At 68.9% G+C, this 54,543-nt stretch carries 51 protein-coding genes and 3 pseudogenes (1 of these 54 running past the window's edge); 31 read left to right on the forward strand and 23 right to left on the reverse strand.

The window, feature by feature from the left end:
• Together ACTJKF_RS22100 and ACTJKF_RS22105 are read right to left on the reverse strand one after the other, a co-directional pair.
• On the reverse strand, window positions 1-3,458 hold the 5' portion of the coding sequence (locus tag ACTJKF_RS22100; RefSeq protein WP_440626105.1) for an indolepyruvate ferredoxin oxidoreductase family protein. 115 nt of this gene lie to the left of the window's left edge; 3,458 of the gene's 3,573 nt are visible here — the first part of the coding sequence; the start codon lies at window positions 3,456-3,458; the stop codon falls past the left edge of the window.
• 1,925 nt (window positions 3,459-5,383) lie between these two features.
• Window positions 5,384-5,941 carry a sugar O-acetyltransferase gene (locus ACTJKF_RS22105; protein WP_440626106.1) on the reverse strand — a complete coding sequence of 186 codons (558 nt, stop codon included), beginning with the start codon at window positions 5,939-5,941 and terminating at the stop codon, window positions 5,384-5,386.
• 437 nt (window positions 5,942-6,378) lie between these two features.
• On the opposite strand from ACTJKF_RS22105, the gene ACTJKF_RS22110 reads away from it, so the two are divergent.
• Window positions 6,379-6,993, forward strand: coding sequence for a glutathione S-transferase family protein (locus ACTJKF_RS22110; RefSeq protein WP_440626108.1), 615 nt, complete (start codon window positions 6,379-6,381; stop codon window positions 6,991-6,993).
• A gap of 107 nt (window positions 6,994-7,100) precedes the next feature.
• On the opposite strand, the gene ACTJKF_RS22115 is transcribed toward ACTJKF_RS22110, so the two are convergent.
• Both ACTJKF_RS22115 and ACTJKF_RS22120 read right to left on the reverse strand, forming a co-directional pair.
• Window positions 7,101-8,066: an ion channel gene (locus ACTJKF_RS22115; RefSeq protein WP_440626110.1), complete on the reverse strand. Its 966-nt coding sequence runs from the start codon at window positions 8,064-8,066 to the stop codon at window positions 7,101-7,103.
• Between the two features lie 168 nt (window positions 8,067-8,234).
• Window positions 8,235-9,254 (reverse strand): sulfate ABC transporter substrate-binding protein, encoded by a 1,020-nt coding sequence (locus tag ACTJKF_RS22120; RefSeq protein WP_440626112.1) that lies wholly within the window; start codon window positions 9,252-9,254, stop codon window positions 8,235-8,237.
• 452 nt (window positions 9,255-9,706) lie between these two features.
• Between ACTJKF_RS22120 and dapA the strand changes: the two genes are divergently transcribed.
• Complete coding sequence (dapA, locus tag ACTJKF_RS22125; RefSeq protein ID WP_440626114.1) at window positions 9,707-10,600, forward strand: 4-hydroxy-tetrahydrodipicolinate synthase; 894 nt, start codon at window positions 9,707-9,709, stop codon at window positions 10,598-10,600.
• Here the strand turns inward: dapA and ACTJKF_RS22130 are convergent.
• The 3 genes and pseudogenes from ACTJKF_RS22130 to ACTJKF_RS22140 all read right to left on the reverse strand — a co-directional run.
• Window positions 10,592-10,840: pseudogene (locus ACTJKF_RS22130) on the reverse strand (type II toxin-antitoxin system VapC family toxin); the annotation flags it as partial. The gene dapA and the pseudogene ACTJKF_RS22130 overlap by 9 nt on opposite strands.
• Window positions 10,840-11,049 (reverse strand): hypothetical protein, encoded by a 210-nt coding sequence (locus ACTJKF_RS22135; RefSeq protein ID WP_440626115.1) that lies wholly within the window; start codon window positions 11,047-11,049, stop codon window positions 10,840-10,842. The gene ACTJKF_RS22135 and the pseudogene ACTJKF_RS22130, both read right to left, overlap by 1 nt.
• A 114-nt stretch (window positions 11,050-11,163) precedes the next feature.
• Window positions 11,164-12,219, reverse strand: a complete 1,056-nt coding sequence (locus ACTJKF_RS22140; protein WP_440626117.1) for a LysR substrate-binding domain-containing protein — start codon at window positions 12,217-12,219, stop codon at window positions 11,164-11,166.
• A gap of 108 nt (window positions 12,220-12,327) precedes the next feature.
• On the opposite strand from ACTJKF_RS22140, the gene ACTJKF_RS22145 reads away from it, so the two are divergent.
• Window positions 12,328-13,596 carry an MFS transporter gene (locus ACTJKF_RS22145; protein WP_440626119.1) on the forward strand — a complete coding sequence of 423 codons (1,269 nt, stop codon included), beginning with the start codon at window positions 12,328-12,330 and terminating at the stop codon, window positions 13,594-13,596.
• A gap of 86 nt (window positions 13,597-13,682) precedes the next feature.
• On the opposite strand, the pseudogene ACTJKF_RS22150 reads toward ACTJKF_RS22145, so the two are convergent.
• The 4 genes and pseudogenes from ACTJKF_RS22150 to ACTJKF_RS22165 form a co-directional block, all read right to left on the reverse strand.
• Window positions 13,683-13,889, reverse strand: a pseudogene (locus ACTJKF_RS22150) (glutathione S-transferase); the annotation flags it as partial.
• 86 nt (window positions 13,890-13,975) lie between these two features.
• Window positions 13,976-16,201, reverse strand: coding sequence for a xanthine dehydrogenase family protein molybdopterin-binding subunit (locus ACTJKF_RS22155; RefSeq protein ID WP_440626121.1), 2,226 nt, complete (start codon window positions 16,199-16,201; stop codon window positions 13,976-13,978).
• Window positions 16,198-17,199 carry an FAD binding domain-containing protein gene (locus ACTJKF_RS22160; RefSeq protein WP_440626123.1) on the reverse strand — a complete coding sequence of 334 codons (1,002 nt, stop codon included), beginning with the start codon at window positions 17,197-17,199 and terminating at the stop codon, window positions 16,198-16,200. Before ACTJKF_RS22160 ends, ACTJKF_RS22155 begins: the two co-directional genes overlap by 4 nt.
• Before the next feature lie 18 nt (window positions 17,200-17,217).
• The gene (locus tag ACTJKF_RS22165; protein WP_440626125.1) at window positions 17,218-17,973 is read right to left on the reverse strand and encodes a 2Fe-2S iron-sulfur cluster-binding protein; all 756 of its coding nucleotides are present in this window, start codon (window positions 17,971-17,973) and stop codon (window positions 17,218-17,220) included.
• 585 nt (window positions 17,974-18,558) lie between these two features.
• Between ACTJKF_RS22165 and ACTJKF_RS22170 the strand changes: the two genes are divergently transcribed.
• On the forward strand, window positions 18,559-18,843 hold the full coding sequence (locus ACTJKF_RS22170; protein ID WP_440626126.1) for a hypothetical protein: 285 nt from the start codon (window positions 18,559-18,561) through the stop codon (window positions 18,841-18,843).
• A gap of 51 nt (window positions 18,844-18,894) precedes the next feature.
• The gene (locus ACTJKF_RS22175; RefSeq protein WP_440626128.1) at window positions 18,895-21,015 is read left to right on the forward strand and encodes a phosphocholine-specific phospholipase C; all 2,121 of its coding nucleotides are present in this window, start codon (window positions 18,895-18,897) and stop codon (window positions 21,013-21,015) included.
• 54 nt (window positions 21,016-21,069) lie between these two features.
• Here the strand turns inward: ACTJKF_RS22175 and ACTJKF_RS22180 are convergent, their stop codons facing one another.
• Window positions 21,070-21,693 (reverse strand): RBBP9/YdeN family alpha/beta hydrolase, encoded by a 624-nt coding sequence (locus ACTJKF_RS22180; RefSeq protein WP_440626130.1) that lies wholly within the window; start codon window positions 21,691-21,693, stop codon window positions 21,070-21,072.
• 259 nt (window positions 21,694-21,952) lie between these two features.
• Between ACTJKF_RS22180 and ACTJKF_RS22185 the strand changes: the two genes are divergently transcribed.
• The 5 genes from ACTJKF_RS22185 to ACTJKF_RS22205 are packed head-to-tail and all read left to right on the forward strand — an operon-like array spanning window position 21,953 to window position 25,031.
• On the forward strand, window positions 21,953-22,390 hold the full coding sequence (locus ACTJKF_RS22185; RefSeq protein WP_440626132.1) for a VOC family protein: 438 nt from the start codon (window positions 21,953-21,955) through the stop codon (window positions 22,388-22,390).
• Between the two features lie 4 nt (window positions 22,391-22,394).
• Window positions 22,395-23,336 carry a 2-hydroxyacid dehydrogenase gene (locus tag ACTJKF_RS22190; protein ID WP_440626133.1) on the forward strand — a complete coding sequence of 314 codons (942 nt, stop codon included), beginning with the start codon at window positions 22,395-22,397 and terminating at the stop codon, window positions 23,334-23,336.
• Between the two features lie 30 nt (window positions 23,337-23,366).
• On the forward strand, window positions 23,367-24,299 hold the full coding sequence (locus tag ACTJKF_RS22195; protein ID WP_440626135.1) for a hydroxymethylglutaryl-CoA lyase: 933 nt from the start codon (window positions 23,367-23,369) through the stop codon (window positions 24,297-24,299).
• A 22-nt stretch (window positions 24,300-24,321) separates the two neighbouring features.
• The gene (locus tag ACTJKF_RS22200) at window positions 24,322-24,828 is read left to right on the forward strand and encodes a YbaK/EbsC family protein (protein ID WP_440626137.1); all 507 of its coding nucleotides are present in this window, start codon (window positions 24,322-24,324) and stop codon (window positions 24,826-24,828) included.
• Window positions 24,825-25,031, forward strand: a complete 207-nt coding sequence (locus ACTJKF_RS22205) for a DUF1289 domain-containing protein (protein ID WP_440626138.1) — start codon at window positions 24,825-24,827, stop codon at window positions 25,029-25,031. Before ACTJKF_RS22200 ends, ACTJKF_RS22205 begins: the two co-directional genes overlap by 4 nt.
• A 209-nt stretch (window positions 25,032-25,240) precedes the next feature.
• Here the strand turns inward: ACTJKF_RS22205 and ACTJKF_RS22210 are convergent, their stop codons facing one another.
• Window positions 25,241-26,143 (reverse strand): DMT family transporter, encoded by a 903-nt coding sequence (locus ACTJKF_RS22210; RefSeq protein WP_440626140.1) that lies wholly within the window; start codon window positions 26,141-26,143, stop codon window positions 25,241-25,243.
• Window positions 26,144-26,256: 113 nt separating this feature from the next.
• Here ACTJKF_RS22210 and ACTJKF_RS22215 point away from each other — a divergent pair, with 113 nt between their 5' ends.
• Window positions 26,257-26,748: an Lrp/AsnC family transcriptional regulator gene (locus ACTJKF_RS22215; RefSeq protein WP_440626142.1), complete on the forward strand. Its 492-nt coding sequence runs from the start codon at window positions 26,257-26,259 to the stop codon at window positions 26,746-26,748.
• A gap of 71 nt (window positions 26,749-26,819) precedes the next feature.
• On the opposite strand, the gene ACTJKF_RS22220 is transcribed toward ACTJKF_RS22215, so the two are convergent.
• Complete coding sequence (locus ACTJKF_RS22220) at window positions 26,820-27,716, reverse strand: alpha/beta fold hydrolase (RefSeq protein WP_440626143.1); 897 nt, start codon at window positions 27,714-27,716, stop codon at window positions 26,820-26,822.
• A 276-nt stretch (window positions 27,717-27,992) separates the two neighbouring features.
• Between ACTJKF_RS22220 and ACTJKF_RS22225 the strand changes: the two genes are divergently transcribed.
• Window positions 27,993-28,952 (forward strand): NAD(P)H-dependent flavin oxidoreductase, encoded by a 960-nt coding sequence (locus ACTJKF_RS22225; protein WP_440626145.1) that lies wholly within the window; start codon window positions 27,993-27,995, stop codon window positions 28,950-28,952.
• A 122-nt stretch (window positions 28,953-29,074) separates the two neighbouring features.
• On the opposite strand, the gene ACTJKF_RS22230 is transcribed toward ACTJKF_RS22225, so the two are convergent.
• From ACTJKF_RS22230 to ACTJKF_RS22240, 3 genes are all read right to left on the reverse strand, one after another.
• A complete protein-coding gene (locus ACTJKF_RS22230) occupies window positions 29,075-30,034 on the reverse strand; it encodes a LysR family transcriptional regulator (RefSeq protein ID WP_440626147.1) in 960 nt (319 codons plus the stop codon).
• Between the two features lie 174 nt (window positions 30,035-30,208).
• Complete coding sequence (locus tag ACTJKF_RS22235) at window positions 30,209-31,285, reverse strand: porin (RefSeq protein ID WP_440626149.1); 1,077 nt, start codon at window positions 31,283-31,285, stop codon at window positions 30,209-30,211.
• A gap of 368 nt (window positions 31,286-31,653) precedes the next feature.
• Complete coding sequence (locus tag ACTJKF_RS22240; RefSeq protein ID WP_440626187.1) at window positions 31,654-32,148, reverse strand: peptide-binding protein; 495 nt, start codon at window positions 32,146-32,148, stop codon at window positions 31,654-31,656.
• A gap of 343 nt (window positions 32,149-32,491) precedes the next feature.
• Between ACTJKF_RS22240 and ACTJKF_RS22245 the strand changes: the two genes are divergently transcribed.
• From ACTJKF_RS22245 to ACTJKF_RS22270, 6 genes are all read left to right on the forward strand, one after another.
• A complete protein-coding gene (locus ACTJKF_RS22245; protein ID WP_440626151.1) occupies window positions 32,492-33,535 on the forward strand; it encodes a bile acid:sodium symporter family protein in 1,044 nt (347 codons plus the stop codon).
• 152 nt (window positions 33,536-33,687) lie between these two features.
• On the forward strand, window positions 33,688-35,526 hold the full coding sequence (locus ACTJKF_RS22250; protein ID WP_440626153.1) for an EAL domain-containing protein: 1,839 nt from the start codon (window positions 33,688-33,690) through the stop codon (window positions 35,524-35,526).
• Window positions 35,527-35,891: 365 nt separating this feature from the next.
• On the forward strand, window positions 35,892-36,911 hold the full coding sequence (locus ACTJKF_RS22255; RefSeq protein WP_440626154.1) for a LacI family DNA-binding transcriptional regulator: 1,020 nt from the start codon (window positions 35,892-35,894) through the stop codon (window positions 36,909-36,911).
• A complete protein-coding gene (locus ACTJKF_RS22260; protein WP_440626156.1) occupies window positions 36,908-38,188 on the forward strand; it encodes an AGE family epimerase/isomerase in 1,281 nt (426 codons plus the stop codon). Before ACTJKF_RS22255 ends, ACTJKF_RS22260 begins: the two co-directional genes overlap by 4 nt.
• A complete protein-coding gene (locus ACTJKF_RS22265; RefSeq protein WP_440626158.1) occupies window positions 38,185-39,093 on the forward strand; it encodes a carbohydrate kinase family protein in 909 nt (302 codons plus the stop codon). Before ACTJKF_RS22260 ends, ACTJKF_RS22265 begins: the two co-directional genes overlap by 4 nt.
• Window positions 39,094-39,201: 108 nt before the next feature.
• Window positions 39,202-39,423, forward strand: a complete 222-nt coding sequence (locus tag ACTJKF_RS22270; RefSeq protein WP_060110715.1) for a hypothetical protein — start codon at window positions 39,202-39,204, stop codon at window positions 39,421-39,423.
• Window positions 39,424-39,508: 85 nt separating this feature from the next.
• Here ACTJKF_RS22270 and ACTJKF_RS22275 read toward each other — a convergent pair whose 3' ends face one another.
• Both ACTJKF_RS22275 and ACTJKF_RS22280 read right to left on the reverse strand, forming a co-directional pair.
• On the reverse strand, window positions 39,509-39,703 hold the full coding sequence (locus tag ACTJKF_RS22275; protein WP_175970794.1) for a DUF2905 domain-containing protein: 195 nt from the start codon (window positions 39,701-39,703) through the stop codon (window positions 39,509-39,511).
• A 12-nt stretch (window positions 39,704-39,715) separates the two neighbouring features.
• Entirely contained in the window at window positions 39,716-40,906 is a 1,191-nt protein-coding gene (locus ACTJKF_RS22280) for a class I SAM-dependent methyltransferase (protein ID WP_440626161.1), read from the reverse strand.
• Window positions 40,907-40,919: 13 nt separating this feature from the next.
• Here ACTJKF_RS22280 and ACTJKF_RS22285 point away from each other — a divergent pair, with 13 nt between their 5' ends.
• The 9 genes from ACTJKF_RS22285 (at window position 40,920) to ACTJKF_RS22325 (ending at window position 48,110) form a co-directional block, all read left to right on the forward strand.
• A complete protein-coding gene (locus tag ACTJKF_RS22285; protein ID WP_440626163.1) occupies window positions 40,920-41,663 on the forward strand; it encodes an SDR family oxidoreductase in 744 nt (247 codons plus the stop codon).
• A 79-nt stretch (window positions 41,664-41,742) separates the two neighbouring features.
• The gene (locus ACTJKF_RS22290; protein WP_440626165.1) at window positions 41,743-42,147 is read left to right on the forward strand and encodes a dihydroneopterin aldolase; all 405 of its coding nucleotides are present in this window, start codon (window positions 41,743-41,745) and stop codon (window positions 42,145-42,147) included.
• The gene (ttcA, locus tag ACTJKF_RS22295; RefSeq protein ID WP_440626167.1) at window positions 42,144-43,148 is read left to right on the forward strand and encodes a tRNA 2-thiocytidine(32) synthetase TtcA; all 1,005 of its coding nucleotides are present in this window, start codon (window positions 42,144-42,146) and stop codon (window positions 43,146-43,148) included. Before ACTJKF_RS22290 ends, ttcA begins: the two co-directional genes overlap by 4 nt.
• Before the next feature lie 133 nt (window positions 43,149-43,281).
• On the forward strand, window positions 43,282-44,643 hold the full coding sequence (glmU, locus tag ACTJKF_RS22300) for a bifunctional UDP-N-acetylglucosamine diphosphorylase/glucosamine-1-phosphate N-acetyltransferase GlmU (RefSeq protein ID WP_440626168.1): 1,362 nt from the start codon (window positions 43,282-43,284) through the stop codon (window positions 44,641-44,643).
• Window positions 44,644-44,697: 54 nt separating this feature from the next.
• Window positions 44,698-46,515, forward strand: coding sequence for a glutamine--fructose-6-phosphate transaminase (isomerizing) (gene glmS / locus ACTJKF_RS22305; protein ID WP_440626170.1), 1,818 nt, complete (start codon window positions 44,698-44,700; stop codon window positions 46,513-46,515).
• A gap of 139 nt (window positions 46,516-46,654) precedes the next feature.
• Window positions 46,655-47,020, forward strand: a complete 366-nt coding sequence (locus tag ACTJKF_RS22310; protein ID WP_440626172.1) for a type II toxin-antitoxin system RelE/ParE family toxin — start codon at window positions 46,655-46,657, stop codon at window positions 47,018-47,020.
• Window positions 47,013-47,333: a helix-turn-helix domain-containing protein gene (locus ACTJKF_RS22315; RefSeq protein ID WP_440626174.1), complete on the forward strand. Its 321-nt coding sequence runs from the start codon at window positions 47,013-47,015 to the stop codon at window positions 47,331-47,333. The genes ACTJKF_RS22310 and ACTJKF_RS22315 overlap by 8 nt, the downstream gene beginning before the upstream one ends.
• Before the next feature lie 88 nt (window positions 47,334-47,421).
• On the forward strand, window positions 47,422-47,892 hold the full coding sequence (locus ACTJKF_RS22320) for a hypothetical protein (RefSeq protein WP_440626176.1): 471 nt from the start codon (window positions 47,422-47,424) through the stop codon (window positions 47,890-47,892).
• Window positions 47,892-48,110 carry a hypothetical protein gene (locus tag ACTJKF_RS22325; RefSeq protein ID WP_321806723.1) on the forward strand — a complete coding sequence of 73 codons (219 nt, stop codon included), beginning with the start codon at window positions 47,892-47,894 and terminating at the stop codon, window positions 48,108-48,110. The genes ACTJKF_RS22320 and ACTJKF_RS22325 overlap by 1 nt, the downstream gene beginning before the upstream one ends.
• Window positions 48,111-48,193: 83 nt before the next feature.
• Here ACTJKF_RS22325 and ACTJKF_RS22330 read toward each other — a convergent pair whose 3' ends face one another.
• Window positions 48,194-49,030, reverse strand: coding sequence for an FTR1 family iron permease (locus tag ACTJKF_RS22330; RefSeq protein WP_440626178.1), 837 nt, complete (start codon window positions 49,028-49,030; stop codon window positions 48,194-48,196).
• Window positions 49,031-49,042: 12 nt separating this feature from the next.
• A complete protein-coding gene (locus ACTJKF_RS22335; protein WP_440626180.1) occupies window positions 49,043-49,375 on the reverse strand; it encodes a cupredoxin domain-containing protein in 333 nt (110 codons plus the stop codon).
• A 329-nt stretch (window positions 49,376-49,704) separates the two neighbouring features.
• Here ACTJKF_RS22335 and ACTJKF_RS22340 point away from each other — a divergent pair, with 329 nt between their 5' ends.
• Window positions 49,705-49,905, forward strand: a complete 201-nt coding sequence (locus ACTJKF_RS22340; RefSeq protein ID WP_006754615.1) for a heavy-metal-associated domain-containing protein — start codon at window positions 49,705-49,707, stop codon at window positions 49,903-49,905.
• A 73-nt stretch (window positions 49,906-49,978) separates the two neighbouring features.
• On the opposite strand, the gene ACTJKF_RS22345 is transcribed toward ACTJKF_RS22340, so the two are convergent.
• Complete coding sequence (locus ACTJKF_RS22345; protein WP_440626182.1) at window positions 49,979-51,469, reverse strand: aldehyde dehydrogenase; 1,491 nt, start codon at window positions 51,467-51,469, stop codon at window positions 49,979-49,981.
• Between the two features lie 85 nt (window positions 51,470-51,554).
• Window positions 51,555-52,106, reverse strand: a complete 552-nt coding sequence (locus ACTJKF_RS22350; RefSeq protein WP_044849101.1) for a cupin domain-containing protein — start codon at window positions 52,104-52,106, stop codon at window positions 51,555-51,557.
• A 426-nt stretch (window positions 52,107-52,532) separates the two neighbouring features.
• Between ACTJKF_RS22350 and ACTJKF_RS22355 the strand changes: the two genes are divergently transcribed.
• The 3 genes and pseudogenes from ACTJKF_RS22355 to ACTJKF_RS22365 all read left to right on the forward strand — a co-directional run.
• The gene (locus ACTJKF_RS22355) at window positions 52,533-52,757 is read left to right on the forward strand and encodes a hypothetical protein (RefSeq protein WP_080294539.1); all 225 of its coding nucleotides are present in this window, start codon (window positions 52,533-52,535) and stop codon (window positions 52,755-52,757) included.
• 284 nt (window positions 52,758-53,041) lie between these two features.
• Window positions 53,042-53,827 carry a gamma-glutamyl-gamma-aminobutyrate hydrolase family protein gene (locus ACTJKF_RS22360; protein WP_440626185.1) on the forward strand — a complete coding sequence of 262 codons (786 nt, stop codon included), beginning with the start codon at window positions 53,042-53,044 and terminating at the stop codon, window positions 53,825-53,827.
• A 27-nt stretch (window positions 53,828-53,854) separates the two neighbouring features.
• Window positions 53,855-54,543, forward strand: a pseudogene (locus ACTJKF_RS22365) (glutamine synthetase); the annotation flags it as partial.

The following is a 54,543-nucleotide window of genomic DNA, read 5'->3' on the forward strand; positions in this document are numbered from 1 at the left end:
TCACGCTCCGCACGCTTCACGCCTGCCAGGTTGCGCACCTTCACGTGACCGAAGCCGCACACGCGGGCGTGCAGGTCGGCCAGTTGCGCGACCTGCGCCGCGTTGCCGGCCGTCGTCGCGGCGAGCGCGCGCGTGAGCGTCGTCTCGTAATCGTCCGCGAGCGCGCGTTCCATCCGGCGCTCGGCCGTGCGGCCGAACGGATCGAGCCACGTGCCGCGCAGGCCGCGCACCCGTGCGAGCGTGCCGAGCACCGGCCACATCCACTGGCCGAACACCCGCTTCTTCGGTGCGCCGCCGTCGCTGCCGGCCTTCGCGACCGTTGGCGGCGCCAGGTTGAACTTCACACGGTAGTCCTGGCCCGGCACGCCTTCGAACTGTGCTTCGAGCGCCGTGCGGAACGCGCCGTCCGCATACAGCCGCGCGACCTCGTATTCGTCCTTCACCGCGAGCAGCCGGTAGAACGTCGTCGCGACCGCGCGCGTCAGCGCCTCGTCGCCCTTCGCGCGCGCCGCGTTCACCAGCGCACGGTAGCGCTCGACGTAGCGCACGCCGCCGTAGGCAGCGAGGCGCGCCTCGCGATCGGCGATCAGCTCGGCGAGCGTGTCCGGCGCGGCCTGCACCGCCACCGTGTGACGCGCGTTCCACAATGCGTCGAGGCCCGCCGCGTCGCCGGCCGCCATCCGGCCGATCGAGAACGCGAGCTTGTTCATCGGCACCGCGACGTTGTTCAGTTCGATCGCGCGCATCATCGCGGCGAGCGACACCGGCACGAGGCCGAGCTGCCACGCGTAGCCGAGCATCAGGATGTTCGCGCCGATCGAGTCGCCGAGGAATTTCGCGGCAAGCGCCTGCGCATCGCAGCTCGACAGATAGCCGTCGCCGGCCGCGTGACGCATTTTCTCGAGCAACGCATCGGCGTGCAGGCTCGCGTCCGGGTTCTGCACGAACGATGCGTTCGGAATCCGGTGCGTATTGACGACGATCCGCGAGCGCCCGTGGCGCACCGTCTGCAGCGCCTCGGCGCTCGCGCCGACGACCATGTCGCACGCGAGCAGCACGTCGGCCTGCTGCGTGTCGATGCGCACCTGGTTCAGCCACCGGTCGCTCGACGCGATCCGCACGAACGACAGCACCGAGCCGCCCTTCTGCGCGAAGCCCATGAAGTCGAGCACCGACGCGCTCTTGCCTTCGAGGTGCGCGGCCATGCTGATCAGCGCACCGACCGTCACGACGCCCGTGCCGCCGACGCCCGTCACGAGCATGTCGTACGGCGCCGCGTCGAGATGCGTCGCGGGCACCGGCAGCGCGTCGACGCGCACGGCGAGCGCGGCTTCGTCGAACGCGGCGCCGGCCGCCTTCTTCAGCGCCGCGCCTTCGACCGTCACGAAGCTCGGGCAGAAGCCGTTCACGCACGAATAGTCCTTGTTGCACGACGACTGGTCGATGCGGCGCTTGCGGCCGAGCGGCGTCTCGAGCGGCTCGACCGACAGGCAGTTCGACTGCACGCCACAGTCGCCGCAGCCTTCGCAGACCGCGTCGTTGATGAACAGGCGCTTGTCCGGATCGGGGAATTCGCCTTTCTTGCGGCGGCGGCGCTTCTCGGCCGCGCAGGTCTGGTCGTAGATCAGCACGGTGACGCCCGGCGTCTCGCGCAACTCGCGCTGCACCGTGTCGAGTTCGCTGCGGTGATGAAACGTCGTGCCGGTCGGAAACTGTCCGTGATGGCCGTCGTACTTCTCCGGCTCGTCCGACACCACGACGAAGCGCGACACGCCTTCCGCCTCGACCTGCCGCGCGATCTGCGGCACCGAGATGCTGCCGTCGACCGGCTGGCCGCCCGTCATCGCGACCGCGTCGTTGTAGAGAATCTTGTACGTGATGTTCGCCTTCGCGGCGACCGCCTGGCGGATCGCGAGGATGCCGGAGTGGAAGTAGGTGCCGTCGCCGAGGTTCTGGAACACGTGCTTCGTGTTGGTGAACATCGCGTGCGCGGCCCAGTCGACGCCCTCGCCGCCCATCTGGATCAGGCCCGTGGTGTCGCGCTCCATCCACGACGCCATGAAGTGGCAGCCGATGCCGGCCTGCGCGATCGAGCCTTCCGGCACCTTCGTCGACGTGTTGTGCGGGCAGCCCGAGCAGAAGTACGGCGTGCGCTTCACCGCATCCGCTTCGTTCGACAGGATCTGCGGCGCGACGAGATCGACGACGCGCTCGCGACGATCGAGCGCCGGCTTGTGGCGCGCGAGCCATGCGGCGAACACCGGCAGGATCCGCGACGGACGCAGCTCGCCCAGCTCGGACAGCAGGCAGGCGCCCTGCGCATCGTGCTTGCCGAGCACGCGCGGGCGCGCGCCGTCCGCGCGGTTGTACAGGTAGTCCTTGATCTGCTGCTCGATGACGGGGCCCTTCTCCTCGATCACCAGCACTTCGGCGAGCCCGTCGACGAAGGTCTCGATCCGCGTCATCTCGAGCGGATACGACAGGCCGACCTTGTAGATCCGCACGCCGGCCGCGTCGAGATCGTCGACCGTCAGGTCGAGCCGGCGCAGCGCTTCCATCAGGTCGAGGTGCGCCTTGCCGCAGGTGACGATGCCGACGTTCGCGTGCGCGCCCGGTGCGATCCATTTGTCGATGCTGTGGGTGCGCGCGAAATGGCGCACCGCGTCGAGCTTCGCGGCAAGGCGCGCCTCGATCGTGAGGCTCGGCAGGTCGGGCCAGCGGTTGTGCAGGCCGCCCGCCGGCGGCGTGAAGCCCGGCGGCGCCGGCCAGTGCGTCTGCAGCGCGTCGAGATCGACGGTCGAGCCGGATTCGACGGTCTCCGAGATCGCCTTGAAGCCGACCCAGGCGCCCGAGTAGCGCGACAGCGCCCAGCCGTACAGGCCGAACTCGAGCATGTCGGCGATGTTCGACGGATTCACGACCGGCATGTGCCACGCGATCATCGCGAAGTCGCTCTGGTGCGGCATCGACGACGACACGCAGCCGTGGTCGTCGCCCGCCACCACCAGCACGCCGCCGTGCGGCGACGAACCGTACGCGTTGCCGTGCTTCAGCGCGTCGCCGGCACGGTCGACGCCGGGGCCCTTGCCGTACCACATCGCGTACACGCCATCGACGGTGCGCTCCGGGTCGGCCTCGACGCGCTGCGTGCCGAGCACCGCGGTGCCGCCGAGTTCCTCGTTGATCGCGGGCAAAAAGCGCACGCCGCTGCCGTCGAGCAGCTTCTTCGCCTTCCACAGCTGCTGATCGACCATCCCGAGCGGCGAGCCGCGGTAGCCGCTGACGAAGCCGGCCGTGTTCAGGCCCTGCGCGGTGTCGGATGCGCGCTGCATCAGCAGCAGGCGCACCAGCGCCTGCGTGCCGGTCAGGAAGATCCGGCCGCGCGTGGCGGTCAGGTTGTCGGTCAGACGGTAGTCGGACAGGGCGGGCGTGCCGTCGACGGGCAGTCGGGCTGTCATGGGGGGTGTCTCCTGATTGTGCTGTTCTGTTCCTGGCTGCGTGGCAGGGCGTCGGGCGACGTCCGGCCGGCGGCAGCGGGATGACTCTATTTTTTCGCGCGGCGCCGAGAATGTTTTTTCTCATCTTGCTCGGGCGGGGCCGGGGTGAGAAAAACTACGCAGGTTTTGGGGTGGTTTTGAGAGAGTTCTCGCGTGGGGTGGTGGGTGGCTGTTGGCGCGCTTGCTGGAACGGGCAGCCGGGTTGTCCCGGAAAGCCGGGGATCGGCGCAAGGCGGCCCGCAGGCACGGCCGACGACGTTCGCGGCCCGTGCGACAAGGGTTTGAGCGCGAAAGCGGAGCGTCCTCACCCATGGAATGCACAGCGTTCGGATTGGTCGAGCAAGCCGGATGTCCACAATGGCGGGCTGCCTGGCCGATCGTTCGCGCACGCTCACCGTTGGATTGCACAGGGTTTCGAGTGGCGTCGGGGCCGGGATGTCCACACGTCGGCTGGTCCCTGGTCCGGCAGGATTCCGACACTCACCGTTGAAATCCACAGCGCGACGAGTGATTGTCGGCGGGAGATATCCACACCGTCGGCGCCTTGCCCGACCGATGCGGCGTTCGCACTCACCGTTCCGATGCACAGGTTCGTGAGTCGATTCGGCCGCGCGATATCCACACCCCTTCCCGCTGTCACGGCGTTCGGGAGCGCCGGTCAGGCCGTCGGGACAGCGCGGGATAGCCGCTGTTCGTTCGGCGCGCGGCGGGTGCCGGTCTCTCCCGGATAGTCGCTTCCGCAAGCACCCGCACGGCTCTGGAACGCCTCGGTGCGTGCAGCTGCGCAGTCGAGCGAGATCCCGGCACGGGTGTGGATATCGCCACCCGCAGACACTGAAAACCCTGTGAATCTCGAGGGTGAGCACCGGCTCGCGATCGAACGAGGATGCCGATTCGGGTGGGGATAGCTCAATCCGCGACAACTCGGAACGCTGTGGATTTCAATGGTGAGCGACCGTGCGGCGCTCGAGCGACGGCTTCGATTTGGGTGTGGATAGCCCGCCCCACAACCACTCGAGATGCTGTGAAATTCAACGGTGAGCGCCGGCGCATGATCGCTCGACAGCGCCGGTTCGAGTGCGAACAGCGGCGCCCGCAGCCGCGCGGAGAGCCCTGCCTGCGACCCGAACAGCCGCACGGGAGCAGGCCGGCAGCCGATCGCGCAATCGCGCTCACCCTGCAAATGCACAGCCCTTCGAGTCGCTTCGGAAGCCGGATATCCACATCGACGCACACACGCGAACGGAACGCGCACTCGCGAGTGCGGTTAGAATGCGCGACCCTCGCGGTCCCGCCGAAGCTCGATAACCTGCTCACAAGCGGACGCCGGGTTCGATCGGATGCCGGCGCTCACCATCGAAATACACAGCGCTTCGAGTGAATCCGGCGGCAGGATATCCACACTTCGATGCGTGCGTGGATCTATCGCCGATCCGCGCGTGCCGTTAGAATGCGCGACGCTCCGAATCCCGCGGGGTGCCCGCAAACCGTTGCCAGACAAGCCCCTCGCGCCACCGGGCGGCGGCGCTCACCGTTCGAAGGCACAGCATTTTTCGTCGTCGAGGGTCCCGGTTGTCCACACCCTGCCTCGCGCATCCGGCCGCATGCAGTCATCCTCACCGCTGGAATGCACAGCGTATCGAGTCGTTTCGATGGCGGGATATCCACAACCGGCGCTGCGCCGCAGTGCGCTGCGAACGCATCGGCTGCGTCAGTTCACGCATCTGCCCGCGACCCGCGTCGGATGCCGGAAAGCCGCGTGGATTCAGCCCCGTGCCGCGCGCTCACCGCACGGAATCACAGCATTTCGAGTGGCTGCGAGGGCCGGTTGTCCACATTCGTTCCACCGCGCATCGCCGCTTGCCGGCCCACGCTCGCCCGCGCCGTCACTCGGCAATCGACCGGATGATCCGCGCCGGATTTCCGCCGACCAGCGTATCCGGCGGAACGTCCCGCGTGACGACGGAACCCGCGCCGACAACCGAGTTCGCGCCAACCGTCACGCCGCCGATGATCGTGGCGCCCGCGCCGACCCACACGTTGTTCCCGATCGCGATCGGCCGGGCAACGACGGCGTCGCGTCGGCGGGACGGCTCGACCGGATGGCCGGACGTGATGAGACTGACGTTCGGCCCGATCATCACGTCGTCGCCGATGTCCAGGCCACCGAGGTCATAGAACGTGCAGTTCTGGTTGACGAACACGTTGCGGCCGATTCGGGTATCGGCGCCGCCCGTCGCGTAGAACGGCGGGATCAGCAGGAAGCCGTCATCCATCGCGCGGCCGATCAGTTCTCCGAACAATGCTCGGACCTCGTCGGTATCGTCAAACGTCAGACGGTTGAGCCGCGCGGTAATGGCCATCGTCCGCTTGAGTTCGGCGCGCATCGCTGCCGATTCCGGCGTGCGTCGGGAAATGATCGTGGTGTGATCGTCGTTCGCCATTCGTTGCTGTTCTCCGTGCGCGATCGAACCGGCCTTCGACGCATGGCGTCACCGCCTGATTCGCCGGAGCCGATCGCATGGCCTTGGATTCACTCATTCGGCGCCCAGCGCAGGGTGCGCCGTTTCCGCGTTTCGCCGTCCATCGACGTCATGTTCCGACGCGCATGCGGCCAGCCGCGACGCTGCCGCAAAAGCCGGCGGAACCGGGTAGCCGTGACGGTTTCAGCGAAATACTCATCGGGCGATTCTCGACTAGTCAATATATAACTAGTTATCCAATGAATTCACGCCGCGCCTGGGTTCGCGCCGGTTTCGCCGTCGCCCTTCTTCGTGCCACGCTCCGCCACTCGCGGCACGCCCTCCTGTCCGAACCTCGCCCGCTCGGGTACGCTTGAGTATCCCCGATACCGACACGCACACCCATACGCGGAGGCGCAATGAAGCTCTACTACTGGCCGAAGACCCGGGCGTTCCGGGCGCTGTGGATGCTGGAGGAAATCGGCGTCGTCTACGAGCTCGTGCCGATCGACCTGCGCTCGCACGAACAGGGCAGCGACGCGTTCGTCCAGGTCAATCCGATGGCGAAGCTGCCCGCGCTCGACGACGGCAGCGAACCGTTCGCCGAATCCGGCGCCGTGCTGCTCTACCTCGCCGACTGCTGCCCGGGCGCCGGGCTCGGCATCGCGCCCGACCATCCGCTGCGCGGCCGCTTCCTGCAGTGGATGTTCTTCACGCCCGCCTGCGTCGAGCCGGCGATGGCCGAGAAATTCACCGGCGCGTCGGGTAATCCGGTCGCCTTCGGCTGGGGCAACATCACGCGCGTGCAGCGTGCGCTCGCGCAAACGCTCGCCCACGGCCGCTGGCTCGTCGGCGACCATTTCACCGCGGCCGACCTGCTGCTCGCCAGCACGCTGAAGATCGCGTTCGACGCGCATCTGCTGCCGCACGAGGGCGTGCTCGGCGACTATGTCGCGCGCGCCGAGGACCGCGACGGCTACCGCCGCGCGGTGGCGGTCGAACAGCGCGAAGCGGCCCGTCTGCTGCATGCGTGACGCGTGAACGGCGCGGCATCCGGTTGCGGCAGCCGTGCCCGCATGCCGGTCGCCGGTCGCCGGTCGCCGGTCGCCGGTCGCCGGTCGCCGGTCGCCGGTCGCCGGAATCATGCAGCCGGCCCGGGTGCCTGTGCGGACCCGGCCCCGACCACCACACCCGGCATACCGCGTTCGTCGGTCTCGGCATCGACCGGTACGATCTCGTGAAAATGCGTGTAGTCGATGTGCGTGACGCCGCCTTCCTCGTGCATCAGGTCGACATAGCGGTGACGCCAGCGGATGTCCGCATGCGCCCATGAGTAGCGCGCCTGCATGACCTGGGCGGTCGTCTCGTCGGAGCCTTCGATCGTGATCAGCAGCGACGCATCGCGGGCGGCGAGCGACTCGGCCGTCTCGCCGAACAGCGGGCTCGACTCGTCGATCACGTGCATCAGGTTCCAGCCGAGCAGGAAAATCGGATGCTCGCTGCGCACGAGCGGCAGATCGTGAATCTTGCGCAGCGTATAGCCTTCGTGCGTGCCCTCGACGCGCATCAGCCGCAGTTTCGCCTGCGCCTCGGCGATCACGTTCTGACGCGCATTCGCGGCGCGCACCATCAGCGTCATCCGGCCGTTCAGCGGGCGCACGATCGCATAGCGCGCGAACAGGATCTTCGCCTGCGGCCGCGAGAACCGCGCGAACACGAGCCCGGTGGCCAGCGCGATGCCCGACATCCCGATGAAGATCTCGAACGTCGCGACGACGTGTGCGTAGACGGTCTGCGGATGCATGTCGCCATAGCCGACGGTGGCGAGCGTCTCGACGCTGAAGAAGAACGCGCCGGCGAACCCGGCCGGCGACTGGTTCGCGATCGGCGCGTGGCCGAGCAGGTAAAGCGTCGCGAAGCCGCCGTTGAGCAGCAGGAACAGCACCGCGAGCGACAGGAAGAACACGGGCCAGCTCACCGTCAGTGCACGGTGATAGAGGTCGCGCCAGCCGATCGGCGGCATTCCGTACGCGATCACGGGGCGGGTGCCCGACCAGATCTTGCGGCCACGGCCGCGGGAGGCTGGGGAGGACGAATCGACGTTCATCGCGGGAGGCCTGAAACAGGAAGGCGATGAGCGTAGCACGCGAACCCGGCGGCCGGGAATGCGCAGCTGGGCGGAGCGGGCCCGCGCCGCCGTACGGCGAAAAAAGCCGGCCGCATCGGCGGCCGGCTGCGCGGTCATGCTGCCTGCGCGCACGGCGAGCGGTCGTGCTTACTTGCGGTCGACGATCACGCGATCGAAGGTGCCGCCGTCGGCGAAGTGGGTCTTCTGCGCATTCGCCCAGCTGCCGAAAACCTGCTCGACGCTGAACGTCTTCAGCGGCTTGAACTCGGCCGCATGTTTCTTCAGCACGTTCGCGTCGCGCGGGCGCAGATGGTGCTGCGCGATGATCTCCTGCGCCTGCGGCGTGTACAGGTAGTCGAGATACGCCTGCGCGACCTTGCGCGTGCCCTTCTTGTCCACGACCTTGTCGACGATGGCAACGGGCGGCTCCGCGAGGATGCTCGCCGACGGGTACACGGCGTCGAATTCCGCGCCCGCTGCGCCCGTGTCCATCAGCGCGACTTCGTTCTCGAACGTGACGAGCACGTCGCCGATGCCGCGCCGCGTGAAGGTCGTCGTCGCGCCGCGGCCGCCCGAGTCCAGCACCGGCACGTTGCGGAAGATCGCCTTCTCGAAATCGAGCGCCTGCTGGTCGGTCGCGCCCTTCTGCTTCTGGTAGCCCCACGCGGCGAGATACGCGTAGCGGCCATTACCCGACGTCTTCGGGTTCGCGATGATCACCTGCACGCCCGGCTTCGCGAGATCGCTCCAGTCCTTGATCGCCTTCGGGTTGCCCTTGCGCACGAGGAACACCATCGTGGTCGAGTACGGCGAGCTGTTGTCGGGGAAGCGCGCGCGCCAGTCCTTCGGCAGCAGCTGGCCGCGCTCGGCGAGCAGGTCGATGTCGTTCGGCTGGTTCATCGTCACGACGTCGGCCTGCAGCCCCTGCAGCACCGACAGCGCCTGCGCGCTCGATGCGCCGTGCGACTGCTTGATCGCCACGGTCTCGCCGGTCTGCTGCTGGTAGGCGGTGGCGAAGCGCGTGTTGATGTCCTTGTACAGCTCGCGCGTCACGTCGTACGACACGTTCAGGATCGACGTGTCGGCGTGCGCGGCCGTCGCCGCCACGACCAGCGCCGCCGCCGTGCCCGTGTACAGCCAGCGGCCGATCCCCTTGATGCTTGCCATCGCGATATGCCCCGTTTCCAGTAGTGGTGAAGATGCGTGACGGCACGCGTGCGCGCTGTCATCGAAACGTAAGCGGGCATTCTAGCGGCCGGGCGCCGCGCGCCTTCCAATCTGTCGTGCAATGCAAATCTCGAATCCTGCTAAACGGCGCGCGCCGCTCGCATGCGCGCCGAATCCGGTGTTAAGATCGCCGCTCAGCCCTTTTCACGGTTCATCCATGTCCGCTGCCCTGCGCTCGTTCCCGATCCTTGCCGCCACCGCGGCAGGTGCGCGCGCGGCCGGGCTGAAACTGAAAAAACGACTCCTCGACTGACGGGGACGTCGCGTCCCGTCAGGCGAATGCCGGACGGGATGCCCGCAGGTCGTTTCATTCTCCTTGCCCGCACGCCTCGCTCCGGCACCCCGCCGGCGGAACGGTTCCTTCCCACTCCGTTTCCACCATGAGGCTTTGCATGCACACACGTTTCGAAGGTATCTGGCTGCCGATCATCACGCCGTTCCACGACGGCGAGGTCGACCACGGCGCGCTCGCGCGACTCGCGCGTCACTATGCGGCGGCGGGCATCGCGGGTTTCGTCGCGGGCGCGACGACCGGTGAAGGCGTGCTGCTCGACGCACGCGAACAGGACACCGTGTTCGCGACGCTGCGCGATGCGGCGCCCGGCCTGCCGATCGTCGTCGGGCTCACCGCGAGCGCAACGCACTTCGCGGCCGCCCGCGCACGCGAACTCGCCGCATTGGGGCCCGACGGGCTGCTCGTCACGCCGCCCGTCTACGTGCGGCCGACGCAGGACGGGATTCGCCGCCACATCGAGGCGATCGTCGCCGCCGCCGACCTGCCGGTGCTCGTCTACAACATCCCGTACCGCACCGGCGTGAACGTCGAACTGGACACGCTGCAGGCGCTCGCGCGCGACCCACGCGTCGCGGGCATCAAGGAGTGCGGCGGCACGCTCGACCGGATGAGCCGGCTCGTGCACGACACACCGCTCGCGATCCTCTCCGGCGACGACAACCAGAACTTCGCCGCGCTGTGCGCCGGCGCGCATGGCACGATCGCGGCCAGCGCGCATGTGCTGCCCGAATGGCATGTGCGAATCCACGCGCTGTTGCGCGACGGCCGGCTCGCTGACGCGCGGCGGCTGTCGGTCGCGCTGCAGCCGCTCGTCGCGACGCTGTTCGCGGAGCCCAACCCGGCGCCGGTGAAGGCGGTGCTGGCCGCGCAGGGGTGGTGCGAGGACGGGTTACGGTTGCCGTTCGTGCCGGCGAGCGAAGGGGTGCGGGAGCGGCTGCGCGCAATGCTCGCCACACTTGGCGAATTCGACCAGGACACCGCCGCGGCATAGGCAGCCATGCATCGCGCTGACCGGCAGTTCGCGGATCCCGCTTGCGCCGATCGAGCGGATCAGCCGGCCCACGTCGATGTCGAGCTTCCCCAGGCCGGCCTTGATGGCGGCCTCCCAGATACTCGCGCTGCTGACGAAACGCCCATCGGCGCCGGAGATCAACCTGCGCGCCCGCACACTGAGCTTCGGATCGTTGGTCACGATCCATAAAAAGATGTGCGTATCGAGCAAAAGTCGCATCAGCGCCCTTCGAATGCGTCCAGCAAGTAGTCCGGCAGCGGCGCGTCGAAGTCGTCCGCGATCCAGGCCTGACCTTGCAGGACGCCAAGGCGAACGGGGGACTTCGCCGACCCGCGTCGTTCGGGCACCGCCCCATTGGCAGGCAGCGAGGCATCGCCCCGCTGCGATGGATCGATCGTGGCGCCGTCAGGCAGGTGTACGTTTTGCATGATGACCTCCGTTTCTGGTGACCATCACTGTAGTCGGGTTCGCCTGCGCACTCCATTCGGCCGATCGGGAGAGGGATGTCGACGCGGAACCTGCGGCCACGGCCGAACGTCTCGTCACGCTGCCAGCGCCGCCGCCTCCCCCCGCGTCGCATCCCGCACCGCCTGCGTGACGATCCGTGCGAGCCGCTCGACCGTCGGCGTCGCCGACGACGTACGCCGCAACAGCATCAGCGGCAGGCTCGGCAGTTCAGGCAGCCCGGACGGCGCGGCGTCGAGCACCCGCACCGACGCGGGCAGCCCGTAGTGCGAGCGCACGGTCAGCCCGAGGCCCGCCGCCGCTGCGGCCCACAGCCCGGCCAGGCTCGGCGTCGTGAACGCGACGCGCCACGGCACGCCGGCGCGGTCGAGCGCATCGGTCGCCGCGCCGAAGAACCGGCACGGCCGGTCGAACACGACGAGCGGCAACGGCTCGCCCGACGCGCGGCGCGCCCGCAAGCCCGCCTCACCGTCGTCGGCCACATCGGCCGCGTCGGCCTGTCCGCCGCCGTCCGGCATACCGAAGCCCACCGCGCCCACCGCGACGATCCACTGCATCGGCACCTGCGCGATCGCGTCGCTGTCGATGCCCGCGCGCGACACCAGCGTTGCCGACGCCGGGTCGCCCCAGACGAGCGCGAGATCGAGCTGGTTCGCGTCGAGCCGCTCGAGCAACTCGGCATTGCGCGCGACCCGCGCCTCGATCCTCACCTTCGGATGCGCACGCGCGAACCGTCCGAGCACGTCGGGCAGGATCGCTTCGCCGAAATCCTCCTGCAGGCCGATCCGCACCCAGCCGTCGAGATTCACGCCGCGCACGGCGGCGGCCGCTTCGTCGTTCAGCGCGATCATCCGCCGCGCGTAGCGCAGCATCGCATCGCCGGCGTCGGTCAGCGCGAGCCCGCGCCCGGCCTTCACGAACAGCGGCGTGCCGGCCTGCTCCTCGAGCTTGCGGATCTGCGCGCTCACCGCCGACGACGAACGCGCGACACGATCGGCGGCCTTCGCGAAGCTGCCGAGATCGACGCCGGCAACCAGGCTGCGCAACGCCGCGACGTCGAAGTTCGGCCGGGCCAGCGCGGCGTCGGGCGCCGCGAGCGTCGCCGCGCCGCAGGCATTGTCTTGTCCGGACATCTCAACCATCCCGTTTTATCGAACGATTAATAAAGAACTTTCCGATTTTCAGGATTAATGTAGGTCGCCACACTGGCGGTGTCAATTTCCGAACGAGCCCTGGTCGCCATGGAACCCTCCTGCCTCGCCTCTCCGTCCTCACCGGTGCGCGACGCGCGCGGCCCGGCCCACCGCTGGCGCGTGCTCGCGGCCGGCGTCGCCGCGAACATGAGCTTTTCCGCCGCCGCGGCCGGCATTCCGACCACTGCCGTGTGGATGCGCTCGGCCTATCACCTCGACAACGGCGCGCTCGGCCTCGTGCTCGGCGCGCTCGGCTTCGGCGTCGCGCTGTCCGAGTTGCCGTGGGGAATCGCCGCCGACCGGTTCGGCGATCGGCGCGTGCTGCTCACCGGCCTCGTCGCGACGGCCGCGATGCTCGCGCTGATGGTGGTGACGCTCGTCCCGAGCACGCACGCGGTGCCGCCGCTGATACGCGTCGTCGCGGCGATGTGCTGCGTCGGCCTGCTCGGCGGCAGCGTGAACGGCTCGAGCGGACGCGCGGTGATGCGCTGGTTCGGCGAGCGCGAACGCGGGCTTGCAATGAGCATCCGCCAGACGGCCGTGCCGCTTGGCGGCGGCGTCGGTGCGGCGCTGCTGCCGTCGCTCGCGTCGCATGCGGGCTTCGCCGCGGTGTATGGCGCACTGATGCTGCTGTGTGCGGGATCGGCCGCGTTGACGTGGCGCTGGCTGCACGAACCGCCCGATGCGCCAGCCGCCGCACCCCGCGCCGCGAGCCGCCCCGTCGCGCCGCAACCGCCGGCCGCGCACGCACACAGCCCGCTTGCGAGCGGCCGCGTGTGGCGCATCGTGCTCGGCATCGGCGCGCTGTGTGCGCCGCAGTTCGCGGTGCTCACGTTCGCGACCGTGTTCCTGCACGATTTCGGCCGGCTCGGCCTCGCCGGCATCAGCGCGGCGATGGTCGCGCTGCAACTCGGTGCAATGGTGATGCGCGTGTGGAGCGGCCGTCATACCGACCGGCACGGCAACCGGCGGGCTTACCTGCGCGGGTCGGTCTGCGTCGCGGCCGGATCGTTCGCGCTGCTCGCGGCCGCGACCGCCGGCAGCCCGCACGTGCCACTCGCCGCGATCGTCGCGATTCTCGTGTTCGCCGGCATCTGCGTATCGGCCTGGCACGGTGTCGCCTACACCGAACTCGCGACGCTCGCGGGCGCGAATCACGCAGGCACCGCGCTCGGGATGGCGAACACGATCGTCTATCTCGGGCTGTTCGCGACGCCGCTCGCGATTCCGCCGCTGCTTGCCGTCAGCTCGTGGAGCGTGGTGTGGCTCGCGGCCGCGCTGATCGCAGGCGCGACCTACCCGCTGTTTGCGCGATAGCGATCGCCATTGAGCGGCACCCGTGGACGCCCCCGCACATGCAGCCCATCCCGCACATGCCGCGACGTCCGCGCGCCGTCAAGCCGTCAAGCCGCCTCGCGTGCCAGCGCGCGCCGCGCGGCCGGTCGCTCGGCTTCGCGCTGCGCATGCGCGCTCCACGCCGGATACCGCGTCATGTCGAGCCCGATCGCGACGCCCCAGCGATACAGCACCAGCAGGAACGGATCGACGATCGAATGACCGCCCGGCTCGGCCCACGTGCGTCCGTCGGCGAGCGCGGCGTCGACATCCGCACGAAACCGCCATTCGCACGTGGCTCGACTGGCTGCGCAGCGAAGTGCGCCGCCGGACGCCGCGACGCTGACGCTGACACCGACACTCACGCGCGCATCGGCGTCGCGACCTTGTCGAGCGTGATCGGCAGATCGCGCACGCGCACGCCCGTCGCGTGATAGACGGCGTTGGCAATCGCGGCCGGCACGCCGGTGATCCCGATCTCGCCGATACCGCGAATGCCCAGCGGATTGAAACGCGTGTCGCGCTCGTCGACGAAACTCACGTCCAGATCGCCGATATCCGCGTTCACGGGCACGTGATATTCAGCAAGGTTCGCATTCGTGAAGCGGCCGTGCCGCACGTCGAGATACGAACCTTCCTCGAGTGCGGTGCCCAGCCCCCAGACCATCCCGCCGATCAACTGGCTGCGCGCGGTCTTCGCGTTCAGCAGGCCGCCGACGCTGTACACGCCGACGATGCGCGCCACACGAATCGTGCCGAGTTCGGCGTCGACGTGCACTTCCGCAAACACCGCGCCGAACGAATGGGACGCATAGCGCGACTTCTCGTCGCCCGGTTTCGTCGTCGCCTGCGCGTCGATCGGATGGCCGCCCGCGCGCGCGATCACGGCGGCGGCCGGATCGCGCCGCGTCGGCTCGCCGCGGTGCACGACCCAGCCGTTATCGACCGTCACGTCGTCCACGGCAGCGCCGTGCAGCGGCGACCCCGGATCGGCGATCGCGAGCGCGATCAGCATCGCACGCGCCTTCTGTGCCGCGTCGCGCACGGCGGGCGCGACGCTCGCCGCCGATTGCGAGCCGCCCGATACCGGCGCGCGCGGCAGGCTCGAATCGCCGAGCGCGAAGCGCACGTGTTCCGGCGCGAAGCCGAGCGCGTCGGCGGCGACCTGCGTCATCACGGTGTAGGTTCCCGTGCCGATGTCCTGCGTGCCCGACGCGACTTCGGCCGTGCCGTCGGGAAGAATGCGCGCGCGCGCCGATGCCTCGCTGCGATTCGCGGGATACGTCGCGGCGGCCATCCCGAGGCCGATCAGCGTGTCGCCGTCGCGCATCGTGCGCGGCGCGCCGGTACGCCGCGACCAGCCGAAGCGCCGCGCGCCGACCTGATAGCACTCGCGGAGCTTGTTGCTCGACCATGGCTTGCCGTCCTGCGGATCGACCTCCGCGTAATTCGCGAGCCGCAGCGCGACCGGATCCATGCCGAGCCGCCAGGCGAGCTCGTCCATCGCCGATTCCAGCGCGAACGACCCGGACGCCTCGCCGGGCGCACGCATGAACGTCGGCGTGCCGACGTTCAGCGACACGATGCGGTGCGTGGTTGCATGGTTCGGCACCGCATACATGATGCGCGACGGCATCCCGCACATCTCCATCCAGTCCTCGAACGTCGACGTGGTGGCGATCGTGTCATGGCGCATCGCCGTCAGCGTGCCGTCGTGACGTGCGGCCAGTACGACGCGCTGCTCGGTGAGCGGCCGGCCGCCGACGGGGCCGAACATCTGCGGCCGCGTCAGCGCAAGCCGGACCGGGCGCCCCACCTGCTTCGCAGCCATCGCGCACAAGGACACATGCGACCACGACGAGCCCTTGCAGCCGAATCCGCCGCCGAGGAACGGCGAGATCACGCGCACCTGTTCCGGCGCGATGCCGAAGACCGCGGCCACGGCCGTGCTCGCACCCGACACGCCCTGCGTCGCATCGTGCAACGTGAGCGTCGGGCCATCCCAGTGCGCCATCGTCGCGTGCGGCTCGATCGGGTTGTGGTGCTGCATCGGCGTCGTGTAGGTTGCGTCGATGCGCACCGCGCCTTCGCGCAGGCCGGCATCGACGTCGCCGCGCCGCGTATCCATCGCGCGCCCCTGCTGCTTCGGCGGCACGCGCGCGCGGCGCTTCGCGTGCGCAAAATCGAGCGCGGCATCGCTCGTGCGATAGCGCACCTGCACCGCATTCGCGGCATCGGTCGCCTGCTCGAGCGTGTCGGCAACGACGACCGCGACGGGCTCGTTGCTGTAGCGCACCGTGTCGTCCTGCAATAGCGTGAGGTGGCGCCCGGCCGGCGGCGACAGCGGCGGGCGGCCGCCGTTCGGCAGCCGCAGCGCGTTCTCGTGCGTGATCACGAGCAGCACGCCGGGCATCGCGCGTGCGTGCGCCGTGTCGATCGACTCGATGCGCCCCGACGCGATCGTGCTCGTCACGAGCACCGCATGCGCGAGTCGCGCATCGACGAATTCGGCCGCGTAGCGCGCGCCGCCCGTCACCTTGAGTTCGCCGTCGACGCGGTCGAGCGGCTGTCCGGTCAACGGGTTCATGCGGCACCTCCCGTCGCGGCGGCAGCCGTCCTGACCGCACGGACGATCGCGCGCTGAGCGAGGGCGACCTTGAAGCGGTTGCCGTCCAGCGGCCGCGCATCCTGCAGCGCGAGCGCGGCCGCCTCGCGCAGCGTCGCGTCGGTCGGCATGCGGCCCGCGAGATGCGCTTCCGCGACGGTCGCACGCAATGGCTTGTGCGCGACGCCGCCGAGCGCGATCCGTGCGTCGGCAACACGCGGGCCGTCCATCCGCAACGCGGCGGCGACCGACACCAGCGCAAACGCGTAGCTCGCGCGATCCCGCACTTTCAGATAGTGCGCGTGGTCCGCGAAGCGCGGCGGCGGCAAGTCCACCGCGGTGATCAGCTCGCCCGCCTCGAGTGTCGTGTCGAGATCGGGCCGATCGCCCGGCAATCGATGAAACGACGCGAACGGAATCTGCCGTGCGCCGCGCGGGCCGCTCACCTGGACGACGGCGTCGAGCGCCGCGAGCGCGACGCTCATGTCCGACGGGTTCACCGCCACGCACTGCGGGCTTGCGCCGAGAATCGCGTGCATCCGGTTATGACCGCCGATCGCCGCGCAGCCGCTGCCCGGCTCGCGCTTGTTGCATTGTGCAAACGCGGGATCGTAGAAATAAGGGCAGCGCGTGCGCTGCATCAGGTTGCCGCCGACGGTCGCCATGTTGCGCAGTTGCGCCGACGCGCCGGCGAGCAGCGCCTGCGACAGCAGCGGATAGTCGGCGCGCACGCGCGGATGATCGGCCGCATCGCTGTTGCGCACGAGCGCACCGATGCGCAGCCCGCCGCCGGGCAGCGCATCGACCGCATCGAGCCCCGCGATGCGCGTGATGTCGACGAGCGCGACGGGCCGCGCGACGCCGCCCTTCATCAGGTCCAGCAGGTTCGTGCCGCCGCCGATGAATGCCGCGCCCGGCCGCTGCGCTGCCCGCACGGCACCGGCGACGTCGGTCGCACGTTCATAGGAGATCGCTTCCATGGCGGTGCCCTCCCGCACCTAGGTGTTGGCCGCATGCGCGGCGCGCACGGCGGCGACGATGTTCGGGTACGCACCGCAGCGACACAGGTTGCCGCTCATGCGTTCGCGGATCTCGTCGTCCGACAGTTGCGCGGGACGGCGCCGCACGTCGTCGGTGGCCGCGCTCGCCGCGCCCGCCGAGAACTCGTCGAGCAGCGCGGTCGCGGAGCAGAGCTGGCCGGACGTGCAGTAGCCGCACTGGAACGCGTCGTATTCGACGAACGCACGTTGCACCGGGCTCAACACGCCACCGCGCGCCAGCCCTTCGACGGTCGTGATCCGCTCGCCTTCGTGCATCACCGCGAGCGTCAGGCACGCGTTGATGCGCCGCCCGTCGACGAGCACCGTGCATGCGCCGCACTGCCCGCGATCGCAGCCCTTCTTCGTGCCGGTGAGCCCTGCGTATTCGCGCAATGCATCGAGCAGCGTGACGCGCGGTTCGAGCTGCAGCGTGTAGGCGCGCCCGTTGATGTCGAGATGAACCGGCTGCGCCGGCACCGTGTCGCGGTGCGGGGCGGCGGATGGCGATGCCGCGCGCGGCGGCTGCGGATGAACGGGCGATGCGGCGCCGACCGTGGCGGCCGCCGCGGCGGATTGCAGGAAGCGGCGCCGCGCGGCACTGGACGGCGTATCGTGCGGCAACGGCAGCGCCGCGGACTGGCCGGGCCCGGGCGGCGTCGGAGTGGCACCGCGCGCGGGCTCGGCAGACGGAAAGGCGGATCGATCGCGGGACATGGCTTCTGCTCGCTCCAGGGTTGATGGATGCCGATGGGGAGATGCCGCCCGTGCCCGAACGACCGCGCGGGACGGCACGCACATCGGCGCAGAAGAGCAATTCCGGTGCCGCGGCCGGGCGCGGGTCGTGCCCCCGCGCGAGGCACGTATCGGTACGGGGCGCGAACGCGTGACCGACCTGCCGCGCCGGCTTTCATGGCGCGCGCATGGCGCCACGCTGACGCGCGGCTGGCCGTGCGCTGGCGAAGCGGCAAAAACGACCGTCGGTCGGCATGGCCCGCGGTACATCACCCCGCAATTGCCGAGCGCATTCGCCGTGCCGCGCACCGCGCACGCATCGCGATGCCCCGGGCCGCCGCGTTGCACGCGCATGCCGATGCGTGCGCGATCTGCATCCGCTGGAAAAATCTGCCGTGCGGGGATGAGGCCGTCCGCGAAAGCATTCGTTCAGCTTCGCGAAAGCCGCTCGCGATCACGCGCCGGTCGCAAACCGGTCGCAAACCGGTCGCAAACGATTCACCGAATCGTCGCATCGCATCGGCATACTCGGAAACGTTTCCCGATCCGCCCGCCAGGAGAGAAGTCATGCGTCGCATTGCCCTCGTCGTCGTTCTGTGTGCCGCCATCTTCGCCGCCGCGTGCAGCGACGACGCGCCGCACGACACGCACGCGGCCGATGCGTCGCAGCAGGCCGGCGCATCGTCCGGCGCCGCGAGCGCATTCAACCGCGACGCCGGCGCGAGCGCCGCCGCGTCCGATGCCGCGCCGCTCGCGCCGCCCGTCGTCCACTACCCGCCCGATGACGACGACGATGCCAAGCCCGCGACGAATGCGGGCGCGTCCGACGTCGCTGCTTCGTCGCCGCATTGATCCCGCCGTTCCCGTCCCCTTCTCCCGATCGCAGAACCGAGGTGAAATAGCATGACGTCATCCAGCCGCCGCCGTTTCCTGCATACCGTCGCACAATCCGCGGGTGTGGCCGTCGCGCTCAACGCGTTCCCCGAATCGATCCGCCGCGCGCTCGCGATTCCGGCCGCGCGCGGCACCGGCACGATCCGCGATGTCCAGCACATCGTCGTGTTCATGCAGGAGAACCGCTCGTTCGACCATTACTTCGGACACCTGCGCGGCGTGCGCGGCTACAACGACCGCTTCCCGATCCCGCTGCCGAACGGCAAGCCGGTGTGGTACCAGCCGTCGAAGGAGGACCCGGCGAAGCCGGTGCTGCCGTTCCGGCTCGACACGAAGACGACCAGCGCGCAGTGCCTCGGCGCGCTCGACCACTCGTGGGCGAAGACCCACGCGGCGATCGACGGCGGGCGCTACGACCAGTGGCCCGCGAACAAGACCGACATGACGATGGGCTATCACGTGCGCGAGGACATCCCGTTCCACTACGCGCTCGCCGATGCGTTCACCGTGTGCGACAACTACTTCTGCTCGCTGCCGGGCCCGACGCATCCGAATCGCGCGTACCTGATGACGGGCACGGTCGACCCGACCGGCAAGTTCGGCGGCCCGCTGCTCGACAACGCCGACTACGTCGACGGCGACCTGCCGCCCGCGTACCAGCTGCTGTCGTGGACGACCTTCCCCGAACGGCTCGAGGCGCGCGGCGTGTCGTGGCAGATCTACCAGCAGGGGCTCACGTGGGCCGACCCGTACAACGGCAACTACGGCACGAACATCCTGCAGAACTTCACGAACTTCATCAACGCGAAGCCGGGCTCGCCGCTGTACCAGCGCGCGCAGACGGTGCGCACGCTCGACAACCTGAAGGACGACGTGATCAACGACCGGCTGCCGCAGGTATCGTGGCTGCTGCCGCCCGCCGCGTTCTCCGAACACCCGAAATACACGCCGGCGTACGGCGCGAACTACACGTCGCAGATCCTCGACGCGCTCACGGCGAACCCGGACGTGTGGGCGAAGACCGTGCTGTTCATCATGTACGACGAAAACGACGGCTTCTTCGATCACGTCGTGCCGCCGCAGCCGCCGACCTCCGCCGCGCAGGGCGTATCGACCGTGACGACCGACGGCGAGCTGCACACGGTCGTGAACCCCGGCCGCGGCGGCAGCTATACGGCCGACGGGCTGCCTTACGGCCTCGGGCCGCGCGTGCCGATGACGGTCGTGTCGCCGTGGTCGAAGGGCGGGTTCGTGTGCTCGCAGGTGTTCGACCACACGTCGGTGATCCGCTTCATCGGCGAGCGCTTCGGCGTCGACGAGCCGAACATCACGCCGTGGCGCCGGACCGTCTGCGGCGACCTCACCGCCGCGTTCGACTTCCGCTCGACCGACGTGTCGTTCCCGTCGCTGCCCGACACGAGCCAGTACCGCACGATCGCCGACCAGCAATGCACGTCGCAACCCGCGCCGACCGTGCCCGCGACGCCGTCGCCGATCGACCCGCAGGAACCCGGCGTGCGGCCCGCCCGCGCGCTGCCGTACGAACTGCACGTGAACGCGAGCCTCCACGGCGGCAACACGCTGCGCATCGAATTCGCGAACCGCGGCAACCAGGGCGCGCACTTCCAGGTGTACGCGACGAACCGCACCGACGGCCCGTGGCGCTATACGATCGGCGCGCGTCGCGTGCTGCATGCGGATTTCGACCTGGCGGAAACGAACGGCGCGTATGCGTTCTCGGTGTACGGGCCGAACGGCTTCGTGCGGATGTTCGCGGGCAACGTGTCGGCCGCGACCGCGCGCCGCCGCAACCACGCGCAGCCCGAAGTGAAGGCCGGCTACGACATCGCGAACGGGAACCTGTACCTGAAGCTGCGCAATCCGGGCACGGGCCACGTCACGCTGACGCTGACCGACAACGCGTACGGTGCGCCCGCGCGCCAGGTGACCCTGCACGGCGGCGGCGAGCAGGTCGAGCAATGGGCGCTCGCGTCGAGCCACCACTGGTATGACGTGACGGTCAGCGACGGCGCGAACGGCACGTTCTCGCGCCGCTTCGCGGGTCACGTCGAGAACGGCCGACCGAGCTACTCGGATCCGGCCGCGGTGCAACCCGTCTCCGCATCGTAAGCACGGCGGCACGACGGTGCGCGGCATCCGCCGCGCGGCGCGTGCCCGCGAGTGTCAGATCGCGTGCGCCAGCGCGCGGTCGACGCGCGCGGCGTCGAAGCCGTCGTCCGCCTCGCGAAAGCGCAGCGGCGCCGCGCAATGCACCAGCGTGTCGATGAAGTACTTCGCGCGCGGCCAGGGCCCGAAGCCGGCCGCGGTGTTGATGTGCCCGGCGTCGCCGAGATTGACGAACGCGCTGCCGAGCCGCTGCGCGAGCGTGCGTGAGTCGGCGAGCGACATCCACGGATCGCTTTCGCTGCCGATCACGATCGACGGCACCGCGAGCCGGCGCGCGTCGAACGCCCCGGCGAACGTGAATTTCCTCGGACTGGCCGGTGCGACGAGCAGCACGCCTGCCACCTCGGCCGCGTGCGGCCATTGCAGGAGCGCATGCGCGGCCGCGAGGCAGCCGAAGCTGTGCGCGGCCAGCACGAACGGGCCACGCTCGCGCTCGAGCAGCGCGCGCACGGACTGGGCCCAGCCCGCGAGGTCGGGCGCATCCCAATCGGCCTGCTCGACCCGCAGCGAACGCGGAAACTGCCGCTCCAGCCAGGTCTGCCAGTGGGCGCCTTCGCTGCCGTGCAGGCCCGGAACGGTCACGAGCCGCGGCGGCCACGCCGATTTGTTGCATGCGCGCATGATTGCCCTCGCTTGGCTTTGCTTGGAGACGAGGTTCGATTGTGGCGCGCCGCGCCCGGCGGCCGAACCAATATTTTGTGCTTTGCTTTTCCGCGGGACGGCCACCGAGGGGACGGCCACCGGGACCCTCCCGGTGCGAGCTGGCCGGCTTGCGGCGGCGCAACGCGCCGCGAAACCGTAGAATGTGGGCTTCCCGCTTGCCATGCATCGGATCGAACCGGGCGCCGCCGCGCCGGTTCCGATCGACAGGAGACGCCCGATGTCCGCTACGCCCGCCGGCGCGCTGCGCCCGTTCCATCTCGCCTTCCCCGTGTCGAGCCTCAGCGGCGCGCGCGCGTTCTACGGCGACCTGCTCGGCTGCCCCGAGGGCCGCAGCTCCGACCACTGGGTCGATTTCGACTTCTTCGGCCACCAGCTCGTCGCGCACCTCGCACCGGACGAAACCGGCGCGAGCGCGGTGAACCCGGTCGACGGCGACGACGTGCCGGTGCGCCATTTCGGCGTCGTGCTGTCGATGGACGAATGGCATGCGCTCGCCGACAAACTCAAGGCCGCCAACACGCGCTTCGTGATCGAGCCGCATATCCGCTTCAAGGGCGAGGTCGGCGAGCAGGCGACGATGTTCTTCCTCGATCCGTGCGGCAACGCGCTCGAATTCAAGGCATTCGCCGACATCGGCCAGCTGTTCGCGAAGTAAGCGCATGAAGATCCTGTTCTACTCGCCGCAGCAGGACGCCGGCGCATGGCGCGACGCGATCGCGCGGGCCTTGCCCGAGGCGGCGTTGCGCGCGTGGCAGCCGGGCGACACGGCCGCCGCCGACTACGCGCTCGTGTGGCGCGCGCCGCGCGAGCTGTTCGCGCCGCGCGACGGCCTGCGCGCGATCTTCAACCTCGGCGCGGGCGTCGACGCGTTGCTCGCGCTCGATCGCGCCCATCCCGGCACGCTGCCGCGCGACGTGCCGCTGGTGCGCCTCGAGGATTCGGGCATGGCGCGGCAGATGATCGAATACGTGACGCACGCGGTGCTGCGCTACCTGCGCCGCTTCGACGAATACGAAGCGCTGCAGCGCGAGCGCCGCTGGCAGGTGCTCGAGCCGCATTCGCGCGCGCGTTTCACCGTCGCCGTGCTCGGCCTCGGCGTGCTCGGCGCGCAGGTCGCGCAGGCGCTCGCGGCGCTCGGCCTGCCGGTGCGCGGCTACAGCCGCAGCGCGAAGCAGCTCGACGGGATCGCGACCTTCGCCGGCGACGGCGCGTTCGACGCGTGCGTCGACGGCGCGAAGGTGCTCGTGAACCTGCTGCCGAGCACGCGCGATACCGACGGGATCCTGTGCGCGCGCACCTTCGCACGGCTCGCGCCCGGCGCGTACGTGGTGAACGTCGCACGCGGCGCGCATCTCGTCGAAGCCGACCTGCTCGACGCGCTCGCGAGCGGCCAGGTCGCCGCCGCGACGCTCGACGTGTTCCAGCACGAGCCGCTGCCGGTCGACCATCCGTTCTGGCACGCGCCGCGCATCACGATCACGCCGCACAGTTCGGCCGAGACGCTGCGCGACGAAGCCGTCGAGCAGATCGCCGGCAAGATCCGCGCGTTCGAGCGCGGCGAGCGCGTCGGCGGCATCGTCGACTACACACGCGGCTACTGAATTCCGCTCCATACCAAACCGGAGACAACCATGACCTTCCCCACCGCCGTCAAGATCGTCGAAGTCGGCCCGCGCGACGGGCTGCAGAACGAAAAGACCTTCGTGCCGACCGACGTGAAGATCGCGCTCGTCGATCGCCTGTCGCGCGCCGGCTTCCGCAATGTCGAGGCCGCGTCGTTCGTGTCGCCGAAATGGGTGCCGCAGATGGCCGACGGCGCCGACGTGATGGCCGGCATCGAGCGGCGCGCGGGCACCGTGTATTCGGTGCTCACGCCGAACCTGAAGGGCTTCGAGAACGCGCTCGCCGCCCGCGCGGACGAAGTGGTGATCTTCGGCGCGGCGAGCGAGGCCTTCTCGCAGCGGAACATCAACTGCAGCATCGCGGAAAGCATCGCGCGCTTCGAGCCGGTCGCGAAGGCCGCGAAGGACGCCGGGCTGCGGCTGCGCGGCAGCGTGTCGTGCACGCTCGGCTGCCCGTACCAGGGCGAGGTGCCGGTCGCGTCGGTCGTCGACGTCGTCGAACGCTTCGCCGCGCTCGGCTGCGACGAGATCGACATCGCCGACACGATCGGCGTCGGCACGCCGAAGCGCACGCGCGAAGTGCTCGCGGCCGTCACGCGCGTGTTCCCGCGCGAACGGCTGTCGGGCCACTTCCACGACACCTACGGCCAGGCGCTCGCGAACATCTACGCGGCGCTGTTCGAAGGGATCGAGATCTTCCACGCATCGGTGGCCGGCCTCGGCGGCTGCCCGTACGCGAAGGGCGCGACCGGCAACGTCGCGACCGAGGACGTGCTGTACCTGCTGCAGGGCCTCGGCATCGACACCGGCATCGATCTCGCGCAGGTGGTCGCCGCCGGCGACTTCATCTCCAACGCGATCGGCCGCACGAACGTGTCGCGCGCCGGTCGCGCGCTGCTCGCGAAGGCGCAAAGCGCGGCCGACGCGCCGAGCTGCGTCTGACCCCGACCTACACGGATTCCCCATGACGACACCCACTTCATTCGACGCCCTCCCCGATTCCGCGCGACGCGTCGCGCTGCTGCTGCGCGAACGCGGGCATGCGAAAGGGATCGTGATGCTCGCCGAAACCGGCAAGACCTCCGCCGAGGCGGCGGCCGGGCTCGGCTGCTCGGTCGCGCAGATCGCGAAGTCGATTCTGTTCCGCCGTGAATCGGACGGCCTGCCGGTGCTCGTCGTCGCGAGCGGCGTCAACCGCGTCGACGAGAAGAAAGTCGCCGCGCAAGTCGGCGCGGTCGGCCGCGCCGATGCGAAATTCGTGCGTGACAACACCGGCTACGCGATCGGCGGCGTCTGCCCGATCGGCCATCTGGTCGATCCGGTCACGCTGATCGACGCCGACCTGCTCGCGCTCGACAGCCTGTGGGCGGCCGCCGGCCATCCGCACGCGGTGTTCAACCTGTCGCCGCAGGAGCTCGTGTCGCTGACGGGTGCGCCCGTCGCCGACGTCGCGCTGCGGAACGACGCATGAGCGACGTGCCGGTCACGGTCGGCACGGTTGCATCGCCGTGCACCGACGTCTGCCGGATCGATCCGCGCACCGACTGGTGCGCGGGCTGCCTGCGCACACGCGACGAGATCAAGGGATGGCGTGCGTCGGACGACGATGCGAGGCGCGAGTTGCTCGCGCGGCTCGATGCGCGGCGGCGCCTGCTCGCCCGGAGCGGCGCATAAAAAAATGCCGTTCGGCCTGTCTTGGCGAACGGCATGAGATCGGAATCCTGTGAACGTGATCAACGTCACAGCCCGCATCATACGAGCGACGCCGCAGCGTCGCATCGGGTGTTTCCCTACAACTTCTTACGGCGTGTCTCGAGCGCAATCCGCGTGCCCGGCTGCAGCGCGGGCAGGCGTTGGCGGCAAGCCGAACGCACGCCTCTTTCTCAGTTGCCGACCGCCGCGCGACGCGCGGGCACGAGACGCCAGCCGAGGTTCACGCCGGCCGCGGCGAGCAGGATCAGCAGCGCGCCGAGCACCTGCGTCCACGCGAGCGTCTGCCCGAACGCGACGCGATCGACGATGATCGCGACGACCGGATAGACGAACGACAGCGCGCCCGTCATCGCGACCGGCAGCTTCTGGATCGCGCCGTACAGCAGCACGTACATCACGCCCGTGTTGACGACGCCGAGCACGACGAGATCGAGCCACTGCGCGGCCGTCGCGGGCAACGTGCCGAACTGCGCGAACGGCGCGAGCAGCACGATGCCGAGGCCGGCCTGCAGCAGCGCGAGCAGATGCGGCGGCGTGCCTTTCAGGTGCTTCGTGACGATCGACGACACCGCGTACAGGAAGGCCGCGCCGAGCGACAGCGCGACGCCTTCGAGATATTCGCCGGGCACCGCGAGCACGGCCGGTTCGACGCGCACCACGCACACGAGCCCGATGAATGCGAGCGCGAGCCACGCGATCGTCGACGCGCTGACCTTTTCGCGGAACACGATCGCGCCGAGCGCGACCAGCATGAACGGCTGGGTGTTGTAGACGGCGGTGGCCATCGAGATCGATGCGCGCGAATAGGCGGCGAACAGCAGCAGCCAGTTCGCGACGATCGCGACGCTGCCGAGTGTCGCGAGCGCGAGCATGCGCGGCGAGAACAGCGCGCGGCGCAGCAAGCCGAGCGCCGCGCAGACGATCGCGAGCGTCGCGGCGCCGAACAGGCAGCGGAAGAACACGACATTGGTGAGCGGTTGCCGCGACGACATCACGAGCCAGCCGATCATGCCGGACATCACCATCGCGACGACCATCTCGGCGGCGCCGCGGCGGATTTCGTTCGAGGCCATCATGGACTCCGTTCGACGAGAGGGGATGACTTCGATTCTAGAAACTTGCCTTCCGTGCATCCACGGCTAAACTGAAGTGAAACCGCCGATTCACCTTCGAAAGCAAAGCGATCATGTCGAAACGCCTTCCTCCACCCGCCGTCGCGTCACTGGACGCGACCGACCGCGCGATCCTCACGGCGCTCGCCGAGGATGCGCGCATCGCCACCAGCGAACTGGCGCGGCAGATCGGGCTGTCCGCGCCCGCGACCGCCGACCGCGTGCGGCGGCTCGAGGCGCAGGGCGTGATCGCGGGCTTCACGGTCGAGCTCGATCCGCGCGCGCTCGGTTACACGCTGCAGGCGATCGTGCGCGTGAAGCCGCTGCCGGGGCAGTTGCATCTCGTCGAGGACGTGCTGCGGCGGATTCCGGAATTCGTCGAATGCGACAAGGTGACCGGCGAGGACTGCTTCATCTGCCGGCTCTACCTGCGCACGATCGAGCACCTCGACGACATCCTGTCAAAGGTGACGGAGCGCGCGGAAACCAGCACGGCGATCGTGAAATCGACGCCGGTGCCGCGCCGCCTGCCGCCGCTCATCGAAGACGACGCCGCGCGCCGCTGACCATCAGGCCCCCGCCAGCGACGCCCGTCGACGCCCCTCGACGCGCGGCACGCGCCGCGCAACCCGCTCGCTTACGCGGCCGCGTCGCGCGCCTCGAAGAACGCGAGCAGTTCGTCGATCAGCGCGACGGGCGCCTCCTCCGGAATGTAGTGCCCGCAATCGAGCGCGCGGCCGCCGACGTCGCGCGCGACGCGCCGCCATTCCTCGAGCGGATCGAAGCAGCGGCCGACGATCCCGCGCTCGCCCCACAGCACGCGCAGCGGACACGCGACCTTGTTGCCGCGCTCGAGATCCGCGCGATCGTGGTCGAGATCGATCGTCGCCGACGCGCGATAGTCCTCGCACATCGCATGCACGGCGCCCGGCTGCGCGAGCGCGGCGCGATACGCGGCGAGCGCGGCCGGCGCGAACGGGGCAAGCCCGGCGGAGCGGTTGCCCATCACGCGCTCGATGTACGCATCGGTGCGGCCTTCGATCAGCGTTTCGGGCAGCGGCGCCGGCTGGATCAGGAAGAACCAGTGGAAGTACGCGGTGGCGAACGCACGGTCGGTTTGCTCGTACATCGCGAGCGTCGGCGCGATATCGAGCAGCATCATCCGCTCGACGGCCGCCGGATGGTCGAGCGCGAGCCGGTGCGCGACGCGCGCGCCGCGATCGTGCGCGCACACATGGAATTGCTCGAAGCCGAAATGCCGCATCACGGCGACCTGATCGGCGGCCATCGCACGTTTCGAATACGGCGCGTGCAACGCGTCGCTCGGCGGCCTGCCCGATGCGCCGTAGCCGCGCAGGTCGGTCGCGATCACCGTGAAGTGATTCGCGAGCGTCGCGGCGACGCGATGCCAGATCATGTGAGTCTGCGGATGGCCGTGCAGCAGCAGAAGCGGCGGCCCCGCGCCTCCTTTGACACCGAAGATGTCGGTGTCCTGCACCGTCACGCGAAACGGTGCAAACGCGTCGAACGACATGGTTGTTTCTCGTTGGTTTGTTATGGCGGCTATTGTAGGAGCGCCCGGCCGATCGCTGCGCTCGGCAGATGCCCGAATACCTAGAAAGAGAACACTCACTCGATTGTCGCGACGCCGCCCGCTTTGCTAAGCTCGCGTAGAATCGCACGACCGTTCGTATTGATATGAACCTGCTCCGCACCGCTACACTCGAAGCATGGTTCGACCGTCAAGCATGATGCCGGCATCGGCGCGATCGCGCCGCGTCCGGCCGCCCCTCGAGACTGGAGACATCACATGGCATTGCCCGCCGTCCTGCAGAACCTGACGCTGCCCGTCATCGCGTCGCCGATGTTCATCGTCAGCTACCCCGAACTCGTGCTCGCGCAATGCAAGGCGGGTATCGTCGGATCATTCCCCGCGCTCAATGCCCGTCCGGCCGAACTGCTCGACGCGTGGCTCACGCAGATCCAGTCCGAGCTCGCCGACCACCGGGCGAAGCACCCGGACGCGGTCATCGGCCCGATCGCGGTCAACCAGATCGTCCATCAGTCGAACGTACGGCTCGAGCATGACGTGCGCGTGTGCGTCGAGCACAAGGTGCCGATCTTCATCACGAGCCTGCGCGCGCCGGCGCGCGAGATCATCGACGCGGTGCACAGCTACGGCGGCATCGTGCTGCACGACGTGATCAACCTGCGCCACGCGCAGAAGGCGCTCGAAGCCGGGGTCGACGGGCTGATCCTCGTCGCGGCCGGTGCCGGCGGCCATGCGGGCACGACGTCGCCGTTCGCGCTCGTCGGCGAAGTGCGCAAGATGTTCGACGGCCCGATCGTGCTGTCCGGCGCGATCGCGAACGGCGGCTCGATCCTCGCCGCGCAGGCGATGGGCGCCGATTTCGCGTACATGGGCACGCGTTTCATCGCGACGCAGGAAGCGCACGCGGTCGAGGACTACAAGCGCGCGATCGTCAACGCGAAATCGTCGGACATCATCTATACGAACCTCTTCACCGGCGTGCACGGCAACTACATCCGCGAGAGCATCGAGAAAGCCGGCCTCGATCCGGAGGCGCTGCCGGAATCGGACAAGTCGAAGATGAATTTCGGCGGCGACAAGGCGAAGGCGTGGAAGGACATCTGGGGTGCCGGCCAGGGCGTCGGCCTGATGGACGACCTGCCGAGCGTCGGCGCGCTCGTCGAGCGGCTCAAGCGCGAGTACGACGACGCGAAGGCGCGGCTCGGCATCGCCCGCTGACGCACGGCAAGCGACGGCGGGGCGGGCCCGCCGCGCATGACGTCCGACCCGACAAAAAAAAGCGCGAACCGCAACGGCTCGCGCTTTTTTCATGTCCGCACGCACGCGTGCCGACGGGGCGCTCAGGCGCGCTTGACCCGCGTGATCGGCAGCACGCGCAGGCGCGACTCGATCGACGGGCACAGCGACTGCCCTTCGAAACGCGCGGCGAGGAAGTCGACGAACGAACGCACCTTCGCGGACACGTGACGGCGGCTCGCGTACACCGCATAGATCGGCGCCTCGTGCGGCGGCACCGAATCGAGCAGCACCGGCACGAGCCGGCCCGATTCGAGATCGTCGCCGACCACCTCGGTGCCGAGCAGCGCAATGCCCGCGCCCGCGAGCACGGCCGCGCGCAGCCCCTCGAGATGGTTCACGATCAGGTTGCCGTTCAGGTTCACGCGCGACGCGGCGGCCGCTTCGATCACCAGCGAATCGAGCATCGTCGAATTCGAATCGCGGCGCAGATAGTTGTGGTGCGCGAGATCGCCGATCGTCTGGGGGGTGCCGTGCTTCTCGAGATACGCGGGCGACGCGACCAGCATGATGTGCGCGGTCGCGATCTGCCGCGCGACCAGCGACGACGATTTCAGTCCGTTCGGCGCCGCGCGCACCGCGACGTCGTAGCCTTCCTCGATCAGGTCGACCACGCGATCGGACAGCGTCATGTCGACGGTCACGTCCGGGAACCGGCCCGCGTAATCGGTGACGGCCTGCATCACGTGGCGCAAGCCGAACGCGGACAGCGACGTCACGCGCAGGCGGCCCTGCGGCACGACGCTCGCGGCGCCGACCGCCTGTCCGGCTTCGTCGAGTTCCGACAGCGCCTGCACGAGGCGCTCATAGTATTCACGTCCCGCCTCGGTCGGCGCGACACGTCGGGTCGTGCGATGCAGCAGCCGCGCGCCGAGCTGCTGCTCGAGATGCATCACGTGCTTGCTCGCCATCGCGGCCGACATCTGCATGCGCTCCGCCGCGCCGACGAAGCTGCCCACTTCGACGACGTAGCGAAACACATTCATGCTGACGAGGGTATCCATCGAACTAGCTCGCAATTCCTGGGAATCATGCAATTACGAGATAGGGTAACAAAGGCGAGGCAAGAAGAAGGTCAACAAAGGCAAAACGGCGTCGCGGGGTGCGACGCCGTTTCGGGCGGAAAACCGGCAGCCAGGACGCGCGGGCGCGGCTCGCGCGCCCTGCGAACCCGTTCGTCAGAACTTCGCGCGGATGCCTGCGCCGAACGTGTTGCCGCTCGACAGGCCGCTGATGTGGTCGTTCATGTATGCGGCGTAGACGTCGGTGCGCTTGGACAGCGGATAGTCGTAGCCGACGGCCCAGGTCTGGCGCGTCTGGTCGAGGCCGCCCGCGTCGCGTGAATACGCGTACGACGCCATCGCGTTGCCGACGCCGAGCGGCACCGACACGCCGCCCTGCGCGGTGTTCACGTGCCAGCTGCCCGCGACCTGGTCGTTCTTCGTATACATATACTGGCCGAACAGCTTCACGTACTTCAGGTCGTAGGTCGCGCCGACCAGGCCGATGCCCTGGCTCTTCATGCCGGTCACGAGCGAGCTCAGGTCCTGCGGGCCGTTGTTGAAGTTCACGTACTGGTAGACGGCGGTCGCCGCGAACGGGCCGTTCGCGTAGTTGAACTGCGCGCTCCACTTCTTCGAACGGTTGTCGCCGGCCGTGTTGCCGAGCGCGTACATCGCCGCGAAATTCAGGCCCCCGAACGAAGGCGACGTATACGACAGCGCGTTGTTCCAGCCGGAATCGCCGACCGCGCCCTGGTCGCTCGGGTAGGTCGGGAACGTGCCGAGGCCGAGGAACACGTGGTACACCATCGGCGAGAAGGTGTACGAGTCATAGAACGGGTTGAACAGGATCGTCGACAGGAACAGGTGCGTCGTCAGGCGGCCTGCCGTCACCGTGCCGTACGGCGAGCTGACACCGACGTACGCGTTGCGCGCGAAGAACGTATCGCCCTGGAAGCGGCCGAACTGGCCGTTCTGTGCGCGGAAGAAGCTCTCCATCGTGAAGATCGCCTTGTAGCCGCCGCCGAGATCTTCCGCGCCGTGCAGGCCCCAGTACGACGTCGACATCCCGCCGCCCGACACGTTCCATGCGCGATCGCCGCCCGGGAACTTGGTTGCGCCGATCCATTCGTCGACCTGACCGTAGAGCGAGACGCTCGATTGCGCGTGGACGGGTGCGGTTGCCGCCACGCAGGCGGCCGCGGCGATCAGCTTGACGGACGTGCGCGACGCACGGCGAGCGAATGCTTTCATGGGATCTCCAGGTTTTGTCGAATGGTCGATAAGTGGCGCGAGCGTTGTTGTTTGGAGCCGATTGCTTGCGTCGTATGGGGCGCAGCCATCTTTACGGATCATTTGTCCGGTCAAAATTGCGCGGACTTATTGCGGGTATAGCGGCGGCATTAACTTTCGCGGATTCGACCCGTGACCGGGCGCTCGCCAGCGGTCCCGCGCGGCGCTGGCACGCGACGGGACGGCCGCGGGCGGGCGCGGGCCGGGGCGCGAAAGATAGCGCAATGCGGCGGGAAAATCAGCGGAAATGTGCGCGCGACTGTGGCGAATTCGCATCACGGCCGGCGGGGGGACGAACGCGCGGAGCGCTCAACGCGCGCGCGGCGCGCTCAGTTTCGGTAGAACGGGGAGAAAAACGGGGAGTGGCCGGGTTCTTCCTGCGCGCGGGGCGGCGGCAGCGGACGGCCGCCGCGCTCCTCGTTGTAGCGCGCGACATCGGCGCGAATCGAGCCGGCACGCAGCGGCACGTTGCCGCCGCCCGGCGGGCGCGGCATCTGGCGCGAGTCGGCGCTGATCGGGCGATACGGGCTCTGCGCGGCGTAATGGCCATACGACGGCGTCGGCCGCAGCCCCCAGCGGGAGCCGTAGCCGCTCACGCCGCCGGCACGCGCGCCGCCGGGCGGCAGCGCCCGGCGCCAGACCTGGGCGTTGCCGGAAGGCTGGCCGTACGCACGCATGTCGCCGCCGCCGAAACCGTGACCGAAGCCGTGACCGCCGAACGCCTGACCGCCGTGCGGCGGTTGCGCAAGCGCGAGCGGCACCAGCAGCGCGCCGAGCACGCCTGCCACCCATCGTCCGACCTTCCGTTTCACCCGTTCCGTCATCATTCAGTGCCTGTTGCCGCTCGCCCCGGCCGTTTCCGGCCGACGCAAGCCTTTCAGCAGTAATTTATGAGCGGTCCGAAACGGTGTCGAGCCAAAAAGTGTTAGGTCGCCGGCATCGGTGTAACACCATGTTACTGCTAGGTTTTTTCACTTCGGGGCGCAATCGCGGCAGAACATTCTTCTGCCGGTTTGCGCGTCGGCGGGCGTCCGCGAGCGTTCGCCGGTGCATGCAATCGATTCATCAATTGATTCACATAATGAATTTGTGTATTGAATGACCAACCGGGACAATGTCGGCATTCTCGCGCGAGGTGCGCGCCCGCTGTTTCCAAATGAGTTCCCGATGGCCCGTCCCCGTTTCCTTCCCGACAACTTCACGCTCGCGCTCGTCGGCACCGTCGTGCTCGCGAGCCTGCTGCCGTGCCGCGGCCCGGCCGCCCATGCGTTCAACTGGGCGACCAACATCGCCGTCGGCCTGTTGTTCTTCCTGCACGGCGCCAAGCTGTCGCGCGAAGCCGTCGTCGCGGGCGCGACCCACTGGCGGCTGCACGCGGTCGTGCTGCTCAGCACGTTCGCGCTGTTCCCGCTGCTCGGCCTCGCGCTGAAGCCGGTGCTGCAGCCGCTCGTCACGCCGACGCTCTATGCCGGCGTGCTCTTTCTGTGCACGCTGCCGTCGACGGTCCAGTCGTCGATTGCGTTCACGTCGATCGCGAAGGGCAACGTGCCGGCCGCCGTGTGCGCGGCGTCCGCGTCGAGCCTGCTCGGGATCTTCGTGACGCCGGCGCTCGTCGGGCTGATGATCACCTCGCAGTCGGCCGCGGCCGCGTCGCCGTGGAGCACCGTCGGCAGCATCGTGATGCAGCTGCTCGTGCCGTTCATCGCCGGCCAGTTGCTGCGGCCCGCGATCGGCGGCTGGATCGACCGCAATCGCGGCGTGCTGCGCTTCGTCGACCAGGGCTCGATCCTGCTCGTGGTCTACGTCGCGTTCAGCGAGGCCGTGAACCAGGGGCTGTGGCACCAGATTCCGGCGCGCGCGCTCGGCGGCCTGCTGGTCGTCAACATCGTGCTGCTCGTGATCGCGCTGGTGCTGACCACGGTCGTCGGCAAGCGGCTCGGCTTCAACCGGGCCGACCAGATCACCATCATTTTCTGCGGATCGAAGAAGAGCCTCGCGGCCGGCGTGCCGATGGCGAAGGTGATTTTCTCCGCGCAGGCGGTCGGCGCGATCGTGCTGCCGCTGATGCTGTTCCACCAGATTCAGCTGATGGCGTGCGCGGCGCTCGCGCAGCGCTGGGGAGCGCGCGACACGAGCGGCGAGCACGACGGCGAAAACGCGTCGGCCGGCGCGGCGCGCCCGCAAGGTGCGCTGAACGCGGGCAAGCGCTGACGCGGCAGGACGCGGCCTCACCACCACCACCACCCCAACCTCGGCGCGCTGCCCGCACCAACAACGGGCATCGCGTCACGAAATCTTCATTCAATTCCCAGCGTGCGCTGCCGTTAAAGTCGAGCGTCCCGTCGCTTCGGCCGCCCTCGTTCATGCCCGCGCCTCATCCCGATTCATCCGCCGCCCCCACCACGCGCCTGATCGCGGAGCGCGCGCTCGCCGCGGTGTTCCAGCCGATCGTCGACCTCGGGTCGGGCACGGTCGTCGGTTACGAAGGCCTGATCCGCGGCCCGCGCGGCACCGACCTCGAGACGCCGGCCGCGCTGTTCGCGCAGGCCGCCCGCGACGGCGCGACCGTCGCGCTCGAACAGGCAGCCGCACTCGCGTGCCTCGACGCGTTCGTCGCCCTCGGCTGCGACGGCAAGCTGTTCCTCAACTTCAGCGCGGGCACGATCCTGCAGCTCGCGCGCGAACGCGAGCGCGCACGGCAGCTGCTCGGCCGCGCGCAGGTCGACACCGGGCGCATCGTGATCGAGCTGACCGAGCAGACCGCGATGCCGGACGTCGCGCGCCTCGGGCCGGCCGTCGCGTCGTTGCGCGACGCGGGCATCCAGTTCGCGCTCGACGACTACGGCACCGCGAACGCGAGCATGAACCTGTGGTTGCGCCTGCATCCGGACGTCGTGAAGATCGACCGCTTCTTCATCCACGACATCGCACGCGACCCGCTGAAATTCGAGGCGGTCAGGGCGATGCAGCACTTCGCGCACGCGAGCGGCGCGCAACTGATCGCGGAAGGGATCGAGAACGAGTGCGACCTGATCGTCGTGCGCGACATGGGCATCTGCTGCGTGCAGGGCTTCCTGCTCGGCCGGCCGAACGCTCAACCGTCGCGGGTCGTCGAGCCGGCCGCGCGCGACGCGATCCGCACCCCGCACATCGCGGTGTTCCCCGGCGCGACCCGCACCGGGCGGCCGGCCGGCACGATCGCCGCGAAGATGCTCGTCCCCGCGCCCGCGCTGCCGCTCGACGCGACCAGCAACGATGTGCTCGCGCTGTTCAACCGGATGCCGGGCCTGCACGCGGTCGCGCTCGTCGAACGCGGGCGGCCGGTCGCGCTCGTGAACCGGCGCGGCTTCATCGATCGCTTCACGCTGCCCTACCACCGCGAGGTGTTCGGGAAGAAACCGTGCCTGCAGTTCGCGAACGATACGCCGCTGATGATCGACAACGCGACGACCGTCGAGCAGCTCGCGTTGCTGCTCGCGAGCCACGACCAGCGCTATCTCGCGGACGGCTTCGTGATCACCGAGCACGGCCGCTATGTGGGGCTCGGCACCGGCGAGAGCCTCGTGCGCGCGGTGACCGAGATGCGCATCGAGGCCGCGCGCTACGCGAATCCGCTGACGTTCCTGCCCGGCAACATCCCGATCAGCGCGCATATCGACCGGCTGCTCGAGCGCGATGCCGGCTTCCACGCGTGCTACGTCGACCTGAACCAGTTCAAGCCGTTCAACGACCAGTACGGCTACTGGCAGGGCGACGAAGTGCTGAAGTTCGCGGCGACGGTGCTGGCCGGCGTATGCGATCCGCAGCGCGACTTTCTCGGGCATGTCGGCGGCGACGATTTCCTCGTGCTGTTCCAGCGCGACGACTGGCGCACGCGCGCGGCCGACGCGATCGCGCGCTTCAACGACGGCGCGCGGCGCTTCTACACGCAGGCCGACCGGCAGGCCGGCGGCCTGCGCGGCGAGGACCGCCACGGCAACCCCGCGTTCTTCGGCTTCGTGACGATGGCGATCGGCGCGGTCGGGGTGCCGGCCGGCGCGAATGGCGCGATGCGCTACGGCAGCGACGAGATCGCGTCGGTCGCGGCGCTCGCGAAGCGGCGCGCGAAGCAGCAGCCGGACGGACTCGCGGTCGTCGATCTCGACGCGGGCCGCGCGGCGCTGCGCGAGCGCGGCGAGCCGCCGCACGCGGCGGCGGGCTGAACGGCGGCCAGCCGCTTGCCGCCCGCGGGTTGCCGGCCGCAGACGGGCGGCAGCCGGCTGCCCGAACCGCGGGGCGGGTGTCGCACGCCCCGGCTCCCGCTTCCCGGCGGCGGCCTGCCCTGCCTCCGGCCCGGTTGCACCGAACCGCCGACCGCACGTGACGCGCCGCCTCCCGGCCCTCGCCCGATTCCGCATGATCACCTTGCCTTTTCCGCGTTTTGTTTAGTATTTTTAGTAACGGCGTTTTTGCAGATTAGCGCCTAAAACCCCGTTATTTCCGGGTATTCCCCGGTTATCCGGCCCGAATTAGGCACCGCGTTTTACTATACAATCGCCATTACCCTAAACAAACCGGACCCCGAACGATGGGCACCACCATTCGCGACGTGGCGCGAGCGGCAGCGGTCTCGATCGGCACCGTCTCCCGCGCGCTGAAAAACCAGCCGGGCCTGTCCGAGGCCACGCGCGCGCGGATCGTCGAAATCGCGCAGCAGCTCGGCTACGACCCGGCCCAGTTGCGGCCGCGCATCCGCCGGCTCACCTTCCTGCTGCACCGCCAGCACAACCGCTTTCCCGCCAGCCCGTTCTTCTCGCACGTGCTGCACGGCGTCGAGGACGCGTGCCGCGAGCGCGGCATCGTGCCGACGCTGCTCACGGTCGGCCCGAACGACGACGTGCTGCGCCAGATGCGCCCGCACGCACCCGACGCGATCGCGGTGGCCGGCTTCATCGAGCCGGAGACGATCGAGGCGCTCGCCGCGACCGGCCGGCCGCTGGTGCTGATCGACCTGTGGGCGCCGGGCCTGCGCTCGGTCAACATCGACAACGCGACGGGCGCGGCGCTCGCCATGCGCCACCTGCTCGCCACCGGCCGCTCGCGGATCGCGTTCATCGGCGGCCCCGGCGCGCACTACAGCATCGCGCAGCGCGCGATCGGCTACCGGCGCGCGTTCTTCGAGGCCGGACGGCTGTTCGATCCCGCCTATGAAGTGACGATCGACGCCGGGCTCGACCCCGACACCGGCGCCGCGCGCGCGATGCAGCAGCTGCTCGACGCGCCGGGCCCGCGCCCGGACGCCGTGTTCGCGTACAACGACGCCGCCGCGCTGGCCGCGCAGCGCGTGTGCATCGCGCGCGGCGTGCGGATTCCGGACGACATCGCGATCGTCGGCTTCGACGACATCCCGGCCGCCGCGCACGCGAATCCGCCGCTCACGACGCTCGCGGTCGACAAGGAAGCGCTCGGCCGCCGCGGCGTCGAGCTGCTGCTCGCCGACGCACCCGAGCGCACCGAGATCTCCCTGCCCGTCGAGCTGATCGTGCGGGCCAGCAGCCAGCCCGCCGGCTCACCGGCACTCGATACCGCCACGGTCCAAGAATCATGAACATGCCTCCGGTCCACCCCCGCGCGGCCGCGCCGGCCGCCCACGCGCAAACGGCACCGTTCGTCGCGAACTTCCGCGATCCGTCGTTCCTGCTGTCGCACGTCGAGGACACGCTGCGCTTCTACGCGGCGAACGCGTTCGACCCGACGGGCGGCTTCTACCACTACTTCCGCGACGACGGCAGCCTCTACAACCGCACGTCGCGGCATCTGGTGAGCAGTTGCCGGTTCGTCTTCAACTACGCGATGGCGTACCGGCATTTCGGCGATCCGCGCCATCTCGACTACGCACGCCACGGGCTGCGATTCCTGCGCGACGCGCACTGGGACGGCGACCTGCAGGGCTACGACTGGGAACTCGACTGGCGTGACGGCGGCAAGCGCGCGACGCTCGACGGCACGCGCCACTGCTACGGGCTCGCGTTCGTGCTGCTGGCCGCCGCGCACGCGACGATGGCCGGCATCGACGAAGCGCGCGCGCTGATCGCCTCGACCTACGAGCTCGCCGAACACCGCTTCTGGGATGCGGCCGCGGGCCTCTACGCGGACGACGCGACGCCGAACTGGAACGTGTCGACGTACCGCGGCCAGAACGCGAACATGCACATGACGGAAGCGCTGCTCGCGGCCTACGAGGCGACCGGCCACGTCACCTATCTCGATCGCGCGGAAAAGCTCGCGACCCACGTCACGCAGCGCCAGGCCGCGCTGTCGGGCGGGCTCGTGTGGGAGCACTACCATGCGGACTGGTCGGTCGACTGGGACTACAACAAGGAGGACAGCTCGAACATCTTCCGTCCGTGGGGCTTCCAGCCCGGGCACCAGACCGAGTGGGCGAAGCTGCTGCTGATCCTGGAGCGGCACCGCCCGCTCGACTGGCTCGTGCCGCGCGCGGCCGAGCTGTTCGACGCGGCGCTCACGCATGCGTGGGACGCCGATCACGGCGGCCTCTGCTACGGCTTCGGCCCCGACTTCACGATCTGCGACCACAACAAGTATTTCTGGGTGCAGGCGGAAACCTTCGCGGCGGCCGCGATGCTCGGCGCGCGCACCGGCGCCGAGCGCTTCTGGGACTGGTACGACGAGATCTGGCGCTACAGCTGGGCGCATTTCGTCGATCACCGCTACGGCGCGTGGTACCGGATCCTCACCTGCGACAACCGCAAGTACAGCGACGAGAAGAGCCCGGCCGGCAAGACCGACTATCACACGATGGGCGCGTGCTACGACGTGCTCGCGACCCTCGCGCGCGCGGCGCGCAGCGAGCCGACGCAATGAGCGGCGGCACCTTTCCGGCTTTCGTGTCGGCGGGCGACATCCTGACCGACATGGTGCGCGCCGGCGACGCACAGTGGACCTCGGTGCCGGGCGGCGCCGGCTGGAACGTCGCGCGCGCGGTCGCGCGGCTCGGCGTGCCGAGCGCGCTCGCGGGCGCGATCGGCGAGGACTGCTTCTCCGACGTGCTGTGGCGCACGAGCGAGGCCGCCGGGCTCGATCTGCGCTTCCTGCAGCGCGTGCCGCGTGCGCCGCTGCTCGCGATCGTCCACGAGACGCGGCCGCCCGCATACTTCTTCATCGGCGATGCGAGCGCCGATCTCGCCTTCGATCCGGCGCGGCTGCCGGCCGGCTGGGCCGCTCACGTGCAATGGGCGCATTTCGGCTGCATCAGCCTGGTGCGCGAACCCCTCGCCGGGACGCTCGTCGCGCTCGCGGCCGACCTGCACGCGCGCGGCGTGAAGATCAGCTTCGATCCGAACTACCGGAACCTGATGACGGCCGCGTACCGGCCGACGCTCGCGAAGATGGCCGCGCTCGCCGACCTGATCAAGGTGTCCGACGAGGACCTGCGCCACCTGTTCGGCGGCGACGGCCCCGCTGCGGTCGCGGCGGTGCGCGCGTTGAATCCGGATGCGGCCGTGCTCGTCACGCGCGGCGCGCAGGCGGCGACGCTCTACGCGGACGGCGACGTGCTCGAGGCCAGCCCGCCGAAGGTCGAGGTGGTCGACACCGTCGGCGCGGGCGACGCGTCGATCGGCGGCCTGCTGTTCAGCCTGATGGCCGCGCCGCAGCGGTCGTGGCGCGAGCACCTTGCCTTCGCGCTCGCGGCGGGCGCCGCCGCCTGCCGCCACACGGGCGCGCATGCGCCGACGCTCGACGAGGTCGTCGCGCTGCTCGAACGGTGACGGGAGGGTGACCGGATGATGACGGCGCGCTGATCGGTCGCCGATTCGCGACGCTGTACATGCTGCGCCGCAGTGCTACGATGAAGTGTCCTTTTGCGGGAGAGCACGATGGACACGAACACGTTCACGAAAGGCATCTACACGGCCAAGGCCCATACGCAGCACGCGGGCAACGGGCAGTTCCAGGGCTACGTGATCCTCGCCAGGGACGACGGCGACGAGACGGAGAACATGCGCTACGACGTCCACACGACGAGCCCGAGCGAGGAGGAAGCGTTCGACGAGGCGAAGGCGCTCGCGCACCGGATCCTCGGCGAGATCGAACTGTAATGCGCGAACTGTAATGCGCGCACGGCCCCGCGCCAAACCATCCTGCGCGCGCCGCGGCCCACCCGCGACGCGCCGCCGCTTCAGGCTAGAGCAGCCGCGCCGCCATCGACACCAGCATCGTCAGCACCAGCGTCGACATGAACGGGAACGGGTAACGCCGCCCGCCGAGCGTCAGCGTGACGTCGCCCGGCATCCGCCCGATACCGAGCTTGCCGAGCCACGGCCAGCAGCGCGTCAGGATCATCACCGCGACGAACGACGCCATCAGCCAGCGCAGCATCCCGGGCTCCCGTCAGAGCGCGTGCGAGCGGTCGCCGCGCGCGAACGCGTCGAGCGTGCCGTCGATGCCGCGCGAGAACGCGATCACCTTGAACAGCTCGCCCATCTCGGCTTCCGAGATCAGCTTCTGCACCGCGTTCGCGGCCGGCAGGAACCGATGGAGGTCGGACGGATCGATCGCGGCGAGCGCATCGGTGATGCCCGCGTTCAACAGGAAGCGCGCCTGCGACGTGTAGCCGAGCAGATCCGCGCCGGTCGCGACGCCCGCATCGTAGATGCCGGTGAATTCGACGTGCGCGGTGATGTCCTGCAGGCCCGGGTACAGGAACGCGTCGTCGTGCGCGTGGTGGCGGTAGTGGCACATCAGCGTGCCGCGGTCGCGCTGCGGATGGTAGTACTCGTGCGCGGGAAAACCGTAGTCGACCAGCAGCACCGCGCCGCGCCCGAGCATCGTGCACACGGTGCGCGTGAACGCCAGCGCGGCTTCGTGCGTTTCGGTCACGTAGCCGTCGTCGACGTCGAGCGTCGCGAGCACCGGCGGCAGGCCGGCCGCGCCCGCGGGCCGGTCGTCGAACACGAACGCGTGCTGCGCGTCGAGCGCGACGCCGCGCTCCAGCCACGCGCCGCCCGCCTTCGCGAACAGGCGCACCGGCATCGCATCGAGCACCTCGTTGCCGACCACGACGCCGTCGAAGCGCTCGGGCAGCGCGTCGAGCCAGCGCACCTTCACGGCGAGCGCCGGTGCCGCCGCCGCGATCGTGTCGCGCTGCCGTTCGCGCAATTCGCCGGACAGGTCGACGATCAGGTATTCGTCGAGTTCGACGCCAAGCGCATCGAGCGCCGCGAGCAGCCCGGCCGCGAGCTTGCCCGTGCCCGCGCCGAATTCCATCACGCGGCGCGTGCCGCTCGCCGCGAGCGCGTCGGCGACGGGATTCGCGAGCGTCTGCGCGAACAGCGGCGACAGCTCGGGGGCCGTCACGAAATCGCTGCCGTCGTCGGCGCGGCGGCCGAACTTGCGCGCGCCGCCGCTGTAATAGCCGAGGCCGGGCGCATACAGCGCGCGCTCCATGAAGCGGTCGAATGGCAGCCAGCCACCGGCCGCCGCGAGCTCGTCGCGCAATTGAGCGGCGAGGGTTTCGGACTGCGCAAGCGCGTCAGGGCCGGGAGCAGGTAAACTAGCGGGTTCGTGAGCTTTCGGGTTCATCCCGGCATTGTAAATGACCGTTTCAGCCGATACGTCGCCCCCGCGCATCGCGCTCGTCGCAGGCGCGCTGGGCAGCGCGGCCGACGCCGCGTCGCTCGGCCGTGCGCTCGCGACCGCGTTCGCGCGGCGCGGCTGGGACCTCGCGCTGCAGCGCAGCCCCGGCACGCCGCGCGCGGCCGGCGATGCGCTCGTCGCCGAAGTTGCCGCACTGGGCCGCCGCGCGGCCGTGTTCGACGCCGATCTGGCCCTGGAAACCGACGCGGCCGCGCTCGTCGCCGCGTGCGGCGAAGCGCTCGGCCGGCCGGCCTGCGTGGTGTTCGCGAGCGCCTGCGCCGGCACCGACGACGCGCACACGGTGGACGGCGCGTCGCTCGCTGCCGCACTCGCACGCAACGTGACGGCGCCGCTCGCGCTGGCCCGCGCGCTCGCCGATGCGACGCCCGACGCCGCGCGCGACGACGAATCGCTGCGCGCGTGCGCGATCCACGTGCTGGACCAGGCCCTGTTTCACCCGGCGCCGGCGCAGCTGTCGCACGCGCTGATGCAGGCCGCGCTGAACCGCGCGACTTCCGCGCTGGCGCTGGCCCTCGCGCCGAAGGTGCGGGTCGCGGCGCTGGTGCGCGGCCATGCGCCGCACGCGGACGACATCGCGGCGGCGGCCTGCTATCTCGCGAGCGCGCCCGGCGTCACGGGCGCGACGCTGACCGTCGACGGCGGCGAGCACCTGGTGCCGCCCGCCGCCGGCCCGAATGAATGAACTGCGCGGATCGCGCGGCCCGATGGGCCGCCGCCCGCGCCGCTTTGCGTGCGCGCACGCCAATTTGACTGGAACGACCATGTTTTCCGCTCTCCTGCACCCCCGCCTCGCGGACTGCCGCAGGCTCTACCTGCGCGACTACGAGGTGCACATCAACATCGGGGCCTTCGAACACGAGAAGCGCGGCGAGCAGCGCGTCGTCATCAACGTCGACCTGTTCGTGCCGCTCGCCCAGTCGACCCCCGTCGACGACCGGCTGCACGAAGTCGTCGACTACGACCTGATGAAGCAGAGCGTCGCGCAGTGCCTGTCGCGCGGCCACATCCACCTGCAGGAAACGCTGTGCGACGCGATCGCCGCGAACCTGCTGGCGCACGACGCCGTGCGCGCGGTACGAGTCCGTACCGAGAAACCGGACGCCTATCCGGACTGCGACGCCGTCGGCGTCGAAGTCTTTCGCATCAAGGACGAGGAGCGCGCATGAACGCCCCCCACATGAATGACACGGCAGCCGATGGCGCCGCCATCGACGCCACCGTCGCCACCGTCGCCGACACCGGCCGCCGCGCGCTGACGCGCCGCGAGCAGAAGGAAGCGTACGAGAACAACAAGCTGTTCAAGCGGATCGTGCGCCAGGTCGGCCAGGCGATCGGCGACTACAACATGATCGAGCAGGGCGACAAGGTGATGGTGTGCCTGTCGGGCGGCAAGGACAGCTACGCGATGCTCGACGTGCTGCTGCGCCTGCGCGAGCGCGCGCCGATCGACTTCGACATCGTCGCGGTCAACCTCGACCAGAAGCAGCCGGGCTTCCCCGAGCACGTGCTGCCCGAGTACCTGACGCAGGTCGGCGTGCCGTTCCATATCGAGAACCAGGACACCTACAGCATCGTCAAGCGGCTGGTGCCCGAAGGCAAGACCACCTGCTCGCTGTGCTCGCGGCTGCGCCGCGGGATCCTGTACCGCGTGGCCGGCGAGCTCGGCGCGACCAAGATCGCGCTCGGCCACCACCGCGACGACATCCTGCAAACCTTGCTGCTCAACATGTTCTACGGCGGCAAGCTGAAGGGGATGCCGCCGAAGCTGCAGTCGGACGACGGCAAGAACGTCGTGATCCGCCCGCTCGCGTACGTGAAGGAAACCGATCTCGAGAAATTCGCGGCGCTGCGCGAATTCCCGATCATCCCGTGCAACCTGTGCGGCAGCCAGCCGAACCTGAAGCGCGCGGAAATGAAGGCGCTGATCCGCGAATGGGACAAGCGCTTCCCGGGCCGCGTCGACAACATGTTCAGCGCACTCTCGAACGTCGTGCCGTCGCACCTGATGGACACGGCCCAGTTCCCGTTCGCCTCGCTGCGCGCGTCGGGCGTTGCCGATCCGCAGGGCGACATCGCGTTCGACGAGGAGCCGTGCGCGTCCGGCGACGACCCAGCCGCGCCGGGCGCCGCCAGCCCGATCTCGATCGTCCAGTTCGACGACCTGTAAGCAGGGTCCGACCATCGCCGGAACGGGGCCGGGCGCGCCCCGTTCCGGCACTGTCGCCCCGCCGCGACAGGCCCGGAACGCCGGGGGCCGCATGCTAAAATGGACAGCTTCGAACTCCTCCGGCAAGCGCGCCATGAATATCGTGATTTTGGCGGCAGGCACCGGCAAGCGGATGCGTTCCGCGCTGCCGAAAGTGCTCCATCCCCTGGCCGGCAGGCCGCTCCTCTCCCACGTCATCGACACCGCGCGCACGCTGCAGCCGTCGCGGCTCGTCGTCGTCGTCGGTCATGGCGCCGAGCAGGTCCAGGCCGCCGTCGCCGCGCCTGACGTCCAGTTCGCGCTGCAGGCCGACCAGCTCGGCACCGGCCATGCGGTGCGCCAGGCGCTGCCGCTGCTCGATCCCGCGCAGCCGACGCTGGTGCTGTACGGCGACGTGCCGCTCACCCGGGCGTCGACGCTGCACCGTCTCGTCGATGCCGCGCGCGAAGGCCGCTACGGGATTCTGACCGTCACGCTCGACGATCCGACCGGTTACGGCCGCATCGTGCGCGACGCGTCCGGCTTCGTCACGCGCATCGTCGAGCAGAAGGATGCGTCGCCCGAGCAGTTGAAGATCGCCGAGATCAACACCGGCATCATCGTCACGCCCACGGCCCAGCTGTCGATGTGGCTCGGCGCGCTGAAGAACGAGAACGCGCAGGGCGAGTACTACCTGACCGACGTCGTCGAGCTCGCGATCGAGGCCGGCTTCGAGGTCGTCACGTCGCAGCCCGATGAAGCGTGGGAAACGCTCGGCGTGAACAGCAAGGCGCAGCTCGCGGAGCTCGAGCGCATCCATCAGCGCAACGTCGCCGATGCGCTGCTCGTCGACGGCGTCACGCTCGCCGATCCGGCGCGGCTCGACGTGCGCGGCACGCTCCGGTGCGGGCGCGACGTGTCGATCGACGTGAACTGCGTGTTCGAAGGCAGCGTGACGCTCGCCGACAACGTGACGATCGGCGCGAACTGCGTGATCCGCAATGCGTCGATCGGTGCGGGCACGCGCATCGACGCGTTCACGCACATCGACGGCGCCGAGCTCGGCGCGCACACCGTGATCGGCCCGTACGCGCGGCTGCGCCCCGGCGCGCAGCTGGCGGACGAAGCGCACGTCGGCAACTTCGTCGAGGTGAAGAACGCGGTGATCGGCCACGGCTCGAAGGCGAACCACCTGACCTACATCGGCGACGCCGACATCGGCGCACGCGTGAACATCGGCGCGGGCACGATCACCTGCAACTACGACGGCGCGAACAAGTTCCGCACCGTGATCGAGGACGACGTGTTCGTCGGCTCCGACACGCAGCTCGTCGCGCCGGTGCGCGTCGGCCGCGGCGTGACGATCGCGGCCGGCACGACGATCTGGAAGGACGTCGCCGAGGGCGTCCTTGCGTTGAACGAGAAGACGCAGACCGCGAAGAGCGGCTACGTCCGCCCGGTCAAGAAGAAGAGCTGAACCTTTTGCGGGCGCCCGGACGGCGCCCGCGTCGACTTACAGGATTGACCATTCATGTGCGGCATTGTCGGCGCAGTTGCGCAGCGTAATATCGTTCCGGTGCTGATCGAAGGATTGCGGCGCCTCGAATACCGTGGCTACGATTCGTGCGGCGTCGCCGTGCTCGAACCGGGCGCACCGAAGCGCGCACGCAGCGTCGCGCGGGTCGCCGATCTCGACGCGCAGGTGCGGGAATCGCACCTCGAAGGCACGACCGGCGTCGCGCACACGCGCTGGGCGACGCACGGCGCGCCCGTCACGCACAACGCGCACCCGATCTTCTCGTCGAACGCGCTCGCGCTGGTGCACAACGGCATCATCGAGAACTTCGAGACGCTGCGCGACGCGCTGCGCGCGAAGGGCTACGAATTCGTGTCGCAGACCGACACCGAAGTGATCGCGCACCTCGTGCACAGCCTGTATCGCGGCAACCTGTTCGACGCCGTGCGCGAAGCCGTGCAGCAGCTGCACGGCGCGTACGCGATCGCGGTCACGCACAAGGACGAGCCGCACACCGTCGTCGGCGCGCGCCAGGGTTCGCCGCTCGTCGTCGGTCACGGCGACGGCGAGAACTTCCTCGCCTCCGACGCGCTCGCACTCGCCGGCAGCACCGACCGCTTCACGTTCCTCGAGGAAGGCGACGTGTGCGAACTGTCGCTCGCCGGCGTGAAGATCGTCGACCGCCACGGCGCGCTCGCGCAGCGCGAGACCCGCGTCGTCAGCGCATACGGCGGCGCGGTCGAGCTGGGCCCGTATCGCCACTTCATGCAGAAGGAAATCTTCGAGCAGCCGCGCGCGATCGGCGACACGGTGCCGCAAACCGATGCATTCGACGCAACGCTGTTCGGCGCCGCGGCGCCCGCCGCGTTCGCGGACATCGACAGCCTGCTGATCCTCGCGTGCGGCACGAGCTACTACTCGGGCCTCACCGCGAAGTACTGGCTCGAATCGATCGCGAAGATCCCGACCCAGGTCGAGATCGCGAGCGAATACCGCTACCGCGAATCGGTGCCGAACCCGCGCCAGCTCGTGCTGGTGATCTCGCAGTCGGGCGAGACGGCCGACACGCTCGCCGCGCTCAAGCACGCGCAGTCGCTCGGCCATGCGCATACGCTCGCGGTGTGCAACGTCGCGACGAGCGCGATGGTGCGCCTCACCGAGATGCAGTTCCTGACGCACGCGGGCACCGAGATCGGCGTCGCGTCGACCAAGGCGTTCACGACCCAGCTCGTCGCGCTGTTCGTGCTGGCGGCGACGCTCGGCAAGCTGCGCGGGCACGTCGACGCCGCGCAGGAAGCGGAATTCCTCAAGCAGCTGCGCCACCTGCCGGCCGCGCTGAACAGCGTGCTCGCGCTCGAGCCGCAGATCATCGCGTGGTCGGAGGAATTCGCGCGCAAGGAAAACGCGCTGTTCCTCGGCCGCGGGCTGCACTACCCGATCGCGCTCGAAGGCGCGCTGAAGCTGAAGGAAATCTCGTACATCCACGCGGAAGCCTATCCGGCCGGCGAACTGAAGCACGGGCCGCTCGCGCTCGTCACGGAAGCGATGCCGGTCGTCACGGTCGCGCCGAACGACACGCTGCTCGAGAAGCTGAAGTCGAACATGCAGGAAGTGCGCGCGCGCGGCGGCGAGCTGTACGTGTTCGCCGACGCCGACACGCAGATCGTCAACGACGACGGCCTGCACGTGATCCGGATGCCGGAACACTACGGGCAGCTGTCGCCGATCCTGCACGTCGTGCCGCTGCAGCTGCTCGCGTATCACACCGCGTGCGCGCGCGGCACCGACGTCGACAAGCCGCGGAACCTCGCGAAGTCGGTGACGGTGGAGTAAAACCCGTCTCCCGGGAGGGCCGCCACCGGCCCTTCCAGGCTACGTCTCGACGCGGAGCAAGCCATTCAGGCCATTTGGCCAGGTCGAAATATGTACCACGTAGTGGTATATAATCCTGTGCTAACTCGACTGGCTCGACATGTCTGCTTCAGTACGACGCGTATTCAAGACGAAGTGGTTTCACAAGGCAGCGGGAAAGACGGGCATCGCCGATGGCGAACTGTGCCGCGCGGTGCGGGAGCTGGCCCGCGGTCAGGGCATCGATCTCGGCGGCAACGTCTGGAAGAAGCGCCTGAACGGGAATCGCCAGCGAGGCATCGTGCTGGGCAAGGTCGGGCATACGTGGGTGTTCGTGTTTCTGTTCGCGAAATGCGACCGCGACAACATCGACGCTCGCGAGTTGCGCGCCTTCAAAAAGCTCGCCGCGGATGTCGGTCGATGCACCGACGTCGACATCGCGACACTGGTTGCATTGAACGAGTGGGTGGAGATTTGCAATGGCTAAGAGCCGATTCAAGAGCGACGCGACGGAGGCGGTCCACAGCGCCGCGTCGGGCCTCTATCGCGCACAGCTGATCGACAAGAAGACGATGCGCGAATACGACGCGCTCTGCATCGAAGCCGCGCCGAAGTTCGATCCGGAAGCCATCGCCCGCATCCGCAAGTCGGTCAACGTGAGTCAGAGCGTGTTCGCGCTCTACCTGAACACGACGACGTCGACCGTGCGCCAGTGGGAACAGGGAGACAAGCGGCCGAGCGGTATCGCCGCGCGCATGCTGCAGATCGTCGAGAAGCACGGGCTCGAGGTGTTTTCGTGAGCCGCGTTCCCCGAACGCTGATGAGCGGCCGATCCCGGATCGGGCACCGCAACGCGACGCGAGCCGCAAGCAAGATGACGGAGAGACCATGGTAAGACTGTTTGGATGCGCATTGCTGGCGCTGAGCGCTGCGTCGACGGGCTGGGCGGCCGAGCACTACGTCGAAGTCTGGAACCCGCCCGAGGCGCGGCAGCCGGCGGCACGCACACCGGATGCCCGTACGCAGGCTCCGCGCCCGGCTGCCGACGCGCACGCCGGCAGCAAGGCCGCGGAAAAGCATGCGAGCGTGCAGCAGAAGGCCGCGATCAAGCCGCACAAGCGCCGCGTCGCGCAAGCCGTGAAGGCCGCACCGCATCGTCCGCCCGCCGCGACGGTCAACGCGCCGGCCGCACCGCGCCCGATCGCGCAGCCCGCACCGGGCCGGCTCACGGTGATGCAGCCGGCCGCGCCCGACGCGTCGCACGCGCTCAACTTCTCCGACATCCCGCGGCAATACACGCCGGACGGCAACGTGCTGCGCGTCGGCACCGGCAACCGTTCCGCGGAGGTAACGCGATAATGGAAGCGCAGACCTATCACGGCTACCAGATCTGGGGCCATTCGATCCTGCAGCAGGACGAGATCCTGCAGCCCGAACGCTTCGCGGCGAGCGGCACGATCACGCAGAACAACCGGCTCGTCGAAGCGTCGGGCGTGCTCGGCGTGTTCGATACCGAGGACGAAGCGCGCGACGCGGGGCTCGAATGGGCCCGCGCGTGGATCGACAGCCACCGCTGAACGGGCCGCGCGGCTGCGCGCGAACCGGCACCGCAAAAAAAGGGGCGTCCACGACGCCCCTTTCCGCATTCGGCTCCACCTGCTCAGACCACAGGCCGCGGCGGCTGCACGGTCGCCCGGGGCCGGCCGACGAGCCGCGCCAGCACGACGATCGCGACCAGCGTGCCGACGTACGCGGCGATCTGGATTCCCGCCGGCCGCGCCGTATAGCCGATCAGCGTATGCAGCGCCTTGCCGACGATGCTCGATTCCTTGAGCAGCCACGACGTGTCCCAGATCGTGTTGCCCCACGACGGCACGAGGCCCGCCGCGAGCAGGAAGCCGACGCACTGGCTCGCCATCCCCGCCGCGAGCAGCACGATCAGCGCGTTGGTCACGGAGAACAGGCGCTTCAGCGGAATCTGCAGCAGCCCCGCATACATCGCATAGCCGAGCCCGGCGCCGCCGAGCACGCCGAGCAGGCCGCCGGCGATCATCTGCGGTGTCTGTCCCGGATCGCCCGCCGCGATGCCGTACAGGAACAGCACGGCCTCGGAGCCTTCGCGCAATACCGCGACGCCGACCACGATCGCCAGCCCCGTCAGCGGCCGGCTGCCGGTCGCGACGGCCCGCCCGACTTCGCCCATGTGGAGCGCCATCTCGCGACCGTGCCGGCTCATCCAGATGCAGTGCCACGCCAGCATCAGCGTCGCGACGAACATCACGCCCGCGTTGAAGACTTCCTGCCCCATGCCGGACGCCCACTGCGAGATCGCGTCGGCGAACGCGGCAATCAGGCCGGCGCCGATCACGCCGCCGACGAGCCCGCCGCCGACCCACCAGCCGCGCCGCGGCACGCCCTTCGTGGCGGCCATCACGATCGAGACCACCAGCGCGGCCTCGAGCACTTCACGAAAGACGATCAGGGCAGTAGACAGCATGGCGATATCCGCTTACTTGACGGTCAGGTGCGTCTTCGACTGCGCTTCGTGAAACTCGTCGTGGAACTCGTAGGTGCCCGCCTTCAGCGGCCCGACGAGGATCTCGACCGACTTGCCGGCCGGCACGACCTTCTCCGCCTTGAAATCGTCGCTCTCGAATTCAGCGGGCGTCGCATCGAGGTTCTTCACGACGAACTTCACCTGCTTGCCGGCCGGGATCGTCACGCCGGCGGGCGAAAACCTGTGGTCCTTCAGGCTCAGGTTGACGACGTCGTCGGCAGCGAATGCCGAGGTTGCCGATGCGCCCAGCAGGGCCAGCGCGAAGCCGAAAGCGAAACGAGTCATGTGGATGATGAACGGAAATATCGAAGGGGATTGATACTAAGATCGATTCGCATTTTCAACTCGAAGTAACCTTACCCCGGTCATGGAAATCGGGCACTGCCGATGCGACACGTCCCTTGCCGCACAAGGCTCCGCCAGATTTCGCCGATAATGCGTGATCGTCAATCAGGAAAAATTCGGACTGACGTCCGCGCGCGCACCGCCATTCGTCTGACTTCAGGATGACAGGTTGCCATCGCCCACCGGCCGTTGCGCCCGGCGCTTGACCTTCCCACCATGGCAAACTTCATGCTGAACGTGCTCGTCAATCGTCAACTCAGGAGAACACGATGGAATTCGAAGTCCAGGACATGACCTGCGGCGGCTGCGCCAACGCCATCACGCGTGCGGTGACGGCAGCCGACCCGGCCGCGAAGCTCGACATCGACGTGGCCGCGAAGACGGTCAAGGTCGAATCGGCGCAGGGCGCCGAACGCGTGCAGTCGATCATCGAAGCCGCGGGCTTCCACCCCGCACTGCGTTCCGCCTGACGCACGCGGGCGCGACGCCGTCCGGCGCCGCGCCCGCGGGCTGGCCCGTCCGCCCGGCCGCCCGCCCGGTACGTCAGCGCAGCCGGATCAGCGTCGACTTCAGCTCGGTGTACTTCTCGAGCGCGTGCAGCGACTTGTCGCGGCCGTTGCCCGACTGCTTGTAGCCGCCGAACGGGAAGTTCATGTCGCCGCCCTCGTCGTAGCAGTTCACCCACACCGTGCCCGCCCGCAGCCGGCGCGACACGTCGTGCGCGGTCGTCAGGTTCGACGTCCACACGGCCGCCGCGAGCCCGTACTCGGTATCGTTCGCCATCCGTACCGCCTCGTCGACGTCGTCGAACACGATGACCGACAGCACGGGGCCGAAGATCTCCTCGCGCGCGATCTTCGCGTCGGGTTTCACCTCGAACACGGTCGGCTCGACATAGAAGCCGCCCGTCTCCTCCTTCACCCGCGCACCGCCCGTCACGAGCGTGCCTTCCTTGCGCCCCGCGTCGATATAGCCCAGCACGCGCTCGAGCTGAATGCCGTCGACGATCGCCCCCATCGATACCGACGGGTCGAGCGGATTGCCCGGCACGTACGCGCGCGCGGCCGCGACCAGCTTCTCGATGAACGCGTCCTTGATGTCGCGCTGCACGAGCAGGCGCGAGCCGGCCGTGCACATCTCGCCCATGTTGTAGAAGATCGCGCCGGCCGCGGCCTGCGCGGCGCGCTCGAGGTCCGGACAATCGGACAGCACGATGTTCGGCGACTTGCCGCCGAGTTCGAGCCACGCGCGCTTCAGGTTCGACTGCGCCGCGTACTGCATGATCAGCTTGCCGACCGCGGTCGAGCCGGTGAACGCGATGCAGTCGACGTCGCGATGCAGCGCGAGCAACTTGCCCGGCTCGCCCGCGCCCGGCACGACGTTGAACACGCCGGCCGGGATGCCGGCCTCGAACGCGAGCTGCGCGACGCGGATCGCGGTCAGCGGCGATTTCTCCGACGGCTTCAGCACGACGCTGTTGCCGGCCGCCAGCGCCGGGCCGAACTTCCATGCGGCCATCAGGATCGGGAAGTTCCACGGCACGACGGCCGCCACCACGCCGACCGGCTCGCGCGTGACGAGCCCGACGAGATGATGGTCGGCCGGCGCGACTTCGCCGCCGACCTTGTCGATCGCTTCGGCGAACCATTCGACGCAATACGCGGCGCCCGGCACGTCGACCGTCGTCGTGTCGCCGATCGGCTTGCCCGCGTCGAGCGTCTCGAGCAGCGACAGTTCGTCGAGATGCTCGCGCATCAGCGCGGTCCAGCGCAGCAACACGGCCTTGCGCGCACGCGGGTTCAGCCCGGCCCACACGCCGGCGTCGAAGGCACGGCGCGCGGCCGCAACGGCGGCGTTCACGTCGGCTTCGCCGCAGTCGGCCACCTTCGCGAGCACGCGGCCGTCGATCGGGCTCACGCAGTCGAACGTCTTGCCGCCGTGCGCGTCGCGCGACGCGCCGTCGATGAATGCGCGCCCTTCGATCGCGAGCGACGCCGCCTTGTCCTGCCAGTCGGTCAAAGTCAACTTGTTCATCAGGATGCCTCAATGGTGGTGGCATTCGCGCTGCGGCACGCCGCGCAACGGCAACACGGCCGGCGGCGAATGCGGTGATGCGCGCTCAGAAGGTGGCCGGCGAATTGGCCGACACGACCTCGCAGAGCTGTTCCGCGCTGGGATTGCGAAAACGGTGCGGCAAACGGCTTTCGAAGTAGTAGCCGTCTCCGGGGTCGAGCAGCCAGGTCGCGCCGTCGACGGTGAGCTCGAGCCGGCCCGACACGACCACGCCGCCCTCATGCCCCGCGTGCACGAGCATCTCGGGCCCCGTATCGGCGAGCGGCTGGTAGACCTCGCGCATGATGCACATGTTGCGGTCCTTCACGCCGGCGCCGACGAGGTGGAACGCGAGTGCGTCGTTGCCGAGGTTCGGCATCTCGTCGCGGCGCGACACGACCGAGCGCGATTCCACCAGCTCGAACGTGAAGAACTCCGCGAGACTCATCGGGATGCATTCGAGCAGTTTCTTCAGCGAGCCGACCGACGGGCTCACGCGGCCCTGCTCGATCAGCGAGATCGTGCCGTTGGTCACGCCGGCCCGCTTCGCGAGTTCGCGCTGCGACAGGCCATGCTTGTTGCGCACGAAACGCAGGCGCTCGGCGACTTCGGTGGACATCGATTCGGTTTCGGACACGATAGGTAGTGCGGTGAAAAAGTGAAACGACGTGTTGGGCGAGCTCGGCAGCCGTTGAATATTCTAATCACTTTATGCCGCGTATCAGCGGGGAAAACCCTGAAAGGCGTTCGAAATAATGAACACCCGATACATCATTCCATTTACGAATTTTTTGTTCGGAGTGCCTCGGGAAAGCCCTGACACGAGACCGTCAAAAAACATTTGACGCCGTTATTGGCTCGTATATGCTGGCTCTCAGGTCGGCGTCATTGACCATTCATCGACACCAAAAAACGTTATCGCAACGCAAAAATTGATGCCGATCGATGTAAATGACGCAGGCCCGGCACCTCGATTATTTTAAACGCCTCGTGCGACGAAACGATCAGGTGTTCAATACTTTCAACAAACCAGTCGAGTGTAATCGTGAGAGTCCGTGGCCCTCTGGTGAGGTGGGATCGAGGCGATGCGCGAAGTTTGCGCAGCGCTGCTCCCGCTTCCGATGGCAGTTGCGGCTGGCATAGTCCTCGCCTGCTGCATCTGTCGATCTACACCATCCTGTCCCGTCGTTCCGTTCGGCGTCACAACGCCGTTTCCGCACGCGCATTCGTGGCCGTCGATACCGACGAAGTCGCGTCGCTGCTGCCATAGCGCCTCTCCCCCTTTTCTCGTCGTTCGTTTCAGCTGCCTGTTCGCCAGCCGCGTCGTCTGCGCGGTGACGGAACGCGTTCGCGCATTCGTTGCGGCGTCGCGCAGCGCAGCGAACCGAACGACGGCCTGACCGTCGCGCACCGCGCGGGGCAGCCACGCGCCCCCGTCGTGCCCATTCACCAGCGGCCTTGCGCTTCGCGCCAGGCTGCGGGGCCCGGTCGTGCCCGCGTTTTGCACGCTGCTGCGCAACGCACGCCAAGCCCTACGGACAACTGATTGACGTCATGGAAAGGAAACCCCTCGTCGGCCTCACCGCCGACTTCACGCAGATCGGCGCACATGCGTCGCATACGGTTGGCGACAAGTACGTCGCGGCGATCGTCGACGGCGCGCACGCGTTCGCGATGGTGCTGCCCGCGCTCGGCGATCGACAGTCGGTCGACGACGTGCTCGATACGGTCGACGGCCTGCTGTTTACCGGCAGCTACTCGAACGTCGAACCGCACCGGTACGGCGGCGAGCCGAGCGCGCCCGGCACGAAGCACGATCCCGCACGCGACGCGACGACGCTGCCGCTGCTGCGCGCGGCGATCGCCGCGGGCGTGCCGGTGCTGGCCGTGTGCCGCGGCTTCCAGGAGCTGAACGTCGCATGCGGCGGCACGCTGCATCAACGCGTGCACGACGTGCCGGGCCTCGCCGATCATCGCGAGGACGACGACGCGCCGATGGACACGCAATACGGCCCCGCGCACCTCGTGCATCTGACACCCGGCGGCGTGCTGCACACGCTCGCCGGCGGCCGCGACGACGTGCACGTGAACTCGCTGCACAAGCAGGGCATCGCGCAGCTCGGCGCCGGCCTCGCCGTCGAAGCCGTCGCGCCCGACGGCCTGATCGAGGCCGTCAGCGTCGTCGATGCGCCGGCTTTCGCGCTCGCCGTGCAATGGCACCCGGAATGGCGGCAGGCGCACGACCCGCTGTCGAGCGCGATCTTCCGCGCCTTCGGCGACGCCTGCCGCGCACGCCGCCATGCCCGCGCGCGCGCCACGGCCGCCGCCGCGCTCGCCTGAGCGCCGACCCACATAACGAGAACAGACATGCAAGACATCGAAGACTTTCTGAAGCAGCACCGGATCACCGAGATCGAAGCGATCATTCCCGACATGGCCGGGATCGCGCGCGGCAAGATCACGCCGCGCAACAAGTTCACGTCCGGCGAATCGATGCGGCTGCCGCAAGCCGTGATGGTGCAGACCGTCACCGGCGAATATCCGGAAGACGGCTCGCTCACCGGCGTGACCGATCCCGACATGGTGTGCGTGCCCGACACGTCGACCATCCGCCTGATTCCGTGGGCCGTCGACCCGACCGCGCAGGTGATCCACGACTGCGTGCACTTCGACGGCTCGCCGGTCGAGATCTCGCCGCGCTACGTGCTGCGCCGCGTGCTCGACCTGTACAAGGCAAAGGGCTGGAAGCCGGTCGTCGCGCCGGAGCTCGAGTTCTACCTGGTCGACATGAACAAGGACCCGGACCTGCCGCTGCGTCCGCCGGTCGGCCGCACGGGCCGCCCCGAAACGGGCCGCCAGTCGTATTCGATCGAGGCGGTCAACGAGTTCGATCCGCTGTTCGAGGACATCTACGAGTACTGCGACGCGCAGAACCTCGACATCGACACGCTGATCCATGAAGTCGGCGCCGCGCAGATGGAAATCAACTTCATGCACGGCGACGCGCTGTCGCTGGCCGACCAGGTGTTCCTGTTCAAGCGCACGGTGCGCGAGGC

This window comes from Burkholderia sp. 22313, assembly GCF_052045245.1.
Lineage (GTDB): Bacteria > Pseudomonadota > Gammaproteobacteria > Burkholderiales > Burkholderiaceae > Burkholderia.

What these genes read in the sequence shown, in the direction of transcription:
- ACTJKF_RS22105 (WP_440626106.1), bottom strand. Translation starts at nt 5,941, where the DNA reads ATGGCGAACGACGATCACACCACGATCATTTCCCGACGCACGCCGGAA.
- ACTJKF_RS22110 (WP_440626108.1), top strand. Translation starts at nt 6,379, where the DNA reads ATGAAGCTCTACTACTGGCCGAAGACCCGGGCGTTCCGGGCGCTGTGG.
- ACTJKF_RS22115 (WP_440626110.1), bottom strand. Translation starts at nt 8,066, where the DNA reads ATGAACGTCGATTCGTCCTCCCCAGCCTCCCGCGGCCGTGGCCGCAAG.
- ACTJKF_RS22120 (WP_440626112.1), bottom strand. Translation starts at nt 9,254, where the DNA reads ATGGCAAGCATCAAGGGGATCGGCCGCTGGCTGTACACGGGCACGGCG.
- dapA (WP_440626114.1), top strand. Translation starts at nt 9,707, where the DNA reads ATGCACACACGTTTCGAAGGTATCTGGCTGCCGATCATCACGCCGTTC.
- ACTJKF_RS22135 (WP_440626115.1), bottom strand. Translation starts at nt 11,049, where the DNA reads ATGCAAAACGTACACCTGCCTGACGGCGCCACGATCGATCCATCGCAG.
- ACTJKF_RS22140 (WP_440626117.1), bottom strand. Translation starts at nt 12,219, where the DNA reads ATGTCCGGACAAGACAATGCCTGCGGCGCGGCGACGCTCGCGGCGCCC.
- ACTJKF_RS22145 (WP_440626119.1), top strand. Translation starts at nt 12,328, where the DNA reads ATGGAACCCTCCTGCCTCGCCTCTCCGTCCTCACCGGTGCGCGACGCG.
- ACTJKF_RS22155 (WP_440626121.1), bottom strand. Translation starts at nt 16,201, where the DNA reads ATGAACCCGTTGACCGGACAGCCGCTCGACCGCGTCGACGGCGAACTC.
- ACTJKF_RS22160 (WP_440626123.1), bottom strand. Translation starts at nt 17,199, where the DNA reads ATGGAAGCGATCTCCTATGAACGTGCGACCGACGTCGCCGGTGCCGTG.
- ACTJKF_RS22165 (WP_440626125.1), bottom strand. Translation starts at nt 17,973, where the DNA reads ATGTCCCGCGATCGATCCGCCTTTCCGTCTGCCGAGCCCGCGCGCGGT.
- ACTJKF_RS22170 (WP_440626126.1), top strand. Translation starts at nt 18,559, where the DNA reads ATGCGTCGCATTGCCCTCGTCGTCGTTCTGTGTGCCGCCATCTTCGCC.
- ACTJKF_RS22175 (WP_440626128.1), top strand. Translation starts at nt 18,895, where the DNA reads ATGACGTCATCCAGCCGCCGCCGTTTCCTGCATACCGTCGCACAATCC.
- ACTJKF_RS22180 (WP_440626130.1), bottom strand. Translation starts at nt 21,693, where the DNA reads ATGCGCGCATGCAACAAATCGGCGTGGCCGCCGCGGCTCGTGACCGTT.
- ACTJKF_RS22185 (WP_440626132.1), top strand. Translation starts at nt 21,953, where the DNA reads ATGTCCGCTACGCCCGCCGGCGCGCTGCGCCCGTTCCATCTCGCCTTC.
- ACTJKF_RS22190 (WP_440626133.1), top strand. Translation starts at nt 22,395, where the DNA reads ATGAAGATCCTGTTCTACTCGCCGCAGCAGGACGCCGGCGCATGGCGC.
- ACTJKF_RS22195 (WP_440626135.1), top strand. Translation starts at nt 23,367, where the DNA reads ATGACCTTCCCCACCGCCGTCAAGATCGTCGAAGTCGGCCCGCGCGAC.
- ACTJKF_RS22200 (WP_440626137.1), top strand. Translation starts at nt 24,322, where the DNA reads ATGACGACACCCACTTCATTCGACGCCCTCCCCGATTCCGCGCGACGC.
- ACTJKF_RS22205 (WP_440626138.1), top strand. Translation starts at nt 24,825, where the DNA reads ATGAGCGACGTGCCGGTCACGGTCGGCACGGTTGCATCGCCGTGCACC.
- ACTJKF_RS22210 (WP_440626140.1), bottom strand. Translation starts at nt 26,143, where the DNA reads ATGGCCTCGAACGAAATCCGCCGCGGCGCCGCCGAGATGGTCGTCGCG.
- ACTJKF_RS22215 (WP_440626142.1), top strand. Translation starts at nt 26,257, where the DNA reads ATGTCGAAACGCCTTCCTCCACCCGCCGTCGCGTCACTGGACGCGACC.
- ACTJKF_RS22220 (WP_440626143.1), bottom strand. Translation starts at nt 27,716, where the DNA reads ATGTCGTTCGACGCGTTTGCACCGTTTCGCGTGACGGTGCAGGACACC.
- ACTJKF_RS22225 (WP_440626145.1), top strand. Translation starts at nt 27,993, where the DNA reads ATGGCATTGCCCGCCGTCCTGCAGAACCTGACGCTGCCCGTCATCGCG.
- ACTJKF_RS22230 (WP_440626147.1), bottom strand. Translation starts at nt 30,034, where the DNA reads ATGGATACCCTCGTCAGCATGAATGTGTTTCGCTACGTCGTCGAAGTG.
- ACTJKF_RS22235 (WP_440626149.1), bottom strand. Translation starts at nt 31,285, where the DNA reads ATGAAAGCATTCGCTCGCCGTGCGTCGCGCACGTCCGTCAAGCTGATC.
- ACTJKF_RS22240 (WP_440626187.1), bottom strand. Translation starts at nt 32,148, where the DNA reads ATGACGGAACGGGTGAAACGGAAGGTCGGACGATGGGTGGCAGGCGTG.
- ACTJKF_RS22245 (WP_440626151.1), top strand. Translation starts at nt 32,492, where the DNA reads ATGGCCCGTCCCCGTTTCCTTCCCGACAACTTCACGCTCGCGCTCGTC.
- ACTJKF_RS22250 (WP_440626153.1), top strand. Translation starts at nt 33,688, where the DNA reads ATGCCCGCGCCTCATCCCGATTCATCCGCCGCCCCCACCACGCGCCTG.
- ACTJKF_RS22255 (WP_440626154.1), top strand. Translation starts at nt 35,892, where the DNA reads ATGGGCACCACCATTCGCGACGTGGCGCGAGCGGCAGCGGTCTCGATC.
- ACTJKF_RS22260 (WP_440626156.1), top strand. Translation starts at nt 36,908, where the DNA reads ATGAACATGCCTCCGGTCCACCCCCGCGCGGCCGCGCCGGCCGCCCAC.
- ACTJKF_RS22265 (WP_440626158.1), top strand. Translation starts at nt 38,185, where the DNA reads ATGAGCGGCGGCACCTTTCCGGCTTTCGTGTCGGCGGGCGACATCCTG.
- ACTJKF_RS22270 (WP_060110715.1), top strand. Translation starts at nt 39,202, where the DNA reads ATGGACACGAACACGTTCACGAAAGGCATCTACACGGCCAAGGCCCAT.
- ACTJKF_RS22275 (WP_175970794.1), bottom strand. Translation starts at nt 39,703, where the DNA reads ATGCTGCGCTGGCTGATGGCGTCGTTCGTCGCGGTGATGATCCTGACG.
- ACTJKF_RS22280 (WP_440626161.1), bottom strand. Translation starts at nt 40,906, where the DNA reads ATGAACCCGAAAGCTCACGAACCCGCTAGTTTACCTGCTCCCGGCCCT.
- ACTJKF_RS22285 (WP_440626163.1), top strand. Translation starts at nt 40,920, where the DNA reads ATGACCGTTTCAGCCGATACGTCGCCCCCGCGCATCGCGCTCGTCGCA.
- ACTJKF_RS22290 (WP_440626165.1), top strand. Translation starts at nt 41,743, where the DNA reads ATGTTTTCCGCTCTCCTGCACCCCCGCCTCGCGGACTGCCGCAGGCTC.
- ttcA (WP_440626167.1), top strand. Translation starts at nt 42,144, where the DNA reads ATGAACGCCCCCCACATGAATGACACGGCAGCCGATGGCGCCGCCATC.
- glmU (WP_440626168.1), top strand. Translation starts at nt 43,282, where the DNA reads ATGAATATCGTGATTTTGGCGGCAGGCACCGGCAAGCGGATGCGTTCC.
- glmS (WP_440626170.1), top strand. Translation starts at nt 44,698, where the DNA reads ATGTGCGGCATTGTCGGCGCAGTTGCGCAGCGTAATATCGTTCCGGTG.
- ACTJKF_RS22310 (WP_440626172.1), top strand. Translation starts at nt 46,655, where the DNA reads ATGTCTGCTTCAGTACGACGCGTATTCAAGACGAAGTGGTTTCACAAG.
- ACTJKF_RS22315 (WP_440626174.1), top strand. Translation starts at nt 47,013, where the DNA reads ATGGCTAAGAGCCGATTCAAGAGCGACGCGACGGAGGCGGTCCACAGC.
- ACTJKF_RS22320 (WP_440626176.1), top strand. Translation starts at nt 47,422, where the DNA reads ATGGTAAGACTGTTTGGATGCGCATTGCTGGCGCTGAGCGCTGCGTCG.
- ACTJKF_RS22325 (WP_321806723.1), top strand. Translation starts at nt 47,892, where the DNA reads ATGGAAGCGCAGACCTATCACGGCTACCAGATCTGGGGCCATTCGATC.
- ACTJKF_RS22330 (WP_440626178.1), bottom strand. Translation starts at nt 49,030, where the DNA reads ATGCTGTCTACTGCCCTGATCGTCTTTCGTGAAGTGCTCGAGGCCGCG.
- ACTJKF_RS22335 (WP_440626180.1), bottom strand. Translation starts at nt 49,375, where the DNA reads ATGACTCGTTTCGCTTTCGGCTTCGCGCTGGCCCTGCTGGGCGCATCG.
- ACTJKF_RS22340 (WP_006754615.1), top strand. Translation starts at nt 49,705, where the DNA reads ATGGAATTCGAAGTCCAGGACATGACCTGCGGCGGCTGCGCCAACGCC.
- ACTJKF_RS22345 (WP_440626182.1), bottom strand. Translation starts at nt 51,469, where the DNA reads ATGAACAAGTTGACTTTGACCGACTGGCAGGACAAGGCGGCGTCGCTC.
- ACTJKF_RS22350 (WP_044849101.1), bottom strand. Translation starts at nt 52,106, where the DNA reads ATGTCCACCGAAGTCGCCGAGCGCCTGCGTTTCGTGCGCAACAAGCAT.
- ACTJKF_RS22360 (WP_440626185.1), top strand. Translation starts at nt 53,042, where the DNA reads ATGGAAAGGAAACCCCTCGTCGGCCTCACCGCCGACTTCACGCAGATC.